This window comes from Kaistia sp. SLG-1, assembly GCF_059699055.1.
In genome coordinates, this window is record NZ_AP048544.1 from 4,567,501 (window position 1) to 4,624,051 (window position 56,551).

Annotated in this window: 50 protein-coding genes (1 of these 50 cut by a window edge); 18 read left to right on the forward strand and 32 right to left on the reverse strand. The window is 66.9% G+C overall.

Going from position 1 to position 56,551, the window contains the following annotated elements:
* Positions 1–1,683, forward strand: the 3' portion of a protein-coding gene (locus tag AC6HZP_RS21250) for a peptidoglycan DD-metalloendopeptidase family protein (RefSeq protein WP_497524436.1). 459 nt of this gene lie to the left of the window's left edge; only the last 1,683 of its 2,142 coding nucleotides appear in the window; its start codon lies beyond the left edge, outside the window; its stop codon occupies positions 1,681–1,683.
* A gap of 235 nt (positions 1,684–1,918) precedes the next feature.
* Complete coding sequence (catB, locus tag AC6HZP_RS21255; protein ID WP_497524437.1) at positions 1,919–2,548, forward strand: type B chloramphenicol O-acetyltransferase; 630 nt, start codon at positions 1,919–1,921, stop codon at positions 2,546–2,548.
* A gap of 76 nt (positions 2,549–2,624) precedes the next feature.
* On the opposite strand, the gene clpB is transcribed toward catB, so the two are convergent.
* The 6 genes from clpB to AC6HZP_RS21285 form a co-directional block, all read right to left on the reverse strand.
* Complete coding sequence (clpB, locus tag AC6HZP_RS21260) at positions 2,625–5,225, reverse strand: ATP-dependent chaperone ClpB (protein ID WP_497524438.1); 2,601 nt, start codon at positions 5,223–5,225, stop codon at positions 2,625–2,627.
* Positions 5,226–5,521: 296 nt separating this feature from the next.
* Positions 5,522–6,748, reverse strand: a complete 1,227-nt coding sequence (locus AC6HZP_RS21265; protein WP_497524439.1) for a DUF4167 domain-containing protein — start codon at positions 6,746–6,748, stop codon at positions 5,522–5,524.
* A gap of 462 nt (positions 6,749–7,210) precedes the next feature.
* A complete protein-coding gene (gene prmC, locus AC6HZP_RS21270; protein WP_497524440.1) occupies positions 7,211–8,086 on the reverse strand; it encodes a peptide chain release factor N(5)-glutamine methyltransferase in 876 nt (291 codons plus the stop codon).
* Positions 8,087–8,099: 13 nt separating this feature from the next.
* Positions 8,100–9,170, reverse strand: a complete 1,071-nt coding sequence (gene prfA / locus AC6HZP_RS21275; RefSeq protein ID WP_497524441.1) for a peptide chain release factor 1 — start codon at positions 9,168–9,170, stop codon at positions 8,100–8,102.
* Between the two features lie 5 nt (positions 9,171–9,175).
* A complete protein-coding gene (ptsP, locus tag AC6HZP_RS21280; protein ID WP_201400922.1) occupies positions 9,176–11,443 on the reverse strand; it encodes a phosphoenolpyruvate--protein phosphotransferase in 2,268 nt (755 codons plus the stop codon).
* Between the two features lie 164 nt (positions 11,444–11,607).
* The gene (locus AC6HZP_RS21285; protein ID WP_497526836.1) at positions 11,608–12,861 is read right to left on the reverse strand and encodes an aspartate kinase; all 1,254 of its coding nucleotides are present in this window, start codon (positions 12,859–12,861) and stop codon (positions 11,608–11,610) included.
* A gap of 268 nt (positions 12,862–13,129) precedes the next feature.
* Between AC6HZP_RS21285 and ubiG the strand changes: the two genes are divergently transcribed.
* Positions 13,130–13,894, forward strand: coding sequence for a bifunctional 2-polyprenyl-6-hydroxyphenol methylase/3-demethylubiquinol 3-O-methyltransferase UbiG (gene ubiG, locus AC6HZP_RS21290; RefSeq protein ID WP_497524442.1), 765 nt, complete (start codon positions 13,130–13,132; stop codon positions 13,892–13,894).
* A gap of 4 nt (positions 13,895–13,898) precedes the next feature.
* Here ubiG and AC6HZP_RS21295 read toward each other — a convergent pair whose 3' ends face one another.
* From AC6HZP_RS21295 to AC6HZP_RS21310, 4 genes are read right to left on the reverse strand one after another with little or no spacing between them, the layout of a single operon-like run.
* Complete coding sequence (locus tag AC6HZP_RS21295) at positions 13,899–14,333, reverse strand: DUF1178 family protein (RefSeq protein WP_201400924.1); 435 nt, start codon at positions 14,331–14,333, stop codon at positions 13,899–13,901.
* A 23-nt stretch (positions 14,334–14,356) separates the two neighbouring features.
* A complete protein-coding gene (locus tag AC6HZP_RS21300) occupies positions 14,357–15,208 on the reverse strand; it encodes a carbon-nitrogen hydrolase family protein (RefSeq protein ID WP_201400925.1) in 852 nt (283 codons plus the stop codon).
* Positions 15,209–15,247: 39 nt separating this feature from the next.
* The gene (gene grxC, locus AC6HZP_RS21305; protein WP_201400926.1) at positions 15,248–15,505 is read right to left on the reverse strand and encodes a glutaredoxin 3; all 258 of its coding nucleotides are present in this window, start codon (positions 15,503–15,505) and stop codon (positions 15,248–15,250) included.
* Positions 15,506–15,542: 37 nt separating this feature from the next.
* A complete protein-coding gene (locus AC6HZP_RS21310; RefSeq protein ID WP_497524443.1) occupies positions 15,543–16,304 on the reverse strand; it encodes a ComF family protein in 762 nt (253 codons plus the stop codon).
* Between the two features lie 109 nt (positions 16,305–16,413).
* Here AC6HZP_RS21310 and AC6HZP_RS21315 point away from each other — a divergent pair, with 109 nt between their 5' ends.
* On the forward strand, positions 16,414–17,295 hold the full coding sequence (locus AC6HZP_RS21315; protein WP_497524444.1) for a methyltransferase domain-containing protein: 882 nt from the start codon (positions 16,414–16,416) through the stop codon (positions 17,293–17,295).
* 6 nt (positions 17,296–17,301) lie between these two features.
* On the opposite strand, the gene AC6HZP_RS21320 is transcribed toward AC6HZP_RS21315, so the two are convergent.
* From AC6HZP_RS21320 to AC6HZP_RS21340, 5 genes are all read right to left on the reverse strand, one after another.
* Positions 17,302–17,481 carry a Flp family type IVb pilin gene (locus tag AC6HZP_RS21320; protein ID WP_201400928.1) on the reverse strand — a complete coding sequence of 60 codons (180 nt, stop codon included), beginning with the start codon at positions 17,479–17,481 and terminating at the stop codon, positions 17,302–17,304.
* 90 nt (positions 17,482–17,571) lie between these two features.
* Complete coding sequence (gene mutT, locus AC6HZP_RS21325) at positions 17,572–17,976, reverse strand: 8-oxo-dGTP diphosphatase MutT (protein WP_201400929.1); 405 nt, start codon at positions 17,974–17,976, stop codon at positions 17,572–17,574.
* 23 nt (positions 17,977–17,999) lie between these two features.
* Entirely contained in the window at positions 18,000–18,743 is a 744-nt protein-coding gene (locus AC6HZP_RS21330; protein WP_201400930.1) for a GNAT family N-acetyltransferase, read from the reverse strand.
* 22 nt (positions 18,744–18,765) lie between these two features.
* Complete coding sequence (gene argJ / locus AC6HZP_RS21335; protein ID WP_497524445.1) at positions 18,766–19,998, reverse strand: bifunctional glutamate N-acetyltransferase/amino-acid acetyltransferase ArgJ; 1,233 nt, start codon at positions 19,996–19,998, stop codon at positions 18,766–18,768.
* A gap of 174 nt (positions 19,999–20,172) precedes the next feature.
* Complete coding sequence (locus AC6HZP_RS21340; protein WP_497524446.1) at positions 20,173–21,090, reverse strand: peptidylprolyl isomerase; 918 nt, start codon at positions 21,088–21,090, stop codon at positions 20,173–20,175.
* Positions 21,091–21,395: 305 nt separating this feature from the next.
* Between AC6HZP_RS21340 and secA the strand changes: the two genes are divergently transcribed.
* Positions 21,396–24,113: a preprotein translocase subunit SecA gene (secA, locus tag AC6HZP_RS21345; protein ID WP_201400932.1), complete on the forward strand. Its 2,718-nt coding sequence runs from the start codon at positions 21,396–21,398 to the stop codon at positions 24,111–24,113.
* 969 nt (positions 24,114–25,082) lie between these two features.
* On the opposite strand, the gene AC6HZP_RS21350 is transcribed toward secA, so the two are convergent.
* From AC6HZP_RS21350 to AC6HZP_RS21365, 4 genes are all read right to left on the reverse strand, one after another.
* Positions 25,083–26,201, reverse strand: a complete 1,119-nt coding sequence (locus AC6HZP_RS21350; RefSeq protein WP_497524447.1) for a transcriptional regulator — start codon at positions 26,199–26,201, stop codon at positions 25,083–25,085.
* A 236-nt stretch (positions 26,202–26,437) separates the two neighbouring features.
* Positions 26,438–27,391, reverse strand: coding sequence for an acetyl-CoA carboxylase carboxyltransferase subunit alpha (locus AC6HZP_RS21355; protein ID WP_497524448.1), 954 nt, complete (start codon positions 27,389–27,391; stop codon positions 26,438–26,440).
* 127 nt (positions 27,392–27,518) lie between these two features.
* The gene (gene xerD, locus AC6HZP_RS21360; protein WP_497524449.1) at positions 27,519–28,478 is read right to left on the reverse strand and encodes a site-specific tyrosine recombinase XerD; all 960 of its coding nucleotides are present in this window, start codon (positions 28,476–28,478) and stop codon (positions 27,519–27,521) included.
* Positions 28,478–28,627 carry a histidine kinase gene (locus AC6HZP_RS21365; RefSeq protein WP_201400934.1) on the reverse strand — a complete coding sequence of 50 codons (150 nt, stop codon included), beginning with the start codon at positions 28,625–28,627 and terminating at the stop codon, positions 28,478–28,480. Before AC6HZP_RS21365 ends, xerD begins: the two co-directional genes overlap by 1 nt.
* Before the next feature lie 219 nt (positions 28,628–28,846).
* Between AC6HZP_RS21365 and AC6HZP_RS21370 the strand changes: the two genes are divergently transcribed.
* Positions 28,847–29,452: a shikimate kinase gene (locus AC6HZP_RS21370; protein ID WP_201400935.1), complete on the forward strand. Its 606-nt coding sequence runs from the start codon at positions 28,847–28,849 to the stop codon at positions 29,450–29,452.
* Between the two features lie 4 nt (positions 29,453–29,456).
* Positions 29,457–30,581, forward strand: coding sequence for a 3-dehydroquinate synthase (gene aroB, locus AC6HZP_RS21375; protein WP_497524450.1), 1,125 nt, complete (start codon positions 29,457–29,459; stop codon positions 30,579–30,581).
* A gap of 970 nt (positions 30,582–31,551) precedes the next feature.
* Here aroB and AC6HZP_RS21380 read toward each other — a convergent pair.
* The gene (locus AC6HZP_RS21380; RefSeq protein WP_497524451.1) at positions 31,552–32,328 is read right to left on the reverse strand and encodes an LEM-3-like GIY-YIG domain-containing protein; all 777 of its coding nucleotides are present in this window, start codon (positions 32,326–32,328) and stop codon (positions 31,552–31,554) included.
* A 65-nt stretch (positions 32,329–32,393) separates the two neighbouring features.
* Positions 32,394–32,657, reverse strand: coding sequence for a BolA family protein (locus AC6HZP_RS21385; protein ID WP_201404562.1), 264 nt, complete (start codon positions 32,655–32,657; stop codon positions 32,394–32,396).
* Between the two features lie 69 nt (positions 32,658–32,726).
* Here AC6HZP_RS21385 and AC6HZP_RS21390 point away from each other — a divergent pair, with 69 nt between their 5' ends.
* The 4 genes from AC6HZP_RS21390 to AC6HZP_RS21405 all read left to right on the forward strand — a co-directional run bounded on the left by AC6HZP_RS21390 (position 32,727) and on the right by AC6HZP_RS21405 (position 37,531).
* Positions 32,727–33,350 (forward strand): J domain-containing protein, encoded by a 624-nt coding sequence (locus AC6HZP_RS21390; RefSeq protein WP_497524452.1) that lies wholly within the window; start codon positions 32,727–32,729, stop codon positions 33,348–33,350.
* Between the two features lie 100 nt (positions 33,351–33,450).
* Positions 33,451–34,437, forward strand: a complete 987-nt coding sequence (gene cobS / locus AC6HZP_RS21395; protein WP_018183428.1) for a cobaltochelatase subunit CobS — start codon at positions 33,451–33,453, stop codon at positions 34,435–34,437.
* A 155-nt stretch (positions 34,438–34,592) separates the two neighbouring features.
* Complete coding sequence (gene cobT / locus AC6HZP_RS21400; protein ID WP_497524453.1) at positions 34,593–36,488, forward strand: cobaltochelatase subunit CobT; 1,896 nt, start codon at positions 34,593–34,595, stop codon at positions 36,486–36,488.
* Entirely contained in the window at positions 36,485–37,531 is a 1,047-nt protein-coding gene (locus AC6HZP_RS21405; RefSeq protein WP_497524454.1) for an esterase-like activity of phytase family protein, read from the forward strand. The genes cobT and AC6HZP_RS21405 overlap by 4 nt, the downstream gene beginning before the upstream one ends.
* A gap of 70 nt (positions 37,532–37,601) precedes the next feature.
* On the opposite strand, the gene AC6HZP_RS21410 is transcribed toward AC6HZP_RS21405, so the two are convergent.
* Positions 37,602–38,240, reverse strand: coding sequence for a VUT family protein (locus AC6HZP_RS21410; protein ID WP_201400941.1), 639 nt, complete (start codon positions 38,238–38,240; stop codon positions 37,602–37,604).
* Between the two features lie 10 nt (positions 38,241–38,250).
* On the reverse strand, positions 38,251–38,550 hold the full coding sequence (gene rpmB / locus AC6HZP_RS21415; RefSeq protein WP_201400942.1) for a 50S ribosomal protein L28: 300 nt from the start codon (positions 38,548–38,550) through the stop codon (positions 38,251–38,253).
* Positions 38,551–38,809: 259 nt separating this feature from the next.
* On the opposite strand from rpmB, the gene AC6HZP_RS21420 reads away from it, so the two are divergent.
* From AC6HZP_RS21420 to AC6HZP_RS21450, 7 genes are all read left to right on the forward strand, one after another.
* The gene (locus tag AC6HZP_RS21420; RefSeq protein ID WP_497524455.1) at positions 38,810–39,673 is read left to right on the forward strand and encodes a DUF3108 domain-containing protein; all 864 of its coding nucleotides are present in this window, start codon (positions 38,810–38,812) and stop codon (positions 39,671–39,673) included.
* 234 nt (positions 39,674–39,907) lie between these two features.
* Positions 39,908–41,920: a DUF2075 domain-containing protein gene (locus AC6HZP_RS21425; protein ID WP_497524456.1), complete on the forward strand. Its 2,013-nt coding sequence runs from the start codon at positions 39,908–39,910 to the stop codon at positions 41,918–41,920.
* Positions 41,921–42,524: 604 nt separating this feature from the next.
* On the forward strand, positions 42,525–45,731 hold the full coding sequence (locus AC6HZP_RS21430) for a helicase-related protein (RefSeq protein WP_497524457.1): 3,207 nt from the start codon (positions 42,525–42,527) through the stop codon (positions 45,729–45,731).
* A gap of 68 nt (positions 45,732–45,799) precedes the next feature.
* Positions 45,800–46,213, forward strand: coding sequence for an RNA-binding S4 domain-containing protein (locus AC6HZP_RS21435; RefSeq protein ID WP_201400945.1), 414 nt, complete (start codon positions 45,800–45,802; stop codon positions 46,211–46,213).
* 123 nt (positions 46,214–46,336) lie between these two features.
* Positions 46,337–46,675: a ferredoxin FdxA gene (gene fdxA / locus AC6HZP_RS21440; protein WP_201400946.1), complete on the forward strand. Its 339-nt coding sequence runs from the start codon at positions 46,337–46,339 to the stop codon at positions 46,673–46,675.
* A gap of 463 nt (positions 46,676–47,138) precedes the next feature.
* Positions 47,139–47,732: a CarD family transcriptional regulator gene (locus tag AC6HZP_RS21445; protein ID WP_201404563.1), complete on the forward strand. Its 594-nt coding sequence runs from the start codon at positions 47,139–47,141 to the stop codon at positions 47,730–47,732.
* A 218-nt stretch (positions 47,733–47,950) separates the two neighbouring features.
* A complete protein-coding gene (locus tag AC6HZP_RS21450; RefSeq protein ID WP_497524458.1) occupies positions 47,951–48,817 on the forward strand; it encodes an RNA polymerase factor sigma-32 in 867 nt (288 codons plus the stop codon).
* Between the two features lie 185 nt (positions 48,818–49,002).
* Here AC6HZP_RS21450 and AC6HZP_RS21455 read toward each other — a convergent pair whose 3' ends face one another.
* The 9 genes from AC6HZP_RS21455 to AC6HZP_RS21495 form a co-directional block, all read right to left on the reverse strand.
* A complete protein-coding gene (locus AC6HZP_RS21455; protein ID WP_497524459.1) occupies positions 49,003–49,512 on the reverse strand; it encodes a heme-degrading domain-containing protein in 510 nt (169 codons plus the stop codon).
* 97 nt (positions 49,513–49,609) lie between these two features.
* Positions 49,610–50,023 (reverse strand): OsmC family protein, encoded by a 414-nt coding sequence (locus AC6HZP_RS21460; protein WP_497524460.1) that lies wholly within the window; start codon positions 50,021–50,023, stop codon positions 49,610–49,612.
* Between the two features lie 49 nt (positions 50,024–50,072).
* On the reverse strand, positions 50,073–50,264 hold the full coding sequence (locus tag AC6HZP_RS21465) for a hypothetical protein (RefSeq protein ID WP_201400950.1): 192 nt from the start codon (positions 50,262–50,264) through the stop codon (positions 50,073–50,075).
* A 542-nt stretch (positions 50,265–50,806) separates the two neighbouring features.
* A complete protein-coding gene (locus AC6HZP_RS21470) occupies positions 50,807–51,592 on the reverse strand; it encodes a sugar isomerase domain-containing protein (RefSeq protein ID WP_497524461.1) in 786 nt (261 codons plus the stop codon).
* Between the two features lie 45 nt (positions 51,593–51,637).
* Entirely contained in the window at positions 51,638–52,381 is a 744-nt protein-coding gene (locus AC6HZP_RS21475; RefSeq protein WP_201400952.1) for a GntR family transcriptional regulator, read from the reverse strand.
* Complete coding sequence (locus AC6HZP_RS21480) at positions 52,378–53,280, reverse strand: ROK family protein (RefSeq protein ID WP_497524462.1); 903 nt, start codon at positions 53,278–53,280, stop codon at positions 52,378–52,380. The genes AC6HZP_RS21475 and AC6HZP_RS21480 overlap by 4 nt, the downstream gene beginning before the upstream one ends.
* A complete protein-coding gene (locus tag AC6HZP_RS21485; RefSeq protein ID WP_497524463.1) occupies positions 53,277–54,143 on the reverse strand; it encodes a carbohydrate ABC transporter permease in 867 nt (288 codons plus the stop codon). Before AC6HZP_RS21485 ends, AC6HZP_RS21480 begins: the two co-directional genes overlap by 4 nt.
* Positions 54,140–55,027 carry a carbohydrate ABC transporter permease gene (locus AC6HZP_RS21490; RefSeq protein WP_497524464.1) on the reverse strand — a complete coding sequence of 296 codons (888 nt, stop codon included), beginning with the start codon at positions 55,025–55,027 and terminating at the stop codon, positions 54,140–54,142. The genes AC6HZP_RS21485 and AC6HZP_RS21490 overlap by 4 nt, the downstream gene beginning before the upstream one ends.
* Positions 55,028–55,275: 248 nt before the next feature.
* Positions 55,276–56,526, reverse strand: coding sequence for an ABC transporter substrate-binding protein (locus AC6HZP_RS21495; protein WP_497524465.1), 1,251 nt, complete (start codon positions 56,524–56,526; stop codon positions 55,276–55,278).
* Between the last annotated feature and the right edge of the window lie 25 nt (positions 56,527–56,551).

Genomic DNA, 56,551 nt, shown 5'->3' on the forward strand with positions numbered 1-56,551 from the left:
GACGTTCCGGCCTATGATCCGGCCAAGATCGTCGCCGCGGCCGCCGGTCCGCGCGGCGGTGGCGGCGACGACGCGGCCCCCGCCCCGGCCGAGAAGCTCGGCGTCATCGACGACGAAGGCGCCTCCGGCGACGGCGGCGACGAGGGCCTCGTGGCCGCCGACGAAGAGGGAGCCAGCGGCGATGTCGAGCCGCAGGCCGCCGACACGAAGATCAGCGCCGACCAGGAGCAGATCTACGGCGTCAATGTCGAGGGCGAGGTCTCGGTCAAGGTCGTGGATTTCCCGCTCGACCAGGCGCCCGGCGAGGATGAACCGAGCTTCAGCCCGATCGAAGTAGAGCAGATCGCCCGCGCCTCGGTGCAGACGAACGCCAGCGGCGATATGCATATCGCGGCCATGCCCTATGTCGACCCGGACCGTTTTTCCTTCGACGAAAGCGGCACGGACCCGTTCTCGGCGCTCGGCGTCCGCATCGTGCCGGAAAACGTCTCCTTCGTTTCGAAGACCGGCACCGCGCTTCCTTCCGACGAACGCATCGCGGTCGTGGAGAAGAAGGAGACGCTGCAGGAAATCCTGTCCGAGAACGACGTCGCCGAACCCGACGCGCAGAGCATCCTTTCCGCCATGTCCGACCTGATGGACCTGTCGGATCTGCATGCCGGCCAGAAGGTCCGCATCCTGTTCGCCTCGGAAGGCGAGACGCCGCGGCCGATGCGGGTCTCGATCTATGACGAGGGCTCGCATCAGGCAACCGTCGCCCGCCGCGACGACGACACGTTCGTCCGCGCCGACGAGCCCGAGACCTCGACCGACGAGTTCGAGACCGCCGACCAGCCGTCGACCAGCAATGACGGCCCGATGCCGCGGCTCTACCAGGCGGTCTACGAGACGGCGCTCGAGCAGAAAATGCCCGCGCCGCTCATCACCGAGCTGATCCACATCTTCTCCTATGACGTCGACTTCCAGTCGCGCGTCTCGCCGGGGGACTCGCTTGAGGTGTTCCACTCGCTGCCCGAAGCGGACGGCAGCTCGGATGACGAGGAAATCCTCTACGCCGCGATCACGCTCGACGGCGCGACCAAGCGCTACTATCGCTATCGCTCGGCCGATGACGGCGTCGTCGACTATTTCGACGAGGAAGGCCGCAGCGCCAAGAAGTTCCTGATCCGCAAGCCGATGAACGGCGGCATCCTTCGGTCCAATTTCGGCTACCGCAAGCATCCGATCCTCGGCTACCAGCGCCTGCATCCGGGCGTCGACTGGGCGGCGCCGCGCGGCACGCCGATTCTCGCCGCCGGCAACGGCACGGTCGAGAAGGCCGGCTGGAGCTCGGGCTATGGCAACTTCACGCTGATCCAGCACACCAACGGCTATGAATCCGCCTATGGCCACCAGTCGGCGATCGCCAAGGGCATCCGGCCGGGCGCCAAGGTGCGACAGGGCCAGGTCATCGGCTATGTCGGCTCGACGGGCCTTTCGACCGGCCCGCATCTCCACTACGAGGTGCGCATCAACAGCAAGCCGGTCGATCCGCTCCGCGTCCGCCTGCCGCGCGGCCGCGTGCTGCAGGGCGACATGCTGACCGCCTTCAAGCAGGAAAAGGCGCGCATCGACACGCTGATCGGCACGTCCGCGAGCTCCAAGGTCGCCGCCATCAGCACGGACGACGAGACCACCAACTAGGGCGGGTTCGCGTTCGGAAAACGCGACCCAACAAATAGTTAGAGCGGCGCGGGAGGCCTCTCCGGAAGGCTCGATGATACCAGAAAGCGACAGAGCGACAGCTGCGGCCAGGCCGCCGTGCCGTGTGGCGCGGCGGCCCGCCTCCGCTGTCATCCGCCTCGTCTGAGGCGATCTTCCCGTTTCTGGGGTGCCCGCTGCGACGATGTTCGCAGGCGCACCGGCATGGACAAATGCCATGAACTTTTTCGAAAGCCCGTTCCAGGGCAAGCCGCTGACCGAGCAGGTCACCAATCCCAACATCCTGGTCGGCCGGTACAGCTACTATTCCGGCTATTATCACGGCCATTCGTTCGACGACTGCGCCCGCTACCTGATGCCCGATCGCAACGATGTCGACCGGCTGATCATCGGCGGCTTCTGTTCGATCGGCACCGGCGCCTCGTTCATGATGGCCGGCAACCAGGGCCATCGGAACGACTGGATCACGACGTTTCCGTTCTTCTATGTGCCGGAGGAGCCCGCCTTTGCCGGCGCGCTCGATGCCTACAGGCCGGCCGGCGACACCGTGATCGGAAACGATGTCTGGATCGGCGCGGAAGCGATGATCATGCCCGGCATCCGCATCGGCGACGGCGCCGTGATCGGCAGCCGGGCCCTGGTGACCAAGGACGTCGAGCCCTATGCGATCATCGGCGGCAATCCGGCGCGGGTGATCCGCAAGCGTTTCGACGACGAGACGATCGCCCTGCTCGTGGAAATGGCATGGTGGGACTGGGATCTCACCGAGATCCGCGATGCCATGCCCCTGCTCTGCTCCGGCGATGTCGCAGCACTCCACGGGCGCTGGCGTGACCGCAACGCCTAAGCCGCGACGGTAGCAGCAACAAAAAAGCCCCGCGCTGCGTCCGCAGCGCGGGGCCGATTTTTTCACCCGATCGGGATCACGCGGCTTCGGAAGCCCGCTCGCCGCGCGGCAGGAACAGCAACCGGTCCGTCCCCGCGGTGATCTTGATCAGCGATCCGTCCGGGATCTCGCCGGCGAGGATCTTGTCGGCGAGCGGATCCTGCACGTAGCGCTGGATCACCCGCTTCAGCGGACGCGCACCATAGGCGGGGTCGTAACCCTTCTCCGCCAGCCAGGCGCGCGCCGTGTCGTCGAGCTCGAGCGTGATCTTGCGATCATCGAGAAGCTTGGCCAAACGGCCGAGCTGGATCTCGACGATCCGCCCCATCTCGCTCTTCTTCAGGCGATGGAACAGGATGATGTCGTCGAGCCGGTTCAGGAACTCGGGCCGGAAATGCCCGCGCACCACCGCCATCACCTGCTCGCGGACGCCATCGACATCCTCGTCATCGCGCAGATGGGCAAGGAAGTCGGAACCGAGGTTCGAGGTCATCACGATCAGCGTGTTCTTGAAGTCGACCGTGCGGCCCTGACCATCGGTCAGGCGGCCGTCGTCCAGCACCTGCAAGAGCACGTTGAAGACGTCGGGATGCGCCTTCTCGACCTCGTCGAACAGCACGACCTGATAGGGCCGACGCCGCACGGCCTCGGTCAGCGCGCCGCCTTCCTCATAGCCGACATAGCCCGGAGGCGCGCCGATCAGACGGGCCACGGAGTGCTTCTCCATGAACTCCGACATGTCGATCCGCACCATCGCCGTCTCGTCGTCGAACAGGAAGGAGGCGACCGCCTTGGTCAGCTCCGTCTTGCCGACGCCGGTCGGACCCAGGAACAGGAACGAGCCGATCGGCCGGTTCGGATCCTGCAGGCCGGCGCGCGAGCGGCGAACGGCGGTCGAGACGGCATGCACCGCTTCGCCCTGGCCGACGACGCGCCGGCCCAGTTCGTCCTCCATGCGGAGCAGCTTCTCGCGCTCGCCCTCGAGCATCTTGTCGACGGGGATGCCGGTCCAGCGCGAGACGATCTGCGCGATATGGTCGGGCGTCACCGCCTCTTCCATCATCGTGCTGGTCTGCGCCTTTTCGGCCTCGACGAGCTGGCGCTCCAGCGTCGGGATCGCGCCATAGGCCAGTTCGCCGGCCTTGGCCAGATCACCGGTGCGCTGCGCCTTGTCGAGGTCACTACGGGCCTGGTCGAGCTGTTCCTTCAGCTTCTGGGCGGCGTTGAGCTTCTGCTTCTCCGCCTGCCAGCGCTGCGTATAGGCCGCGGATTCCTCCTCGAGATCGGTCAGCTCTTTTTCCAGCCGCTCCAGCCGGTCCTTCGACGCCGGGTCGGTCTCCTTCTTCAGCGCCTCGCGCTCGATCTTGAGCTGGATGATGCGCCGATCGAGTTCGTCGAGCGCCTCCGGCTTGGAATCGACCTGCATGCGGAGCCTGGCCGACGCCTCGTCGACGAGGTCGATGGCCTTGTCCGGCAGGAAGCGGTCGGTGATGTAGCGGTTCGACAGCGTCGCCGCCGAAACCAGCGCGGAATCCGTGATCCGCACGCCGTGGTGCAGCTCGTACTTCTCCTTGATGCCGCGCAGGATCGAGATCGTGTCCTCGACCGTCGGCTCGCCGACGAAGATCGGCTGGAACCGGCGGGCGAGCGCCGCGTCCTTCTCGACATGCTTGCGGTATTCGTCGAGTGTGGTCGCGCCGACGCAATGCAGCTCGCCGCGCGCCAGCGCCGGCTTCAGCAGGTTGGACGCGTCCATCGCGCCATCCGCCTTGCCCGCGCCGACCAGCGTGTGCATCTCGTCGATGAACAGGATGATGCCGCCATTGGCCGACGTGACTTCGGAGAGCACGGCCTTCAGGCGTTCCTCGAACTCACCGCGATATTTCGCGCCGGCGATCAGCGAGCCCATGTCGAGCGCGAGCAGGCGCTTGTCCTTCAGGCTCTCCGGCACGTCGCCATTGACGATCCGGAGCGCCAGCCCTTCCGCGATCGCGGTCTTGCCGACGCCGGGCTCGCCGATGAGCACGGGATTGTTCTTGGTCCGGCGCGACAGCACCTGGATGGTGCGGCGGATCTCGTCGTCGCGGCCGATGACCGGATCGAGCTTGCCGTCGCGGGCCACCTGGGTGAGGTCGCGGGCATATTTCTTCAGCGCGTCATACTGACCCTCGGCGCCGGCCGTATCGGCCGTACGCCCCTGGCGCAGCTGCTCGATCGCCCGATTGAGGCCAACCGGCGTGACGCCGGCCTCCTTCAGGATCTCGGCGGTCTTGGCGTCCTTTTCCAGCGCGAGCGCGAGGAGCAGCCGTTCGACCGTGACGAAGCTGTCGCCGGCCTTCTTGGCGAGATCGGACGCCTGCTGGAAAACCTTCGCAAGGGGCGGCGCGAGATAGAGCTGCCCGGCGCCGCCGCCGGAAACCTTCGGCATCGCCTCGAGGGCGCGCTCGGTCGCGGCCAGCGCCTGGCGCGAACGGCCACCGGAGCTGTCGATCAGACCGCCGGCGAGGCCTTCCTCGTCGTCGAGCAAAACCTTCAAGAGATGCTCGGGGGTGAACTGCTGATTGCCACGTGTCATGGCGAGCGTCTGCGCCGACTGGATGAAGCCCTGCGCGCGCTCGGAATAATTATCGAAATTCATATGTGCCTCCTGACCCGGTCCCATTGCCCCGAAGGCGCTGATGGGCCGCTCCAAAGATATGGACTTGCGTCCGGCGACATCCATGCGTGGCCTGCCGCCACGGGTAATATGGTGTGGCCGCCGCGCAACAGAAGGGGGCGTCTCGACAATTATGGCGGGCAGAACGGGAGGCGCGTCAACCCCGTTTCAGCGCGGCGCGCCATCTGCCCTGCCCCAGCCGCCTGCCCTCGGCCCCAAAACAAAAATGCCCGGGCGAGGACGCCCGGGCATTGGTCTGAATCAAGGAACGACGGCGATTACTCTTCGCCGGCCGGCTCCGCGGCGAGAGCCGGCTCGGACGCCGCTCCCTCGTCGCCCTCGGCGGCGCGGGCGCGCGTCCGGGTGGTCCGGCGGCGGCGGGGGCGGAATTCCTCCTCCGTCGCGGCGTCGCCATTGCCCTCGGCCGGGCCGTCCAGATTGAGCGCCGGCTGCTCGGCTGCGGCGGCCGTCGCGGCGGCGGCAGCAGCGGCCGTGGAACGGCTGGAACGCGCACGCGGCGCCGGCGCGGCGACGGGTGCCGCTGCCTCGACGGGCGCTTCAGCGACCGGGGCCGGAGCCGCCGGCTCGGCCTGAGCGACCGCCTCGACGGGCTCGGGCTTCGGCAGCTCGACCACCGGCTGGGGCTGTTCCAGCACCGGCTGCGGCGCGGGTTCGCCGGTCACGAAGCGCGGCAGCTGCGAGCGATCGCTCCGCTCGGCGCGGTCACCACGCTCCCGGCGCTCGCCGCGCTCCGGACGAGCCTGGCGCTCGGGACGGTCCTGACGCTCCGCGCGGTCCTGGCGCTCCGGACGGTCCTGCCGCTCGCCGCGATCCTGACGATCCGACTGGGCCTGACGATCCGGCTGAGCCTGGCGCTCGTTACGATCCTGGCGGTCATTACGGTCTTGGCGATCACCGCGATCCTGACGCTCGCCGCGCGGCGCGCGGTCGAAACGCTCCTGGCGGTCGCCACGGTCCTGACGATCCTGGCGCTCGCCGCGATCCTGCCGCTCCGAACCCTGGCGCTCGGAAGCATCGCCGCCATTGGCGCCATTGGTGTAGGGCTGCGGATCGTTGGGAGCGACACCGCCCTCGCTGCCCGGCTGACTGCGATCCTGATGCGCCTGGCCGAAGCGCTCGCTGAAGCGATCGTCTTCCTCGTCGAGGCCCTCGTCATCCTGTTCGGCGCGATAGAAGGGCTGCGGCTGCTGGTTGTTCTGGGGGTTCTGCGCCTGCGCCGCCGCGATCACGCGGAAATAGTGCTCGGCATGCTGCAGATAGTTCTCCGCCATGACGCGGTCGCCGGACGACTGCGCGTCGCGCGCCAGCGTCACGTATTTTTCGGCGATATGGAGCGCGGTGCCGCGGATCTTCACATCCGGCCCGTTGCTCTCATAGGAGCGGGTCAGCGGGTTCGGGCCCTTGCGGTTGTTGTTGTTGTTATTGTTGTTGTTCCGCCCGCGCATCCGCTTGTTGTTATTGTTGTTCTGCTGTCCTTGTCTCATGAATTTTCTCTTCCGTGACCAACAAGGTCAAACAATCTCATCGACCGGGGCGAAGCGCCCATCGGACAATTCCGTCGATCGGGTCAACCCGGGCATGAACCCGAGAGGCCGGAACCGGCGAAGGCGATCCTCACAATCCCGCAGATCGTGCAGCCATGGTCCGCGTCGCGAACCGAGGGCAAACTGGCACCGCCGAGGCGGGGCATCCGGGAAATACGTGTCGTACCGAGCAGAGATGACGTTGGAGTACCAGAGCCTGGCCGATCTCCCCCGATCCGACCCTCATGGCCAATCTGGTGGCCTCTAACCGCGCGGCCCCTGATCGCGGCCGTAGCTTCGGCGTTCGGGAGTCGCATCAAATCCATCTGCGGCGGCTCGGAAACTAGCTGTTTCGAGGCCGATTTCCAAGCGGATTATTCAAGTCGGGCGCTTTCACCGCCAATCTGTCCTCCCGCGAACATCTCAATCGATCCTGTGCAGTTCCACGATACGATCATGGCCCGCCAGATCGGCATGAACGGACGCATCGAAGCCCGCCTGCCGCGCCAGCGCCCGGAGGGCGTCGGCCTGATCGAATCCGATTTCCAGAAATGTCGCACCACCCGGCGCCATCACACGCTCGAGATCGTCGAGAATGGCGCGATAGGCATCCAGCCCGTCAGCGCCGCCGTCCAGCGCAAGCGTCGGATCGTGGTCCCTGACCTCTCGATCCAGCGTTGGGATGACATTACTCGCAATATAGGGCGGGTTGGAGGCAATTACATCGAATCGCCCGCAACTATTCGACCAGGCGCCGACGACGAAGCGGCTCCGTTCGGCAAATCCCAGTCGCTCGGCATTGTCGCGCGCCGTGCGGGCCGCCGCTTCCGAAAGATCGATGCCGATCCCGATGGCGTTCGGCAAGGCGCTCAGCAGCGCGATGAGGATGGCGCCGCTGCCGGTGCCGATATCGACGATGCGGAGCGGCTCCTGCCGGCGTCCCTCCCGGTCGATCCAGGCGAGCGCCGCCTCGACCAGCGTTTCGGTATCCGGACGCGGGACCAAGGTGGCGTCGGAGAGACGGAAGGGCATGCCCCAGAATTCCCGCTCGCCGACGATCCGCGCCACGGGCACGCCGGCCAGCCGGCGTTCGATCGCCGCCTCGACGGCCCTCGTCTCCGCGTCGGAAAGCGGCCGGTCCTCGGGAAGGAAAAGAAGGCGATCCGGGGGAACGCCGAGCGCCGCGGCGACCAGCACTCGCGCGTCGAGGGCCGGTGTCGCTTCGGGGCCAAGCCCCGCCGCCAGCCGCTTCGCCGCCATGCGCCGCGCGGCGCCGAGCGTGGCGGCCGCAGCGGTCATGTGTGGTCCCGGGTCATGCGTCGAGCGCCGCCAGCAGCCCGGCCTGGTGCTCGGTGATCAGCGGCCCGATGATCTCGTCGAGCGCGTCGCCCGCCATCACCGCCTCGAGCTTGTACAGCGTCAGGTTGATCCGGTGATCGGTGACGCGCCCTTGCGGGAAATTGTAGGTCCGGATGCGCTCGGACCGGTCGCCGGAGCCGACCTGGCCCTTGCGGTCGGCGGCGCGCTCGGACGAGAGGCGCTCGCGTTCCATGTCGAACAGCCGCGCGCGCAGGATCTGCGTGGCCTGGGCGCGGTTCTGGTGTTGCGACCGGCCGGCGACGACGATCACGGTTCCCGTGGGCAGATGGGTGATGCGAACGGCGGTGTCGGTCGTGTTGGCGTGCTGTCCACCGGCCGACGAGGCGCGCGTGGTGTCGATCTTGATGTCCTCGGGGCGGATATCGATGTCGACATCCTCCGCCTCCGGCAGCACGGCGACCGTGGCGGCGGAGGTGTGGATGCGGCCGCTCGATTCCGTCTCCGGCACGCGCTGGACACGGTGCGCGCCCGATTCGAACTTCAGCCGGGCGAACACGCCCTTGCCGGTCACGTCGGCGATGATTTCCTTGTAGCCGCCGGCCTCGCCCTCGCTTTCGGACAGGACGTTCATGCGCCAGCCATGCAGCTGCGCGTAACGCTGGTACATGCGGAAGAGGTCGCCGGCGAACAGCGCCGCCTCGTCGCCGCCGGTCCCGGCGCGGATTTCCAGAATGGCGCTCTTCTCGTCGGCGGCGTCGCGCGGCAGGAGGAGGATGCGGATTTCCTGGATGAGCGTCTCGACCTGGCCGTCGAGAGCATCGCGCTCCTCCTCCGCGAGCGCCGCCATCTCCGGGTCATCGGACAGGTCGTCGAGCGCGGCGCGCTCGTCGACCGCCGCCTTCAGCCGGCGCACGGCTTCGACGATGTCCTGCAGCTCGGCCCGCTCCTTGGAGAGCTGCACGAGGGTGCCGCCATCGCTGGTCGCAGCGAGCTTCTGATCGATCACTTCGGCGCGGGCGACGAGATGATTGATCTTGTCCCAGGGAAGTCCGGTAGGGAGCAACGTAGTCAGATCGGTATGCCTTCGGATTCGGCGAAGGCGGTGAGCGCCGCGCGGACGCCATCTCCACCATCGTCCAGAGCAAGCATGGGGTCGAGCACGGCCTTGAGCCGGCCGATGTCGAGGGCCAGCAGCATCGCCTTGACCGGACCGATCGCCGCCGCCGACATCGACAGCGAGCGGAACCCGATCCCGGCCAGCGCCATCGCCGCCAGCGGACGGCTCGCGATCTCGCCGCAGAGCGTCACCGGCGTGCCGTTGCGGTCGGCGCCCTCGACGATCATGCGCAGCGTGCGCAGGAAATGCCGCGACAGCGGGTCGAAACGGGTGGCGACGCGGGTGTTCCCGCGGTCGCTCGCGGTCATGTATTGCAGCAGGTCGTTGGAGCCGACCGAGACGAAATCGACGGCCTCCATCAACGAATCGAGCTGGAACAGCAGCGCCGGCACCTCGAGCATCGAGCCGAGCAGCACGCGCGTCGGCTCCTTGTGACCGTGCCGCCGCAATTGCGTCAGCTCGCGCTCCAGCAGGGCGCGGGCGCGGTGGATCTCGCCGACTTCCGTGACCATCGGCAGCATGACGCGCAGCTCGCGCCCACCGGCGGCGTGCAGCAGCGCGCGCAGCTGGATCCGCAGGAGGCCCGGACGGTCGAGGCCGAGCCGGATCGCCCGCCAGCCGAGCGCCGGATTCTCTTCCGGCTGCATCCGCATGTAGGGCAGCACCTTGTCGCCGCCGATATCGAGCGTGCGGAACACGACCGGGCGATTGCCGCTCGCCTTCAGCACTGCTTCGTAGAGCGCCGTCTGCTCGTCGAGACGCGGCATGGTCGAGGCGACCATGAATTGCAGCTCGGTGCGGAACAGGCCGATGCCCTCGGCACCGGCTTCGGCGAGATGCGGCAGGTCGACCAGAAGGCCGGCATTCATGTTGAGCGCGACGCGATGACCGTCGATCGTCACCGCGGGCTTGTTGCGGAGCAGGCGGTACTGGGCCTGGCGCTTGGCGCGGAACTTGACCTTCTCGGCATAGGCCGCCTCGACGTCCGCCGGCGGCCGCACATGCGCCTCGCCTGTGTCGGCGTCGAGGATGATCGGGTCGCCGTTCTCGACCAGCGAGACGATGTTGGCGGCGCGGCCGATCGTGGCGATGCCGAGCGCGCGCGCGACGATCGTCACGTGGCTGGTCGCCCCGCCCTCCTCCAGCACCAGGCCGCGCAGGCGGCTGCGGTCATAGTCGAGCAGCTCGGCGGCGCCCATATTGCGCGCGACGATGACGCCGTCCTTCGGCAGGCTGCCGCCGTCGGGACCATGCGACTTGCCCATCAGCTCGCGCAGCAGGCGATTGGCGAGGTCGTCGAAATCGTGCAGCCGCTCGCGCAGATACGGGTCGGTCTGGCGCTGCAGGCGGGCGCGGGTGTCGCTCTGGACCTTCTCGACCGCCGCCTCGGCCGAAAGGCCGTTCTGGATCGCCTCGTCCATGCGACGGACCCAGCCGCGGTCATAGGCGAACATGCGATAGGCTTCGAGGATGTCGCGATGTTCGCCGGCGAGCGCGATGTCGTCGCGCGAGAGCATGTCGTCGACGGACAGACGCAGATTGGCGATCGCCTGCTCGAGGCGCTGGCTTTCCTTGTCGGTATCCTCGGCGATCAGCTGCGTGACGACGACGCGCGGCTCGTGCAGCACGACATGGCCGAGCGCGATGCCGTCGGAAAGCGGCGTGCCCTTGAGCGACAGCGGCCGCTTGACGTCGAGCGAGGTGCCGGGCCGGGCAAGGCCCTGCAGCTCGCCGACGGCGATCATCTCAGCCAGCACCATCGCCGTCGTCTGCAGCGCTTCGACTTCTTCGTCGTAATAGGTGCGATGCGCGCGGTTCTGCACGACGAGAACGCCGAGCGTCCGGCCGGCGCGAAGGATCGGCACGCCGAGGAAGGCGTTGTAGATCTCCTCGCCGGTTTCCGGCAGGTAGGCGAAGGACGGGTGGCTCTGGGCGTCCTGCAGGTTGAGCGGACGCGCCTCGGAGGCGATCAGGCCGACCAGGCCCTGGCCGACCCGCAGCCCGGCATGGTGGACGGCAGAACGGTTCAGGCCCTCGGTCGCGTAGAGCTCGAGCACGTCATCGGCGCGGAGCACATAGACCGAGCACACCTCCGCGACCATGTTGGCCGCGATCTGGGCGACGATCTTGTCGAGCCGGTCTTGCGCGCTGATCGGCTCCGCCATGATCTCGCGCAGGCGACGGAGCAGGACGCGCGGCCCGGCGAGTGAACCCCGCATGGTCCGCCTTCCCCAATGCTTGAACTATGACGGGTTCCGACCATCGAAAACCGCCTTCCGGATGCGACCGATTCGGCCGCGCTCCGGCATGCTTTGCTTCCTACTCGTGGCACGAGTTAGGCAGAAGGTACAATGTTGTTTCGTAGGCTCGGAAAGCCTGTTGATCAGGCAGCATCCAGCCCATAGAGCGAGTGCAGCGTCCGGACCGCGAGCTCGGTATAGGCCGCGTCGATCAGGATCGAGATCTTGATCTCGGACGTGGTGATGGCGCGGATGTTGATGCCCTTGCCGGCCAGCGCCTTGAAGGCGGAAGCGGCGACGCCGGCATGGCTGCGCATGCCGATGCCGATCACCGACACCTTGGTCAGATCGCGCGAACCCTGAACGCTGACATAGCCGATCGAATCCTTGGCCGTCTCCAGCACCTTCCAGGCGCGGTCGAAATCGGCCGTCGGAACGGTGAAGGTCATGTCGGTCGTCGTGCCGTCCTCGGAGACGTTCTGCACGATCATATCGACATTGATGTTGGCCTCGGCCAGCGGCACGAACACCGCCGCGGCGACGCCCGGCTTGTCGGCGACTTCGCGGAGCGAGATCTGGGCCTCGTCCTTGGCATAGGCAATGCCGGTGACAACCTGCTTTTCCACGATCTCGTCCTCGTCGCAAATGAGGGTGCCTGGGGGATTGTTGGGATCGCCGAGCCGCGGGTCGAGCGGATCGACGAAACTGGACCGCACGAAGGTCCGCACGCCATGCACCATGGCCAGTTCGACGGAGCGCACCTGCAGCACCTTGGCACCCAGCGACGCCATCTCGAGCATTTCTTCATGCGAGACGCGATCGAGGCGCTTGGCCTTCGGCACGATCCGGGGATCGGTCGTGTAGACACCGTCGACATCGGTATAGATATCGCAGCGGTCCGCCTTGATGGCGGCGGCGATGGCGACGGCGCTGGTGTCGGAACCGCCCCGGCCGAGCGTCGCGATGCGGTTGTCCGGGCCGATGCCCTGGAAACCGGCGACGACCGCGACCTGGCCCTGCTCGAGCCGATCGATCAGCTGGGAGCCGTCGATGTCGACGATGCGCGCGGCGCCATGGGCTCCGTCGGTGCGGATCGGAATCTGCCAGCCCTGCCAGGAACGGGCGTTGATGCCCATTTCCTGCAGCGCGATCGCGAGAAGACCGGAGGTCACCTGCTCGCCCGAGGCGACGACGGCGTCATATTCGCGCGCATCGTGCATGGAGGCGGCGTCGCGGGTCCAGGCGACGAGCTCGTTGGTCTTGCCCGACATGGCCGAAACCACGACAGCGACCTGGAAGCCGGCCTCGACCTCCCGTTTGACGTGACGAGCCACATTGCGGATGCGTTCGATATCGGCGACGGACGTTCCGCCGAACTTCATCACCAGCCGGGCCATCATCAACCTTTGAAGGGCAGGTTCCGCAGCAATTGCGGAAGGGATTGAAGGAGTTCCGGCTAACAAGAACAACCGGACGGGCGCCTTCATAGCGGCTTCGGATTGAAGCCGCAACGGCGACGGCGAAACGCCACAGCCCGCCTATCGGGGATTGAACTACGCGCATGCAGCGCCCATGCCCGAGAGATCGGCCCGCGAGATCGGCCCGTGCCCGCGGCTTGACTTCGCCCGCCGCGCCAACGACGTTCCGCCTGAGAAGGAGCCGCCCATGTCCACCGCGCCCGAGACCGTCCCCTCCCCGTCCGCCTCGACCGTCGATCAGGACGAGATCGCCCATTTTTCCGCGATCGCCAGCGAGTGGTGGGCGCCGAAGGGCAAGTTCGGCCAGCTGCACCGGCTGAACCCGATCCGCATCGGCTTCATCAAGGACGAGGCGACGAAGCTTTTCGGCCGCGATGTCCGGGATCCGAAGGCGCTGTCCGGCCTGCGCGTGCTCGACATCGGCTGCGGCGGCGGCCTTTTGTCGGAACCGATGGCCCGGCTCGGCGCCGACGTTGTGGGCGCGGATGCGTCGGCCACCAATATCGGCGTCGCCGAGCTGCACGCCCGCGAGGCGGGGCTTTCGATCGACTATCGCGCCACGACGGCCGAGGCGCTCGGCGCTGCCGGCGAGCGTTTCGACATCGTGCTGGCGATGGAGATCGTCGAGCATGTCGCTGACCTGCCGCTGTTCATCCGCGAGATTTCGGCGATGGTGAAGCCGGGCGGGCTGATGGTGCTTTCGACCATCAACCGCACGCCAAAGGCCTGGGCGCTGGCGATTTTCGGGGCGGAGGTCGTGCTGGGCTGGCTGCCGCGCGGCACGCACGCTTACGACAAGCTGGTCCAGCCTTCGGAATTATCCACAGCGCTGGCGGAGAACGGTCTCGACGTCTCGGCCGAGACCGGCGTGGTCTACAGCCCGCTGCGCGACCAGTGGCACATCTCGCCCGACATGGACGTCAACTACATGCTGTCGGCGGTGCGGCGGTAGAGCACTAGTTGCCTTCCTCCGGCAGCGCCGGCAGGGGCAGGAACTCGACGCCCTCCTCGATCAGCGAGCGCGCCTCTTCCGGCGACGCCTCGCCATAGATGCCGCGCGCCTCTGTCTCCTGGTAGTGGATCTTGCGCGCTTCCTCGGCGAACTTGTCGCCGACATAGTCCGCGTTCTCGGTCACGTGCCGGCGCAGCTGGCGCATCATTTCGACCATTACGACCTGACGCGGATCGGGGGATGCGACAGCGAGCGCCGCCGCCTCCCGCTTGCGCGCGGTCGCGACCGAGGGCGCCATCAAGGCCTTGACGACGTCCGTGGTACCGCATTGCGGGCAGGATACCGCATGCGCGGCGGCCGCCTTGTCGAAGGCGCCCGCATCCCGAAACCAGCTTTCGAAGTCATGGCCTGCAACGCAGACGAGATTGTACCGGATCATGAACTCTATATGGGGATGGCCGGTCAGTTCACGAAAGAGCCGACCTGCGGCATTTCCGGAAGCGAGAAATCGCGGGCGTTGAGAAGCGCGGGGATGGCCTGGCGGGCCGAGGCCGAGAAGGCCGGATCGATTTCCGCGATGATGAAGCCCGGCTGGTCGTCGGCCTCGGCGAGGACCTTGCCCCACGGATCGACGATCATGCTGTGGCCATAGGTGTCGCGGCCGTCCTCATGGTGACCGGCCTGCGCGGCGGCGATGACGTAGGAGCCGGTCTCGATGGCGCGCGAGCGCAGCAGGACGTGCCAATGCGCCTCGCCCGTCTTCTTGGTGAAGGCGGCGGGAACGGCGAGCACGGCGGCGCCGGCCTTGGCGAGCGTCCGGTGCAGCGCGGGGAAGCGGACGTCGTAGCAGATCGTCAGCCCGAGCTTGGTCCAGGGCAGGTCGGCGACGACGGCGGTATCGCCGGCGCGATAGGTGGCCGACTCGCGGTAGCTCTCGCCACCGGAGAGATCGACGTCGAACATGTGGATTTTGTCGTAGCGGCCGACGACGGCGCCATTTGGCGCGATCAGGAAAGAGCGGTTGGCGATGTGGTCGTCAGCGAGCTTGATCGCCATCGAGCCGATATGGAGATGGATGCCGAGCTCGCGCGCGATCTCGCGGAAGCGCTGCAGCGAGTTGTCGACCTCCTCCGGGCCGATGGCGGCGAGAAGCGCCTCCTTGTCCCGATCGAGAATGGTCGTCATCTCCGGCGTCAGCACGTAGCCGGCGCCTGCCGCCGCGGCGGCGCGGATGAGCGCTTCCGCATCGTCGACATTCTGCGCCACCGAACGGCCGCTGCGCATCTGGACACAAGCCGCTTTGAAGCTCGACATCGGCTCTCTCCTTGACTGACTATGGGAAATTGGCGCCGATCAGGACGCCAGCAGTAGGTCCAGACGGCCTTGGCCGTCGAGATCATGCAGGTCGTCGCAGCCACCGACATGGTGGCTACCGATGAATATCTGCGGGAAGGTCGCCCGACCGTTGGCCCGCTCGATCATTTCCTGCCGCAAATCCGGCTTTCCGGTGGCATCGAACTCCACATAGGCAACACCCTTCCGGTCCAGCAGGCGCTTGGCGGCGGAGCAGTATCCGCAGGCCTGCCGGGTGTAGATAATCACTTCGGCCATGTTCGATCCTGACGATTGGGAGTGGCCTATATAGGCCTCAGCCCAGCCCTTCGACAACCCGGGCGAAGACGACGACGTCGACCGCCGCCGCGCCGCCCCGCAAAAGCGCCCGCGTCACGGCCTTGACCGTGGCGCCGGTCGTATAGACGTCGTCAACCAGAAGGATATGCCGGCCAGCGACACTCGGACGGGCCGCCGCCGAGACCCGAAACGCGCCCTGGACATTGGCGGCGCGCTCGTTCGCCTTGAGGCCGACCTGCCGGCGGGTCGCCTTGATCCTGTCGACCCCGTCAGGGACGTGCGGCTTGCCGATCCGGCGCGCCACCGCCTCGGCGATCATGGCCGACTGGTTGAAGCGCCGCTGCCAGAGGCGCCCCCGATGCAGCGGCACCGGCACGACGAGGTCGGCTTCCGGGACCAGATCGCCCGCGGCCCGCGCCATCATGGCGCCGATCGAGCGGGCAAGCTCGGTGCGATCATGATACTTCAGCGCCTGGACGATCGGTCCGGATACCGCGTCATAGACCGCGACGGCGCGCAGACGCCCGAAGGGCGGCGGGTCGGCGATCGCCTCGGCCGAAAGGGCATCGGCACCGATGTCGTAGCCGAAGGGAATGGCGAGCCGCTGGCAGAAGGGACGCTCGATCAGGCGAAGACCGCCCCAGCAGGTGGCGCAGAGGGCCCCTGACGTCGCCACAGGGCGCGCGCAGGCCATGCAGGACGGCGGCAGGGCGAGATCGATGGCCCACCGCCCGGCAGCGCCCGTCCGCGCGCCGAACGATCGCAGCAGGCCCCGCAAAGCGTCCGCCTTCCCCTCTCGCATGACGCAACGTAATGCAGAACGTCTTTGACCGGAAGGGCGGGGAGTTCCATAACCGCGCCAACCCGCATCAGCAGAAAAGCACGTCATGGCCGGCGCCCCTACCCTCTTCGACCGCAGGCTCCTCGATCAGCACCGCGCCCGCGCGGAGCGGATGGCGGTCGCGGGAAGCGATTTCCTACTGACCCGCGCCATTGAGGATCTCGTCGAGCGGCTCGCGACCGTGAACCGCCATTTCGAGCAGGGCGCCGACGTCGGCAGCCTGTCGCCGGCGCTCGCGGAGGCGCTGGCCGAGGCCGGACAGGGCGGTGTCGTCGAGCGCATTCCGATCGACGAGAGCGAGGCGCTGCCGCTCGCCGCCGGCTCGCTCGACCTGGCGGTCAGCCTGCTGCAGCTGCAATGGGTCAACGACCTTCCCGGCCTGCTCGCCCAGATCAAGCGGGCGCTCCGCCCCGACGGCCTCTTCCTGGCGACGCTGGTTGGCGGCGATACGCTGAACGAGCTCCGCACCGTGCTGACGATCGCGGAAAGCGACATACGCGGCGGCGCCGCTCCGCGCGTCGCCCCCTTCGCCGACATCCGCGACATCGGCGCGCTGCTGCAGCGGGCCGGGTTCGCCCTTCCCGTCACCGACAGCGACCGGCTGACGGTTCGCTACGACAGCATGTTCCACCTGATGCGCGATCTCCGCGCCATGGGCGCCACCAATGCGCTGACGGCGCGCGATCCGCGACCGCTGACACGCGCGATCCTCGCCCGCGCCGCCAGCCTCTATGCCGAGCGCTATGCTGATGCCGATGGCCGCATCCGCGCGACGTTCGAACTGATCGCGCTTTCCGGCTGGGCGCCGCACGAGAGCCAGCAGAAGCCGCTCAAGCCGGGCTCCGCCAAGATGCGGCTCGCCGACGCGATCGAGGCGGCGCGGAAGGATGCGGAATCCAAGAATTCGGAAGAGAAGGGCGACGAATAAGGGCGCTCAGGCGCCGATCACCAGCGCGACGAGGCGTTCGCAGAGCGCAACGATCCCGCCGCCCGTCACCGTCACGCCGATCAGCGCGATCACGATGACGCCGATGATCAGGCCGTATTCGGCCAGGATCGATCCGCGCCGATGGCGCAGGAAACGCTTCAGGGATTGTCCAGCGGCCGCGCGCATGGGATGCCTTGCCCCGGACGACAGCGGCCATGCCGCGCGTCCCCTCGCGTCGCGAAATGCGACGCCTTCAGGCCCCAAGCTGGCGCAAACTCATAAAAGCTCGATTAACGGCGCGATCAGCGGCTCGTCGGCCGGCGGCATCGGATAGTCGCGCAGCTGCTTCGCCCGCACCCATTTGAGCGCCTGCCCCTCGAGGCTCTGCGGGAAGCCCGTCCAGCGGCGGCAGACATAGAGCGGCATCAGGAGGTGGAAATCGTCATAGGTGTGGCTGGCGAAAGTCAGCGGCGCCAGGCAGGCCGTCTTGGTCTCGACGCCGAGCTCCTCGCGCAATTCGCGGATCAGCGCGTCTTCCGGCGTCTCGCCGGCGTCGACCTTGCCGCCCGGAAACTCCCAGAGGCCGGCGAGCGCCTTCCCCTCGGGCCGCTGCGCGATCAGGATGCGGTTGTCGGCATCGACCAGCGCGCAGGCAACGACGAGAACAAGGCGGCGTGTCATCAGGACCTCGGGGGAAAGGCGGATCAGGCGGGGCGGCGGTAGTGGTAGCGATATTGCTCGACGAAGCCGAGGCCCTCATAGAGCCGGATCGCCGGCTCGTTCTCGGTCGTCACCTGGATGGCGGCGTAGCGCGCGCCGTTCTCGACCGTCCAGCCGAGCGCTGCCCGCATGACGGCGGCGCCATAGCCCTGGCGGCGCTTCGTCTTGTCGGTGACGACATTCAGGAAGACGCCGATGCCGCCGGCATTGACGGCGAGCGCGGCGGCGGCCGGCGTTCCATCCGGCGCATAGGCGACGATCCCGCGCGCTTCCGGCGCGATCAGGCCGAGCAGGGTCTTCAGGATCTCCACGGTCTTGGCGGAGGCGGCGCTCAGCGCCGTCTGGGCCCGGAACCAGCGCGGATCGGTCGGATTGAAAAAGCGCACGTCGCCGGTGCGGGCGAAATCATGCCCGTCGAGATCCATGGCGAGGACGCGGCTTTCCTCGAAAGGGGCCCAGCCCTTGCGATCCAGCGCCTCGAGGATTCCGGGACCCGCCAGCGGCGTCACCCGGAACACCGGCTCGATGCCGTTGCGCGACGACAGCGCCGCCAGATAGGCGATACGGCGCTCGGCATCGCCATCGTCTGCCAGATCGAGGCTCTGGAACGAATTGGCGCGCTTGCTGTAGCCATGCGCGAAGCGCCAGACCCAGGCGCCGTCATGGACCGTGCTCAGCGCCGGCCAGGCGGAAAGGCACGCCGCCTCGATCGCGAGCGTCGTCGGCAACCTGCCCTCCGTTCCGGTCGTATCAGCTCCGATAATCGCCATTGATCGCGACATATTCCTTGGTGAGATCGCAGGTCCAAACCGCCGCCCGGCCGCTACCGAGACCGATTTCGGCCGTGATCACGATTTCCTTGTTCTTCATGTAGGCAGAAGCGGCGGCTTCCGAATAGTCCGGATCGCGCTCCCCCTCGAAGGCAACGCGGGTTTCGCCGAAAGAAATCGACAGGCGATCGCGGTCAGCCGGCTCGCCGGCCTTGCCGACGGCCATGACGACGCGGCCCCAATTGGCGTCCTCGCCGGCGGCCGCCGTCTTGACCAGCGGCGAATTGGCGATCGACAGCGCGATGCGCTTGGCCGAGGCGTCGGAGACGGCGCCCTCGACGCGGACCTCAATCAACTTGCGGGCGCCTTCGCCGTCGCGCGCCACCTGCTGGGCCAGATCGAGCAGGATCGCGTCCAGCGCTTCGGCGAAATCGGCGAGGCGCGGGTCGGCCGGATCGGTGACGAGCTCGGCGCCGGCCGCCTTGCCGGTCGCGAACAGCAGCAGCGTGTCGGAGGTCGAGGTGTCGCTGTCGACGGTGACCGAATTGAAGCTGCCGTCGACGCCCTTCGAGAGCAGCGCCTGCAGGACGGGCGCGGCGATGGCGGCGTCGGTGGCGACGAAGGAGAGCATCGTCGCCATGTCGGGCGCGATCATGCCGGCGCCCTTGGCGATGCCGTTGATCGTCACGGTGGCGCCGCCGAGCTGAACCTTCCGGCTCGAGCCCTTCGGGAAGGTGTCGGTGGTCATGATGGCGCGGGCGGCGTCGACCCAGGGGCCGCTGGCGGCGCGGGCCGCGGCATCCGGCAGGACGGCGGCGAATTTCTGGGCGTCGAGCGGCTCGCCGATCACGCCGGTGGAGGCGAGGAAGACCTCGTCGGGGCGGCAACCCGCGACCTTGGCCGCCAGCTCGCCCTGCAGGCTCGTCGTCTCGCGGCCCTTCTTGCCGGTGAAGGCGTTGGCATTGCCCGAATTGACCAGCAGCGCCCGCGCGGTGCCACCGGCCAGCGATTCCCGGCACCAGTCGACCGGCGCCGACGGGCATTTCGACCTGGTAAAGACGCCGGCGACCGTGGTTCCCTCGGCGAACAGCGCGAGGAAAACATCGAGGCGGTTCTTGTACTTGATGCCAGCCTCGGCGGTCGCGAAGCGGACGCCCTCGATCGGCGGCATGTCGGGGAAGGGAACGGCGAGCGGGGAGACGGCGGTGGACATGATGCCTCGGCTGTTTCGGGCACGGGAAAGCCATCCCTCTGCCCGAAGCCTTGGTCACACGCAAGCCGTTTCGGCGCCCTCCCCGCCCCCTCGCCCAAGCAAAAGGGCCGGACGATGTCCGGCCCTCCCGTTAGCGATCCGTTAACGAGGCGTTATCCTCGCGTCAGCGCAGGCCTACTGGGCCGGCGCCGTCGCCGGGGCCGCCTTCAGGGCCGGGTCGATGATATCGACCTTGCCGTCGGTGCGGAGCTTCGAGACGGTGTCGACGAAGGTGTCGCGCAGCACGAGCTGGCGGACCTGGTCCTTGACCTGGTCATAGGTCGGCAGCGGCTGCTTGCGCTTCTCGATCGACTTGATGACATGGAAGCCGTACTGCGACTTGACCGGCTTCTCGGTGTACTTGCCGGGCTCGAGCGCGAAGGCCGCGTCCTCGAACTCCTTGATCATCTTGCCCTTGGTGAAGAAGCCGAGGTCGCCGCCCATCTTGCCCGAACCGGGGTCCTTGGACTTCTCCTGGGCGATCTTGGCGAAGTCGCCGCCCTTGTCGAGTTCCTTGATGATGGCCTTGGCCTCGTCCTCGGTCTCGACCAGGATGTGCGCGGCGTGGACTTCCTCTTCCGGCACGATCTTGGCGACTTCCGCCTCGTAGCGCTTCTTGACCGCCTCGTCGGTGACGGCGAGGTCGACCTTGGTGCGGAAGAACTCGTTGCGGAGCGCGCGGGCGCGCAGCAGCGCCAGGCGGCGCTGGAACTCGTCGGACTTGTCGAGGCCGGCCTGCTCGGCGGCGCCCGCCATCAAGCGCAGGTCGACGAGCACGTCGAGGATCGCCTTGCGGCGCTGGTCGGGAGCGACCTTGGCCAGCTCCTCGGCGAAGTCTTCGCCGGCGAGCGTCAGATCGGCCTCGGTGATCGGCTGGCCGTTGACGGTGGCGAGCACCGTCTGCGGATCGACAGCCGCCGCTGCCGCTGCCGGCGCCGTGTCCTTGGCAGCCGCGTCCTGGGCCGCCGCGGGAAGCGCCATCGCCATCAGGCCGAGGACGGCCAGGGCGGGGCCGCGCAGGGCCGTCAGGGAAGATGAAACACGTGACGTCATGGACTTGTCCTGTTCCGTTACGGAGGGATAAGTGAAGAGTACGGACTACCCGACACGATCAAGTGGGTGGATCTGCTGCAATTCCGGCATTTTCCGGGCATTGGACGTGCCGGTGCCCACGTTGACAACCATTGTGCCCCCTCTTATCTGTCTCGGAACTCGGCGTCCAGAACGCTGTGACGTCTGGGGTGACGGCGTGCCTAGCGGTTTCCGGCCTTCGTCGCAGCCGATGCGATCGCGCCGACAACCAATAACCCGGCGTCCATCCCACTTCGGGCGGTCCGGACCAACATCAAGGATGACCAATGGTCGGTCTCGGCTCGCTCGCGCGCAAAATCTTCGGCTCCGCCAATGACCGCCGCGTCAAGGGCTACCGCCCGAAGGTCGCGCAGATCAACGCGCTGGAAGACGAGCTGTCGAAGCTCTCCGACGACGAGCTCCGCGCTCGCACCGAACAGTTCAAGCGCGAGATCGCGGCCGGCAAGTCGGTCGACGATCTGCTGATCCCCGCCTTCGCCACCGTCCGCGAAGGCGCCAAGCGCGCGCTCGGCATGCGTCATTTCGACGTCCAGCTGATCGGCGGCATGGTTCTGAACGACGGCTCGATCTCGGAAATGAAGACGGGCGAAGGCAAGACGCTGGTGGCGACGCTGCCCGTCTACCTGAACGCGCTCACCGGCAAGGGCGTGCACGTCGTCACTGTGAACGACTACCTCGCCAGCCGCGACGCCGAATGGATGGGCAAGCTCTACCGCTTCCTCGGCCTGTCGGTCGGCGTCATCGTGCACGGCCTCGACGACGACCAGCGCCGCGCGGCCTATGCCTGCGACATCACCTACGGCACCAACAACGAGTACGGCTTCGATTATCTGCGCGATAACATGAAGTACGAGCTCGGCCAGATGGTGCAGCGCCCGCATCACTACGCGATCGTCGACGAAGTGGACTCGATCCTGATCGACGAGGCGCGCACGCCGCTGATCATCTCCGGCCCGCTCGACGACCGCTCGGAGCTCTACAACACGATCGACGCGTTCATTCCGCGCCTCGAGCCGGAAGATTACGAGATTGACGAGAAGCAGCGCACCGCGAGCTTCACCGAGGCCGGCAACGAGAAGCTCGAGCAGCTCCTGACCGAGGCGGGCCTGCTCAAGGGCGAATCCCTCTACGACGTCGAGAACGTCACCGTCGTGCACCACATCAACCAGGGCCTCCGGGCGCACCGGCTGTTCCAGCGCGACAAGGACTACATCGTCAAGGACGACGAGGTCGTCATCATCGACGAGTTCACCGGCCGCATGATGCCCGGCCGCCGCTATTCGGAAGGCCTGCACCAGGCGCTGGAGGCGAAGGAACACGTCAAGATCCAGCCGGAAAACCAGACGCTGGCCTCGATCACGTTCCAGAACTATTTCCGGATGTACGAGAAGCTGGCCGGCATGACCGGCACGGCGCAGACGGAAGCGGCCGAGTTCGCCGACATCTACGGCCTCGAGGTCGTCGAGATCCCGACCAACGTCCCCGTCTCGCGTATCGACGATGACGACGAGGTCTACCGGACGGCCAACGAGAAGTACAAGGCGATCATCCGCGTCATCAAGGATTGCAGCCAGCGCGGCCAGCCCGTGCTCGTCGGCACCACCTCGATCGAGAAGTCGGAACTGCTGTCGGAGCTCCTGAAAAAGGAGAAGGTGCCGCACCAGGTCCTGAACGCCCGCTATCACGAGCAGGAAGCCTACATCGTCGCCCAGGCCGGTGTCCCCGGCGCCGTCACGATCGCGACGAACATGGCCGGCCGCGGTACCGACATCAAGCTCGGCGGCAACCTCGAGATGCGCATCGAGCGCGAGCTCGGCGAGGTTCTCGACGAGACCGAGCGCGATCGCCGGATCGAAGAGATCAAGGCCGAGATCGCCGTCCTGAAGGACAAGGCGCTCGCCGCCGGCGGCCTCTACGTCATCGGCACCGAGCGGCATGAAAGCCGCCGCATCGACAACCAGCTGCGCGGTCGTTCCGGCCGCCAGGGCGACCCGGGCCATTCGCACTTCTTCCTGTCGCTGCAGGACGATCTGATGCGCATCTTCGGCTCCGAGCGCATGGACGGCATGCTGCAGAAGCTCGGCCTCAAGGAGGACGAGGCGATCGTCCATCCCTGGATCAACCGGGCGCTGGAGAAGGCGCAGCAGAAGGTCGAGGCGCGCAACTTCGACATCCGCAAGAACCTGCTCAAATACGACGACGTCATGAACGACCAGCGCAAGGTCATCTTCGACCAGCGCATCGAGCTGATGGCCGAGGAAGACGTCGCCTCCACCGTCGACGACATGCGCAACGAGGTGATCGCCGGTCTCGTCGCCAAGCACATCCCGGAAAAGGCCTATCCCGAGCAGTGGGACGCCAAGGGCCTGCACGAGGCGCTGATCGCGGCCGTCAATCTCGACCTGCCGATCGAGGAATGGGCTGGCGAGGACGGCATCGCCGACGCCGAGGTGCTGGAGCGCGTGCAGAAGGCCGGCGACGAAGCGGCAGCGGCCCGCACCGAGCGCTTCTCGCCGACCGTCATGCGCCAGGTCGAGAAGGCCGTGCTGCTGCAGACGCTCGACCATCTGTGGCGCGAGCACCTGGTCACGCTTGACCATCTGCGCCAGGTCATCGGCTTCCGCGGCTACGCCCAGCGCGACCCGCTGAACGAGTACAAGACGGAATCCTTCGAGCTGTTCCAGAGCATGCTGCAGAGCCTGCGCGAGGCCGTCACGGCGCAGATGATGCGCGTCGAGATCATGCAGTCGCCGCCGCTGGCGCCGGACGATGTCGACGACATCCAGGCGCTGCATCTCGATCCGCTCTCGGGCGAGAACGAGTTCGACCAGCCGCTGCTGCAGAACGCCGACGCCGCCGCCGGCTTCGCGGCACTCGGCGTCGACCCCAACGACCCGACGACCTGGGGCCGCCTGCAGCGCAACGCCCCCTGCCCCTGCGGCTCGGGCAAGAAGTTCAAGCACTGCCACGGCAAGCTCGCCTGAGGCTGAATCTGTCGCGGTAAATACAAAAGCCCGGCATCCACGATGCCGGGCTTTTTTTGTGTTGGGGGGCTTAGGCGCTCCGGCACGCCAGTGCGGTCCCGAGGCCTTCGACGGAAGGGGGAAGACCACGCCGGCAGACCACCCTCCACCGTCATCCCTGCGAAAGCAGGGATCCATCCATCCGCCGCATGAAGCTAACCGGACGGAGCTCCGACGACACAGCGCAACGCTGAAGCCGGTCGAGCCTGACGGCGAGGTTTTATGGATCCCTGCTTTCGCAGGGATGACGGCGAGGGTGGGAGGACCGCCGGTGCCAATGAACGAATGCCGCTAGGAGAGGCACGGAGACTGCCCCTACGCACCGGCGTCATCCCGGGCTTGACCCGGGATCCATTCAGCCGAGGCGTACGGAGGATGAGCTCCAGGGGCACAAGCGCCCTGCCGGGAGCTCAGGCTCCCTATACCCAGGCTGTATGGATTCCTGCTTTCGCAGGAATGACGGCGAGGGTGGAGGAGCCGACAGCGCCAGAATCAAACGCATGCCAAGCGAGACACGACCTTCGCCCCACACACCAGCGTCATCCCGGGCCTGACCCGGGATCCATTCAGCCGAGGCGTGCGGAGGCTGGGCTCCCGGCGAGAAAACGCCCTGCCGGGAGCTCGGGCTCCCTATGCCCAGGCTGTATGGATTCCTGCTTTCGCAGGAATGACGGCGAGGGTGGAATGACCGCCGGTGTCAGGCCCCCGAACGAATGCCGATTGAAAAACGCCGCTCACCCCACGCACTGGCGTCATCCCGGGCTTGACCCGGGATCCATTCAGCCGAGGCGTGCGGAGGATGGGCTCCCGGTGCACAAGCGCACGGCCGGGAGCTTTGGCTGGCGACGCCCAGGCTGTATGGATTCCTGCCTTCGCAGGAATGACGGAGAGGGTGGTGACCGGCCGGAGTCCTGCGAAAAGGCGCCCGCCTTACGAGGGCTGGCGCTTCTTGAACTTGTCCCAGAAGCCCGGCTTCTTTTCGGCGGCGGCGGGCGCGGGGGCCGGTTCGGCGGTTAGGCGGACCGGCGAGGGAACGGGGAGCGGCATGCCGGGGGCCGGGACGCCGCCGATCGCCATCGAGGCGGCGTTGCCCTCGACGACGACGGGCGTCGCGAAGGCGGCCGGCGCGGCGGCGACGGCGGCAGCGTCGGCCGAGGCCTGGCGGGCAGCGAAGTCAGCCGCCGCCTTGGAGGCGTCGATCTTGGAGGCGTCGACCTTCGCGGCCGCGACCTGATCCTGGCCGTCGAGCTTGCTGGACATGGCCAGGAAGACCTGCTGGTCCTTGCCCTGCTTCTGCTTGACCGCCGCGTCAAGCCATTCCGGCACGCGCATGTCGGTCGGGCAGGCCGAGGTCGGGTTCAGCTTGCCGCTGGTGTCGACGTTGAAGACGTAGCGCTTGTCGCAGACGCCGACGACCGGCGGCTTGCGCGTCACCTCGAAATGGTCGTTGCCGTCCTTCAGCATCTGCCAGAACGACATGTTCGGGTCGTTGCGGTGACGCGCCATGTTCTCCGGCGTCATCCGGAACGGGTAGAGATTGACCTCGAAAGAGCGCTGGCCGCCGAGGAAGGAATCGCGGGCGAGCCAGTAGATCTCGCCGGCGGATTCGTCGGTCATCGAATAGCAGCCGGCCGACGAGCAGGCGCCATGCACCATCAGGCTGTTGCCGGTGCGGCCCCAGGCGTCGTCATAGGCATTCGGAAAGCCGATGTTGAACGACAGGTAGTATTTGGAGTTCGGGTTCATCTGGCCGGGCTTGACCGTATAGAAGCCCTCCGGCGCCTGCCGGTCGCCTTCCTTGACCTTGGGACCGAGCTTGCCGGACCATTTGCAGATCGAATAGGTCTTGAGCAGGCCGTAGGTGCCGTCGCGGCGCTGCTTCCAGACCTCGAATTCGGAGGTTTCCTTGAAGGAGCGGATATAGATCGGCGCCTTCGGATCCATGTTGAGCTGCTCCATCTTCGCCTTCAACTTGGCGGGGAGCGGCTTCATGTGCTTGGGAACGCCGGCATCCTGACAGGCGGCGAGCGCCAGACCCGCCACGACCACCAGGGCCGCCTTGCGGAGGCGCGAAAAAAGCACGGAACCGAAAAACGCGGAAACGGACGACCCGGAACCCGACGACGCGAACACTGACGATCCGAAAACTGACATGGACACCCCTGTGGAGCCCTCGCCCGATGCGCGCCGTGCTCCATCCCGTCTCTTAAGCGACCGCACGTCCCGTTGGGGGACGTGCAGATCGAATCAAATGCTCTTTAAGCTGGAAGACGGGCAGAATCGTGTCAAAGCGTCCGGCCGATCGCGAGAAACTTCTCGCGACGCTGGCGCTTGATCTCGGCCTCGGACTGGCCCTCGAATGCCGCCAGCGCCTGCTCGATCGCCTGGCCGGTCGCGTCGATCGCGGCGTCCGGCTCACGATGGGCGCCGCCCATCGGCTCGGGGATGATCTCGTCGATGACGTTGAAGCGGAACAGGTCCTGCGCCGTGATCTTCATGTTGGTCGCGGCGTCCTGCGCGCGGCTGCCGTCGCGCCAGAGGATCGAGGCCGCGCCTTCCGGCGAGATCACGCTGTAGATCGAATGCTCGAGCATCAGCACGCGATTCGCGGTCGCAATCGCGATCGCGCCGCCGGAGCCGCCCTCGCCGATGATGACGGAGACGTTCGGCGTGCCGAGACCCAGCGCCGCCTCGGTCGAGCGCGCGATCGCCTCGGCCTGGCCGCGTTCCTCGGCGTCGATGCCGGGATAGGCGCCGGCGGTGTCGACCAGCGCGATCACCGGAAGCGAGAAGCGCTCGGCCAGTTCCATGATGCGCACGGCCTTGCGGTAGCCCTCGGGCCGGGCCATGCCGAAATTGTGGCGGAGCCGGCTCTCGGTGTCATGGCCCTTTTCCTGGCCCATGACGGCGACCGGGCGGCCGCGGAAACGGCCGAAACCGGCGAGGATCGCCTGGTCTTCGCCGAACTTGCGGTCGCCGGCGAGCGGCGTGAAATCGGTAATCAGCCGCTTGGCGTAGTCGACGAAGTGCGGCCGGTCGGGATGGCGCGCGACCTGCGTCTTCTGCCAGGGCGTCAGCTTGGCATAGATGTCGGCGAGGGCCTGGCCGGCCTTCACCTCGAGCTTGGCGATCTCGTCACCGACCGCGACGGCGTCGCCCTTCTCTGCCAGGGCGCGCAGTTCCTGCACCTTGCCCTGGAGATCGGCGACGGGTTTTTCGAATTCAAGAAAGGTTCGCATCCAGACCTTCAAGCCGTACAAACATGGCTTAGTGTGGGCGGCCGGATAGACCTCCCCGAAAGTGGGCGCACACTGGCTGCAAGCCCCGGCGGTGTCAAGTTGACCCTACCGTCAGGCGTGACTTCGATCACGATTTTGCCAGCGGATGGTGCTCGGCGACGAGCGCGCGCAGCCGCTCCTCCAGCACATGCGTATAAATCTGTGTCGTCGAGATGTCGGCGTGGCCGAGCAATTGCTGCACGATGCGGAGATCCGCGCCGTTCTGCAGCAGGTGACTTGCAAAGGCATGGCGCAGCACATGCGGGGACACGCGCGTGGCCGGAATGCCGGCGGCGACCGCGAGGTCCTTCAGGTCGCGGGCAAAGGCCTGACGGGTCAGCGTGCCGCTGTCGCCGAAGGAGGGAAACAGCCACTGCCCGCTCGGCGCCTTGCCCTCGTGCTCGCGGCGGAGCGCCATGTAGCGGGCGATCGCCTCGCGGGCGCGGCCCGTCAGCGGCACCATGCGCTCCTTGCTGCCCTTGCCGCGCACGATCAGCACGCGGAGATCGGCCCGCGCCGCCGAGGCGGGCAGCGCCACCAGCTCGGAAACGCGCATGCCGGACGCATAGAGCGTCTCGAGCAGGGCCGCGAGGCGGGCGGCCCGCAGCGCCGCGCCGGACGTCTTGGCGGCGCCGACATTCGTCTCGGCGGTAGCGAGCAGCCGGTCGACCTCGGCTTCCGACAGCACCTTGGGGATCGGCACCTTGCGCTTCGGCCCCTCGACGATGCCGGAGGGATCGTCGGCGCGCACGCCTTCGGAAAACAGGAAGCGATGCAATTGGCGCAGCGCCGACAGCCGGCGCGCGGCGGACGAGGCGGCGAAGCCCCGCACCTCGAGATCGACCAGATAGGCGCGGACGTCGGCGAGCGTCGCCCGCTCGAAGTCGAGCCGGTGGCCGACGAGGAAATCGGCATAATCCTCGAGGTCGCGGCGATAGGAGGAGAGCGTATGCGGCGAGGCGCCCCGCTCGGCGCTCATCATCTCGAGAAAGGCTTCGAGGTGGTGCAGCCCGGCGAGCGAGCGAGCGCCCTTCGATTTCGCGGCCATTATGGCTCCCGCAACAATTTGTCGGTCGGCACCCGGATCGTGATCTCGCGCGGCGTCGGCTCGACATAGTTCGCCAGCACGAACACGATCGCATAGCCGGCGAGCGCGAGCAGGATGCAGGCGGCGATGAAGCGCGACAGGGTCGGCATGGACCGGTCCAGAACCTTTGGAATAGTGGTTCTCTGGTTATGGCCGTGGCGGGGCGTCGATGGCAAGCGCGGCGCGATGGCCGGGGCGAAGCGGCCCGCCGGCGCGGTCCGAAGCGCTTTTGAGCGCTCTCCTCCCCATTCGCCGCCGCCCGCATGCTTGACAGCATCGCCCGCGTCCGGTTCTACCTCGGCAGAGGCCGGACGAGGAGCTGCGGAACCATGATCGAGAGCATTGTTCCAGAGAATGAGAGCATCGCAGCCGGGGCGGACCTGATCGACCGCCTGGGTCCGCGCGCCATCGTGCTGGTCGGGCTGATGGGCGCCGGCAAGACCTCCGTCGGCAAGCGCATCGCCGCCAAGCTGCACCTGCCCTTCATCGACGCCGACGCCGAGATCGAGAAGGCGGCCGACGCCACCATTCCCGAGATCTTCGCCCAGCACGGCGAAGCCTATTTTCGCGACGGCGAGCGGCGGGTGATCAAGCGCCTGCTCGACGGCACCCCGAAGGTGCTGGCAACCGGCGGGGGCGCCTTCATGAACGAGGAAACGCGCGCGGCGATCCTCGGCGGCGCCGTGTCGATCTGGCTGCGCGCCGAGCTCGACGTGCTGATGGCGCGCGTGCGCAAGCGCGCCAACCGGCCGCTGCTGCAGAACCCGGATCCCGAAGGAACGATGCGCCGGCTGATGGCCGAGCGCGACCCCGTCTATGCCGCGGCGAACATCCACATCCTGTCGCGCGACGTGACCCACGAGGTCGTCGCCGACGAAACCATCGAAGCCCTGCTCGCCTTCCTGGCGGCCGAGACGCCTACCGAGGAATCCTGATCCCATGACCGCAGACGCCGCCGCCATCACCTCGGTTCCGGTCGCGCTGGGCAGCCGCGCCTACGACATCCTGATCGGCCGCGGCCTCCTCGCCGACGCCGGCCGCGCCATCGCGGAGCGGCTGCCCAAGGTGCGCGCGGCCGTCGTCACCGACGAGACGGTCGCCGGCCTGCATCTGGCCCAGCTTACCGCCTCGCTCGACGCCGCTGGCATTCCGAGCGTGCCGATCGTCGTTGCGCCTGGCGAAGGCTCGAAGAATTTCCAGACGCTGGAGACGGTCGTCCGCGCCATCCTCGGCGCGAGGCTGGAGCGCGGCGATATCGTCATCGCGCTCGGCGGCGGCGTCGTCGGCGATTTGACCGGCTTCGCAGCGGCGATCGCCCGGCGCGGCATGCGCTTCGTCCAGATCCCGACCTCGCTGCTGGCGCAGGTCGACAGCTCCGTCGGCGGCAAGACCGGCATCAACACCGCCGAGGGCAAGAACCTCGTCGGCGCCTTCCACCAGCCGGACCTCGTCATCGCCGATACGGGCATTCTCGACACGCTTAGCCCTCGCGAATTCCGCGCCGGTTATGCGGAAGTCGCGAAATACGGCCTGATCGACGACGCCGGCTTCTTCGCCTGGCTGGAGCAGAACTGGCAGGGCATCCTTTCCGGCGGGCCGGAGCGTGAACACGCGGTGGCGACCAGCTGCCGCGCCAAGGCCAAGGTGGTGGCGGCCGACGAGCACGAGACGGGCGAGCGGGCTTTGCTCAATCTCGGCCACACCTTCGGCCACGCGCTCGAATCGGCCACCGGCTATTCGCAGCGCCTCGTGCATGGCGAGGGCGTCGCCATCGGCATGGTGCTGGCGCACCAGTTTTCGGCCCGCATGAACCTCTGCTCGCCGGACGACGGCGTCCGCGTCGAGGCGCATCTGAAGGCCGTCGGCCTGCCGACGCGCCTTTCCGACGTGCCCGGCGGCCTGCCAGACGCCGAGGACCTGATGAAGCGGATCGCGCAGGACAAGAAGGTCTCGCGCGGCACGCTGACCTTCATCCTGACCCGCGGCGTCGGCCAGGCCTTCATCGCCAAGGACGTCCCGCCGGCGGCGGTGCAGGCGTTTCTTACCGACAAGCTGGCGGGGTGAGTTCGACCTTCGGGTAGGTCGCCGCGAGGGGCAGGCCTCCCCATTTCGCGGGTGAGGACTCCTCCCGGAATAAAATCAGGCACCGGCGGCGGCACCACCCTCCCCGTCATTCCTGCGAAAGCAGGAATCCATACAGCCGCGCCCTCAGGCGTTTCGCACCGGAAACCCATGCGGCCGACAACCCGGCTGAATGGATCCCGGGTCGGGGCCCGGGATGACGGCGAGGGTGTGGAGACGCCGGCAGAAAGGCGGCGAGGCCTCTGCGCCACGCCTTGTGGGAAGCGACCGACGCCCCGGACTGGCAGGCCCCTCACCTCTCCCATGGGGAGAGGTCGACGGCCGAAGGCCGGCGGGTGAGGGGTTGCGGCCTCGCAGGATGATTTCCAGCGGAATGGCGCTCGATCCGGACGGTTCCCTACCCCCTCACCCGGAGCTTCGCTCCGACCTCTCCCCATGGGAGAGGTGAAGGGCGAGCGGCGCGAGGTCCTGCGTCCTTAAGTGCTCCGGTGCTCCGGCATTCCCGCCCCTGCCCGTCATTCCTGCGAAAGCAGGAATCCATCCATCCGCGCCCTCGGGGCCTCTTCGCGCCAAGCCTCCCTGCGGCGTTCACCCGGAAAAATGGATCCCGGGTCGGGGCCCGGGATGACGGCGAGGGTGTGGAGACGCCGGTGGGAAGCTGATGGGGCGCTTCGCCACCCCCCTCCTCGGAGCGGCCAACGCCGCAGATCCAGAGAACCCCGCCACCTTTCGTGAGTACAGGCAAGGCACCGGCGGCGGCACCACGCTCCCCGTCATTCCTGCGAAAGCAGGAATCCATCGATCCGGGCCCTCGGGCCTTTCGCACCGGGCCCCATACGGCCGGCAACCCGGCTGAATGGATCCCGGGTCGGGGCCCGGGATGACGGCGAGGGTGTGGAGACGGCGGCGCGAAGGCGGCGGTAAGAGCGGCAGCTACGCGCCGCTCGATTGTTCAGCAGCGCCAGTATCGAATGGGGTACTGATCGTGCCTCAGGTCTGGCTGAGTAATCCGCTTGCCGTGCTGGCCGACATAGAGCTCCCAAATCTCGGCAGGCGCGCGCCTGCCCTTGAACCCCCAGCGATGCGCTTCCGTGCCATCGGCATAGGAGATTTCGGGATAGAAGTTCTCCGCTGTGGCGGGAAGCCATGCGTCGACTTCGTAGGCGCCGAGGACGACACCGCGCAGCACCGCGAGGACGTAGTCGGCCTTTTCGGCGCGGGCCTTGTTGATCCGCCAGCAATAGCGGACGAGCCGGTAGATGTCCGCCTCGCTGTCGCGATCCTCGAGCTTTCTGATGTTGATCAGAACCAGCTTGTGCTCCGGATCCGCTTCCAGCTCCGGCAACCCATATTTGACGACGACCTCTTTCGCCGTCATGAGGCCCGTATCGCCGGATCCATGTCCGCTGACCGCATTTGTCAGATCGGGATAGGCGTCGATCAGCGCCGCCTCCACGAGGAAGGCCTGAGCGTCGTCGAGGCCGTGCCGGTGAATGACATGCTTCACGCTCAAGCCCGCCCGATGGATCGCCTGGATGACATCCCGCTTGGGCGGCAGAAGCGCATCCGCCTCCTGCTCGGGCACTTCGTCCCGTGCATGAGCAAACACGCGGTTGCCGGTCCCCTTTCCGACATAGAACGTCTCGCCGTCGCGAGGGTCGATGAGCCGGTAGACATACTTGCCCAGCACATGCTGCACGCGCTCATCGAATTCAACCGGATCGCTCATTCACACCACCTAAGATTGCTTATCCGAAGAGAATATACAAATAGGTGTGAATCGAGCCAATGCCCCTACTCCGGCGCCTTGGCCTGGATGGCGAGGGCGTGGACGCCGGCGGCGAGTTCGTCGGCGAGGATCGCGTTGATCGCGCGGTGGACATCGACGCGGCTCTTGCCGCGGAACGCCTCCGCCGTGATCTTCACGCGAAAATGCGTCTCGCCTTCCGGCCGATGGCCGGCATGGCCCTTGTGCAAATGCGACTCGTCGATCACATCTAGGCTCTGCGGCGACAGGGCACTTGTCAGCGCCTGCGTGATCCGCTCTTTCGTATCCATACAGAGAACCTCGTTCGCATGGCGAAACGTCGCCTTGTCGGTCGACGGGGTGGCTACCATAATCGCACCATGAAGCTCGATTCAAAATTGTTCGACGGAATCCGGATCAAGCCGAGCGTCGATGAGACTGTGCTGAAGCGGTCCGCGCCGACCTGCGGCTGGGAGGGGTGCGATCGCGCGGGCACGCACAAGGCGCCGAAGGGGCGGAACCGCGAGGGCCAGTTCCACCATTTCTGCATCGACCACGTCCGCCTCTACAACAAGAGCTACAACTACTTTTCCGGCATGGGCGACGACGACATCGCCGCCTACCAGAAGGATTCGCTGACCGGCCACCGGCCGACCTGGACCATGGGCGTCAACAGCGCCGGCGAGCAGCGCGAGCGCGTCAAGAGCCATGCGGCACGCGACTGGAGCGGCGGCGTCCAGGATCCGTTCGACATGTTCGACGGCACGGCGGGGCGCGTGAAGGAGCCGCCGAAGCCGGCGCGCCACCTGAAGACGCTCGAGCGCAAATCCTTCGATACGCTGGAACTCGAGGGCAGCGAAACCAGCGTCGAGATCAAGGCGCGCTACAAATCGCTGGTGAAGATCTACCACCCGGATGCCAATGGCGGCGACCGCAGCTCGGAGGACAGGCTGCGCGAAATCATTCAGGCATATAACTTTCTCAAAGCGGCCGGCTTCTGCTAGAAGACGCTCATCCTCCGCTCGCGCCCGCGGGTGGAAAATCAGTTTGGCCCTCCCGCCTTGAACCCGACCGCAAGCGTCCGCTGGATGCGACGGAGCAGACATGACTGAGACGACGACTGATCGCACCGCCCTGCCCGATACGATGATCTCCGTGCGCGAGGTCTTCGGCATCGATTCCGACCTGCAGGTGCCGGCCTATTCCGAGCCGAACGAGCACGTGCCGGACGCCGATCCGGACTACCTCTTCGACCGGACGACGACGCTGGCCATCCTCGCCGGCTTCGCGCGCAACCGTCGCGTCATGGTCACCGGCTATCACGGCACCGGCAAGTCGACCCATATCGAGCAGGTCGCCGCCCGCCTCAACTGGCCGGCCGTGCGCGTCAACCTCGACAGCCACATCAGCCGTATCGACCTGATCGGCAAGGACGCCATCGTCATCAAGGACGGCCTGCAGGTCACGGAATTCCGGGACGGCATCCTGCCCTGGGCCTACCAGCACAACATCGCGCTCGTATTCGACGAATATGACGCCGGCCGCCCGGACGTGATGTTCGTCATCCAGCGCGTGCTCGAATCGGCCGGCCGCCTGACGCTGCTCGACCAGAACCGCGTCATCCGCCCGCATCCCGCCTTCCGCCTGTTCGCCACCGCCAACACGGTCGGCCTCGGCGACACGTCGGGCCTCTATCACGGCACGCAGCAGATCAACCAGGCGCAGATGGACCGCTGGTCGATCGTCACGACGCTGAACTACCTGCCGCACGACAACGAGGTCGGCATCGTCGTCTCGAAGGCCAAGCACTTCGCCGATCCGAAGGGCCGCGCCCTCGTCGGCCGCATGGTCCGCCTCGCCGACATGACGCGCTCGGCCTTTATCAACGGCGACCTGTCGACCGTCATGAGCCCGCGCACCGTCATCACCTGGGCCGAGAACGCCGAGATCTTCGGCGATATCGGCTTCGCCTTCCGCGTGACGTTCCTGAACAAGTGCGACGAGCTCGAGCGCTCGCTGGTGGCGGAATTCTATCAGCGCGCCTTCGGCGAAGAGCTGGTCGAATCCGCCGCGAATGTCGTGCTGAGCTAAGGTGAGGCTCAAACCCTCTCCCGCCTGCGGGAGAGGGTTGGGTGAGGGGCAGGCCTGTTTCTCGCCTTGCCCGCACGAGCCGGATGCCAAAGACCCCTACCCCCACCCTCTCCCGCCATGCGGGCGAAGGTGCTGGAAGGGGCGAGGAAGAAAAAATGAGCGGCAGCAACAGCGATCCGAGACAGAAGCCCGGCGAGGCGATGACGGAACCGTTCAAGCGGGCCGTCGCCGGCTGCGTCCGCGCGATTTCCGGCAAGCCCGACCTCGAAGTCTCGTTCTCGAACGACCGGCCGATCCTGACCGGCATGCGCGCCCGCCTGCCGGAACCGGCCCGCAAGCCGACCGCGGCCGAGATCGCGGTCACGCGCGGCCTCGGCGATTCGATGGCGCTGCGGCTTGCCTGCCATGACGACGCGATCCACCGCGCCGTGGCGCCTGAGGGCAAGAACGCCCGCGCCGTGTTCGACGCGGTCGAGCAGGCGCGCGTCGAGGCGATCGGCGCCCGGCGGATGGACGGCGTCGCCGGCAACCTCGCCGCGATGCTGGAGGACCGCTATCACCGCGGCAACTTCCACGAGATCACCGAGCGCTCGGAAGCGCCGCTGGAAGACGCCGTCTCGCTGATCGTGCGCGAAAAGCTGACCGGCCAGAAGCCGCCGGCCTCGGGCGAGAAGATCGTCGACCTCTGGCGCGACTGGATCGAGCAGAAGGCCGGCGCCGATTTCGACCGGCTGGCCGATACGCTGGGCGACCAGAAGCGTTTCGCCGCCGCCGTCCGCTCCATGCTCGCCTCGCTCGAAATGGCCGACGAGCTCGGCAGCGGCGACGAGGACGAGAACGACGACCAGGGCGACGCCACGGACGATTCGGGCTCCGAGCAGGAGAATGCCTCCGACCAGGCGGACCAGGCCGACAGCGACGCCTCGGAAGAGGCCGAGACGACGGGCGACGAGGCGGAAGCCGGCGAGACCGAGACGACGGAAGCCGGCGCCGAAGATGATTCCGAGGGCGACGACGTCGAGGACGCGCGCGACGCCGGCGAGGCGAAGCGCCCCGAGAGCCCGTTCACCAATGCCCCGCCCGGCATCGACTACAAGGCCTTCACGACCCGCTTCGACGAGACCATCAAGGCGGAGGATCTCTGCGATCCGGCCGAGTTGGACCGGCTGCGCGCCTTCCTCGACAAGCAGCTCGCGAACCTCCAGGGCGCCGTCGGCCGCCTCGCCAACCGCCTGCAGCGCCGCCTGATGGCGCAGCAGAACCGCTCGTGGGATTTTGACCGCGAAGAGGGAATGCTGGACCCGGCGCGGCTCCACCGCGTCGTCACCGATCCGATGCAGCCGCTCTCCTTCAAGATCGAGAAGGACACGAACTTCCGCGACACGGTGGTGACGCTGCTGCTGGACAATTCAGGCTCCATGCGCGGCCGGCCGATCACGGTTGCGGCGACCTGCGCCGACATCCTCGCCCGCACGCTGGAGCGCTGCGGCGTCAAGGTCGAGATCCTCGGCTTCACGACGCGCGCCTGGAAGGGCGGCCAGTCGCGCGAGGCGTGGCTGCAGGCCGGCAAGCCGGCCGCCCCCGGCCGCCTCAACGACCTGCGCCACATCATCTACAAGGCCGCCGACGCGCCCTGGCGGCGCGCCAGGCGCAATCTCGGTCTGATGATGCGGGAAGGACTGCTCAAGGAGAACATCGACGGCGAGGCGCTCGACTGGGCGCATCAGCGCCTGCTCGCGCGTACCGAGCAGCGCAAGATCCTGATGATGATCTCCGACGGCGCGCCGGTCGACGATTCGACCCTCTCCGTGAACACCGGCAATTATCTCGAGCGGCACCTGCGCTACGTCATCGACGAGATCGAGAATCGCTCGCCGGTCGAGCTGATCGCCATCGGCATCGGCCACGACGTGACGCGCTACTATCGTCGCGCCGTGACGATCGTCGACGCCGAGGAGCTGGCGGGCGCGATGACGGAGAAGCTGGCGGAGCTGTTCGACGAACACCAGCAGCCGGCGCGCCGGCCGTCGAGACGACGGGTCGCGCGATGAAAGGCGTGCGGGCAGCCTTCGCAGCGCTGCTCCTCGCCGGATCGACAGCGCTTGCCCCAAGCCTGACGTTTGCGGCGGGCTTCGAACCGGAAACGATCCGCACCAGCCGCATCGACCAGTTCCTGATCGGCCGCAGTCAGACCCAGTTCGGCGAATTCGAATTCGCCGGCGGCCTGATCCTGACCTCGCCAAACCACCAGTTCGGCGGGCTGTCCGGCATCGATTTCGGCCCCGACGGCAAGAGCTTCGTCGCGATCTCCGACACCGGCTACTGGTTTCGCGGCACGGCGGAGCGCGAGGCGGGCCGGCTCGTCGGCCTCAGCGACACGCGCTGGGCGCCGATGTTGAACGCCAAGGGCCAGCCGCTCGGTCTCAAGCACGACGCCGACGCCGAGGGCCTGCGGCTCACCACGATCGACGGGCGCGAGGCCGCCTATGTCTCCTTCGAGCAGGCGAACGAGCTCCGCCTCTATCGCGCCGATCCCGATCTGGCGTTGGCGCGGCCGGAGGTGATCAAGTTCAACCGCGCCGGCCGCAAGCTCGTCGGCAATCGCGGCCTCGAGACGGTGGCGCTGGCGCCGGCGAACGGGCCGCTCAAGGGCTCGCCCGTGCTGGTGGCGGAGCGCTCGCTCGACAAGGCGCGTAACCATCGCGCCTGGATCGTGCGCGGCCCGCTCGCCGGCGCCTTCTCGGTGGTGCGCAGCGGCGACTACGACGTCACCGACGGCGCCTTCTTGCCGAATGGCGACCTCTTGATCCTCGAGCGGCGGCTTGTCGTGCCCTATGGCGTCGGCATGCGGCTGCGCCGGCTGCCCGGCGACGCCATCCGCCCCGGCGCCGTCGTCGACGGGCCGGTGGTGATGGAAGCCGACATGCTGGCCCAGATCGACAACATGGAAGGCCTCGCCGTCTCCACCGACCCCGACGGCCGGACCCGCATCACCCTCGTCTCCGACGACAATGTGAGCATCCTGCAGCGGACGCTGATGCTGGAGTTTCTCTGGCAGGGCCCCGGCACGGCCTCCGGCACCGCCGTCAACTGACACGAATCGATCCCGACCGAGCATAAAAAAAGCCCCGCCGAAGCGGGGCTTTTCGTATTCGACGGAACGCCTAGGCCGGGCGCATCTGCGCGTCGGGCCAGGGCAGCACGATCCGCATCAGCGCGCGATAGGGCGCAAGCAGGATCAGCGCGGCGCAGAACTTGACCGTGAGATCGCCCAGCGCCCACGACACCCAACGCGCGGTCTCGACCGAGAACAGGCCGAGCAGCGGCGCCGGCTGCAGCGCGAAGCTGTCATTCGGGCCGAGGAAGGACGCGAACGGCGCGAAGGCGAGCGTGAAGAAGATCGCCGTGTCGAAGATCGAGCCGAACACCGAGGCCGCCAGCGGCGCCCGCCACCAGGCCTGGCGACGCAGGCGGGCGAACAGGCTGATGTCGAGCATCTGGCCGACCAGATAGGCGGCGCCCGAGGCGGCGGCGAGGCGCGGCGTCGCCAGCTTCACCGACACCGCGACGGCGCAGACGAAGCCGACCAGCACGACGAGCCGCGCCACGCGCGGGCCGTAGCGGCGATTGGTCAGGTCGCTGACGAAGAAGGCGAGCGGAAAGGTGAACGCGCCCCAGGTCAGGATATCGGCGAGTTGAAGCCGCCCGACCATGGCCTCGACCGGATACTGGACGAGGACATTCGACAAAACGACAACGGCCGCCATGACGGCGGCCGCAACGATGTAACCCGGCTTGATCATCGAGAGCCCCTTAGGCCGCCGCGGATTCCAGCTCGAGCTTCTTGGCGATGGCGCGCTTCAGCGTCGCCGCGCGGAAGGACAGTTCCTTCGCATCGGCCTTGGCGAGGAAGGCGTCGAGACCGCCACGGTGCTCGACCGAACGAAGGCCGTGAGCCGAAACGCGCAGCTTGAAGCTGCGGCCGAGCGCGTCGCTGATCAGCGTCACGTTGACGAGGTTCGGCAGGTAACGGCGACGAGCCTTGTTGTTGGCATGGCTGACGGTGTTGCCGGTCAGAACGGCCTTACCGGTCAACTCGCAGACACGGGACATGACAAAAATCCTTCATATTCCGCCGCAACGCGCCGGCTTCGGCATCCATCGCGGCAGGGGTATCGGAAAGTGGGCTTTCTCTTAGTCACCGAAGCCACGCCCGTCAAGCTTTCAGGACGCGATGACTAGTGACTAAGACGGGGCAAATCACCTAGAATCGCGCGAAGTGATTTGGGGGCATCATCTAAGCCACGGGACCGACGCGGGGACGAAGGCGAAAAACCCGCACGGACAGGTCTCTTCGACGGAACCATTTCTCATGAAATCGCCCCGCTTCCTCCGCGCTCTCCTTCTGCCGGCCTTCGCCGCGGCGGTCGCCTCGCTCTGCGCGCCCCAGCCGTCGCTCGCCGCCCCCGCCAAGGCGGAAGCGCCGAACGGCCGCGTCGACGCCACCTATAACATCCTGCTCGGCGGGCTGACCATCGGCCGCTTCGCGCTCGACACGGTCTTCGACGGCAAGGGCTACACCATCACCGTGCGCGGCTCGACCAGCGGCGTCAGCCGCTTCGTCTCGGACGGCAAGGGCTATCTGAAGAGCAGCGGCCGCATGGTCGGCACCCGCGTGCTTCCCGCCGCCTACCTGCTCGACACCAGCGAGAACGGCCACCGCAACTCGACCGTCTCGATGCAGATGAACGCCGGCGACATCGTCAACGTCGCCGCCCTGCCGCCGCTCGCCAAGAAGGCCGACCGCGTGCCGCTGCTGCCGCAGCACATGCGCAACATCTTCGATCCCCTGAGCGCCATGATCGTGCCGATGAAGAACGGCAGCACGGCCGGCGCCTGCAACCGCACCGTTCCGGTCTTCGACGGCTGGCAGCGCTTCGACGTCAAGCTATACTACAAGGGCACGGCCGAGGTGGACGGCCAGGCCGGCTCCTACAAGGGCACGGTCATCGTCTGCGGCGCCCGCTATGTCCCCGTCGCCGGCCACCGGCCGACGCGCGAGGCGATCGAATACATGGAAAACAACAAGGCTCTCGAGGTCTGGCTGGCGCCGGTCGAGCCGCTCGGCGTGATGATCCCCTACCGCCTGCAGATCGGCACCGAAGTCGGCATGCTGATCATCCACGCCTCCCGCTTCGTCGGCGAGGCCGAAACCCAGCGCGCCTCGGCGGAGTAGCGAAGGCGGCAGCTTGCCCTAGCTACCGTCCGCGCAGGTCGCTTAAGGCCTTGAGGGTTTTAGGCCACCGTAGCCTCCAAGACGATCGAAGACTCCGGGTGCTCCGCGGTCGGCGCTGCTCGGGTTGATAGTAAAAAATTATATTTTTACCCATACGAATTGTATCAACATTATTCGTCATCGCGAATTGCCGAGTAGTGGGTCAAATTCCCCGCAGGCAATAGCGAACACGGAATGATCCGCAGATCCTACTATAGCCGATCCATTCCTGAGTTCGTTGCGGACACAGAAAGCTCGATCCTTGGCGAACTCGCCAAAGCGCACAGCTTCAGCCTAGAGATCCAACAAACGAATGCCTGGGCCTATCAAATAGCCCACCTGCAGGAGCAGTTCGCCCTTTTTACCGCAGGCGAAGTCTATCTAGAATTCGCGATCCCACGCATGGGCAAGCGGGTCGACACGATCATTCACTATGCCGGCGTGGTTTTTGTGATTGAGTACAAGGTCGGGGCTCGGACTTATGACCGCGGCGCCATAGATCAGGTCCTCGACTACGCTCTGGATCTCAAAAACTTCCATGAGCACAGCCACGACAAGCCGATCGTTCCGATTCTCGTCGCCACCGCCGCACCAGCGGTCCACAAGGACGAAATCTGGTTCAAGGATCAGATAGCCCAGCCGCTCTTCTCCAATGGCAACGATCTGGCAGCTCTTATCGAGCGCGTGGTTCAGGATCGGCGCCCTGCGTCACGCTACGGCCCAGGGGTTAGCGATGTTGCACAGGCCGAAATCGAGATGCCTTGGGCAGAAGGCGGGTATCGGCCGACGCCGACCATCATCGAAGCCGCTCAAGCGCTCTACCAGGGCCACAATGTCGAGGAGATTTCGCGCTCCGACGCCGGCGCGAAGAACCTAACCCTCACGACCAGGGCTCTAAGGGCAATCATCCACCAGGCGCGCACCCACTCGCATAAGTCCATTTGCTTTGTCACCGGCGTTCCAGGCGCGGGAAAGACGCTGGCGGGACTGGATATCTCGACCCAGACGGCCGAAGCCGCCGAAGAGCACGCGGTTTTCTTGTCGGGGAATGGGCCCCTCGTCACCGTCCTGCGAGAAGCGTTGGCGCGAGACGAGGTCAACCGCTCGAAGGCGCGAGGCGCGCCAGTCAACAAAAGCGCCGCTCTCAAACGGGTGAGCGCCTTTGTCCAGAACATTCATCATTTCCGAGATGAAGGCCTACGCAGCAACAAGCCTCCGATCGAACATGTGGTGGTTTTTGACGAGGCACAGCGAGCCTGGAATCAGGAGCATGCCTCGGCATTCATGAAGCAGAAGCGCGGCTATCCCACGTTTGATTGGTCAGAGCCGGAGTTCCTGATCAGCGTCATGGATCGCCGGTCCGACTGGGCCACGATCATCTGCCTGATTGGCGGCGGACAAGAGATTAACACGGGCGAAGCCGGCTTGGTGGAGTGGTTCAACGCGCTGCAGAAACGCTTCCCCGAATGGCGCATCTATCATTCTGGCCACCTCACCCACCCGAATTATAGCTGGGGACAGGACCTCGGTGCCAAGCTGAGAGGGCGCGACGCGACCATTGTCGAAGACCTGCATTTAGCGGTCTCGATCCGCTCGTATCGCGCCGAAAAGCTCTCGGAATTTGTCGGCGCGGTTCTCGACGGGGACGCAAGCCGAGCCCGGAACCTAAAGGGCGGTCTGACCAATTACCCCCTCGCTCTGACGCGCGACCTCAACATGGCGCGCCGCTGGCTACGCGCGCAGGCCCGCGGCTCGGAACGTATTGGACTGGTCGCTTCATCCGGCGCCATGCGCCTCAAGCCAGAAGGCTTGCACGTCAAAGCCGACATTGATCCAGCCAACTGGTTCCTCAACGACAAGGACGACGTCCGCTCCTCCTACTACCTCGAGGAGGTAGCGACCGAGTTTGATATCCAGGGCTTGGAACTGGATTGGACGGCTGTGTGCTGGGACGCCGACTTGCGGCAAGGCCCGCAGAGCTGGAAGCACTATCGCTTTCGCGGCACGAGTTGGCAGAGCGTCAATGAGGAGGTCCGGCGCGCCTATTTGGCCAACGCCTATCGCGTTTTGCTAACCCGCGCGCGCCAAGGCATGATTATCTTCGTACCCAAGGGCTCCTCTGAGGATGAGACAAGACAGCCGGATTTTTATGATCTGACGTTCGAATTTCTGAAGGCGTGCGGCATCGAAGAAGTCGGGTCGGTCTAATATCGCGCGACGCTCCTCGAGTACCCGGTCTGGACCGTGTTTTGGGGTGGCTTTTGAGTTCCCGCCCCATTGTCTCGAATTGGAACAGCCGCCCCCCAATTTGTTAGCGCGCCGCCACACCACGCCACCAACCTCCCGAACCCACTGTCCCGATCGCTGCGATACCTCGTGGCTGAACGGGCAAAACCCACCACCTGTCGTGGGCACGAACCCGGAACTCCGATTCGCCGGCGATTCGTCCATGCTCCGTTCCGGATTCGGTCGAATCGTTAACGGCCGGCGATGGCTTCCCCTTGATCGAATTGACGTTTTGGTAACCCGCTTGTTTCGCGCGGCTCCCGCAAAGGTTAACGTCCCGGCCGGATGTCAGGCGGGCGCAGGCTTTTGCATGGCACTATTTCGTGGCGGTTCCCGCCGCGCCGCACATATATGGTGGTGAACAGAACGCGATTTTCCGCGAGTCAGTGATTCGGACATCGTTTGTTCCAGAAAGGTTCCAAGGTTTAATCGGAGCCCGTCTGCAGGATTGGATCCGGCACCCCATTGTTTCGACATGATACAGGGGCAAGGTCCGAAGCGTTGGAATGGTGAGACTGCCCGCACGATGAATGAACGGTCGAAAGCTACAGGCGCCGGAGCGGGCGGGCGCAACGTCACTGCCGTCTTGGGTCCGACCAATACCGGCAAGACGCATCTGGCGATCGAGCGCATGCTCGCCCATTCGTCCGGCGTCATCGGCCTGCCGCTCCGCCTGCTCGCCCGCGAGGTCTATGGCCGCGTCGTGGCGCGGGTCGGCGCCAACGCTGTCGCGCTGATCACCGGCGAAGAGAAGATCATCCCGCCGCATCCGCGCTACCGCATCTGCACGGTCGAGGCCCTGCCCTCCCACACTGACGCGTCCTTCCTGGCGATCGACGAGATCCAGCTCGCCGCCGATCTCGACCGCGGCCATGTCTTCACCGACCGGCTGCTCAACCTGCGCGGCCGCGACGAGACGCTGCTGCTCGGCGCCGCCACCATGCGCGGCATCCTGGAAAAGCTGCTGCCCGGGATCAACGTCATCACCCGGCCGCGCATGTCGATGCTGACCTATGCCGGCTCGAAGAAGATCACCCGCCTGCCCCGCCGCACCGCCGTCGTCGCCTTCTCGGCCGACGAGGTTTACGCGATCGCCGAACTGATTCGCCGCCAGCGCGGTGGCGCCGCGGTGGTGCTCGGCTCGCTCAGCCCACGGACGCGAAACGCACAGGTGGAACTTTATCAGTCGGGCGATGTCGATTTTCTCGTCGCCACCGACGCCATCGGCATGGGCCTCAATCTCGACGTCGATCATGTCGCCTTCGCGCAGGAGCGCAAGTTCGACGGATTCCAGTATCGCCGGCTGACGGCGGCCGAGCTCGGCCAGATCGCCGGCCGCGCCGGACGCCATACGCGCGACGGCACATTTGGCGTCACCGGCCAGGTCGACCCGTTCGAGGACGAGTTGGTCGAGGCGCTCGAGAGCCACCAGTTCGCCCCGGTCCGCACCCTGCAATGGCGCAATCGCGCGCTCGATTTCCGCACGATCGATAGCCTTCGCGCCAGTCTGGAGCGTCCGCCGGGCCATGAAGGCCTGTCAAAGGCGCCGCCGGCCGAGGACGTCACGGTGCTGGAAATCGTCAGTCGCGACCCCGGCATCCGGGCGCTGGCCAACCGGCGCGAGCGCATCGAACTGCTCTGGGACATCTGCCAGACGCCGGACTATCGGCGCATCGCGCCGGCCAACCATGCCGAGATCGTCGGCGACATTTTCACCTTCGTCGCCCGCGACGGCGCGGTGCCGGACGACTGGTTTCAGCGTCAGGTCGCCTTTGCAGATCGCACAGATGGCGATATCGATACCCTCGCCAACCGCATTGCACACATAAGAACATGGACCTTTGCGGCAAACCGGCCTAACTGGCTTAAGGATCCTCGCCATTGGCAGGAGCGCACGCGCGCTATAGAGGATCGACTTTCCGATGCGCTCCACGAGAGGCTGACTCAGCGTTTCGTGGACCGGCGCACAAGTGTACTGATGAAGCGGCTCAGAGAAAACGCCATGCTCGAAGCAGAAATCACGACCTCCGGCGATGTGCTGGTCGAGGGACAGCATGTCGGAAGCCTGCAGGGTTTCCGCTTCACGCCCGATCCCCAGGCCGACGGCCCGGACGCCAAGGCGATCGCCGCCGTGGCCCAGAAGGCGCTCGCCGGCGAGATCGAACGCCGCGCCGAGAAGATCGGCAACGCCCCCAATCCCGAATTCGTGCTGTCGACCGACGGCACGCTGCGCTGGCTCGGCGCCCCGGTCGCCCGCATCGTCGCGACCGACGACGCGCTCCGGCCGCGCCTGGTGCTGCTCGCCGATGAGGGGCTGACCGGCCCGTCGCGCGAGCGCGTGCAGGACCGCGTCGACATCTGGCTGAAGAGCCATGTCGAGACGCTTTTGAAGCCGCTGTTCGAGCTGCTGGCAGGCATCGAGCTCTCGGCGCCGGCGCGCGGCATCGCCTTCCGTATCGTCGAAGGCCAGGGCGTGCTGGAGCGCTCGGAGATCGCCGAGGAGATCAAGGCGCTGGACCAGGAGGCCCGCTCGGGCCTGCGCAAGCTCGGCGTGCGCTTCGGCGCCTACCACATCTACGTGCCGGCCCTGCTGAAGCCGGCGCCGAGCGCCCTCAACGCCATGCTGTGGGCGCTGAAGAACCACGGCCTCGACGCGCCGGGCCTCGCCGAACTGCCGCAGCTCTCCGCCACCGGCCGCACCACGGTTCCGGTCGACGCGAGCTTCGCCCGCCCGCTCTACCGCGTCGTCGGCTATCGCATCGCCGGCAACCGCGCCGTCCGCATCGACATCCTGGAGCGGCTGGCCGACATCATCCGGCCGCTGATCGCCTGGAAGCCGACTTCCGACAATCTCGTGCCGCCCGAGGGCGCCGTCGACGGCAATGGCTTCACCATCACCGTTTCGATGACCTCGCTGCTCGGCTGCTCGGGCGAGGATTTCGCCGGCGTGCTGAAGTCGCTGGGCTATCGCCTGGACCGTCGCCCGGCCCCGCCCAAGGCGCCCGTCGTCGCGACGGAAACCGCGGTGGCCGAAACGGTTGAGACGGTGACCGAGGCCGAAGCGCCTGTCGCCGCCGAGACGGCCCCGGCCGCCGAGGCTGACGCCGCGCCGGCCGTCGAGACCGAATCGCCCGTGGCGGAGGCTGTCGAAGCCGCTGAGGCCGAGGCGACCGAAGCCGTGGTTGAAGCGCCGGCCGAGGCGGTCGTCGAGACGACCGTGATCGAGACCGCGACCGAGGTCGTGGTCGAGACGACCGAGATCGTCACCGAAACCGTCGCCGAGACTCCGGCCGAGCCGGAAATGATCGACGTCTGGCGTCCGGGCCGATTCGATCGTCGCCCGCAGCAGCGCGACCATCGCCGCGACCGTCGCCCGAACAACAACGCATCGGCTCCGGCCGAAGGCGCTGCCGGCGAAGCAAAGCCGGAAGGCCGCGACGGCCGCGGCCGCCAGCAGGACGGCGAGCGCGACGGCCGTCGCCAGGGTGGACGCCCGCAGCAGCAGCGCGGCCCCCGGCCCGAGCGCGGCGATCGTCCGCAGGGCGAGGGACGCCGCAACCAGGACCGCCAGGGCCAGGATCACCGCAACAAGGGCGGCGATTCCCGCCAAGGCCAGGCGCCGCAGCCGCGTCGCGAGGAGCCCCGGCGCGAGCGTCCGGTCGATCCGAACTCGCCCTTCGCGGCGCTGCTGGCGCTGAAGGCCGACCTCGAGGCCAAGAAGCGCGGCGGCTAGCCGCGCGACAGAAACCAGGCAGCGCGGCGGCTAACGCCGCGCGACGCCGGGACAGACACGGAGCCGCGATGAGCGAGGAGACCGGGCGCCAGCGAATCGACAAATGGCTCTGGTACGCCCGCCTCGCCAAGAGCCGCTCGATCGCCCAGAAGCTGGTGACCGGCGGCAAGGTCCGCGTCAACCGCGACAAGATCGACGCGTCGAGCCGCCTCGTGCGGCCCGGCGACGTTCTCACCATCGCCTTCGAGCGCCAGGTGCGGGTGATCAAGGTCCTCGATCCCGGCACGCGCCGGGGTCCGGCGCCGGAAGCGCAGCTGCTCTACGAGGATGTGACGCCGCCGGCTCCGATCTCGCCATCCGCCCAGCCGCTGCAGCGCGGCGGACCGCGACCGACCAAGCGCGATCGCCGCGCGCTGGATGCGTTCCATTCCGGAACGTCCGGGGACGGCGGAGAGACTTTTCCATCCGACGACGAAGATTGAGAAAACCCGTTCTGCCGAAGCGGGCGATTGCGGCATCCACGATCCTTGCACCGTCCCGCCAAAGCGTTTACCCATCCGGCGTCGGCGAGCCTGGAACGTGTTCGCCGTTCCGAGGAGACGATCGTGCCCTATGTCGTGACCGACAACTGTATCCGCTGCAAGTACACGGATTGCGTCGAGGTATGTCCGGTGGACTGCTTCTACGAGGGCGAAAACATGCTCGTCATCCATCCGGACGAATGCATCGACTGCGGCGTCTGCGAGCCGGAATGCCCGGCCGAGGCGATCAAGCCGGACACCGAGCCGGGCCTCGAGCAGTGGCTGAAGCTCAACGCCGAATATGCCGAGAAGTGGCCGAACATCACCGTCCGCAAGGATGCGCTGCCCGAGGCGGCCGAGTTCGACGGTGTGCCCAACAAGCTCGAAGGGCATTTTTCCGAGGCGCCCGGCGAGGGCGACTGACGGGAACGACCGGCGGGGCGCGATTCGCGCCCGAATCCCGGACGAGGATTCCGGCACGCGGCGCCTTCACGGCGCTGCGACCGCAATGCTTTGATTTTTGGGTATTTTGTGATATATATATCTGACAGTCGGTGACCACCTACGGCGTAACCGCACCTTTTGGCGTTTCGTTCGTGAACAACCCACAGCATTGACACGATAAACCGTGCTGACGCGACTAGCGCGCGACGGCAAGGGGATCGTCGGCAATGCCGTGCACGCGCGCGGACGTCCTGCAGGTGACAAGCGTCTTCCTGATCGGCTGACAAGCGGAATGAGCGGACCCGACCGGTTCGCCTCCGGGACTTGCTTGTCCCGGAACCGGGTCGGAGTCGCATTTGCCATGGATGAGACGGGGAATCGTCAAAATCCGGCCTTTGGCTTGGCGAGCCGGGCCCGCCAATTTAACGGAGTTAATACGCGTATGGCCACCCTCAAGAAGACCACTCTGCGTTCCGATTTCAAGACCGGCGAGCACATCGTCTATCCGGCGCATGGCGTCGGTGAGATTGTCGGTATCGAAGAGCAGGAAGTGGCCGGCATCAAGCTTGAGCTCTTCGTGATCGCGTTCGAGAAAGACAAGATGAAGCTGCGCGTCCCCGTCGCGAAGGCGACGACGGTCGGCATGCGCAAGCTTTCCGATGCGACCACCGTGAAGAAGGCGCTCGAGACCATTCGTGGCCGCGCCCGCGTCAAGCGCACCATGTGGAGCCGTCGTGCCCAGGAATACGAAGCGAAGATCAATTCCGGCGACCTGATCCAGATCTCCGAAGTTGTCCGCGATCTCTACCGCTCCGACACGCAGCCCGAGCAGTCCTACAGCGAGCGCCAGCTCTATGAGGCCGCCCTCGACCGCATGTCGCGCGAAATCGCGGCGGTGAGCGAGATCTCCGAGACGGAAGCCGTCCGCCAGATCGAGCAGAACCTCGCCAAGAGCCCGAAGCGTGGCGGCAAGGCCGACGAAGAAGTCGCAGCCGAAGTCGACAGCGACGACGAGACGCACGACGAGGCCGCATAAGGCATAGGGCCCCCCCGCCCCGCCTCTGCGAACTCACTGATTTTACAGGGAACGCCCGGCCTCCGCCGGGCGTTTTTCTTTTGGGCGACCACCAGACGCGAGGGGTGTTCACGCGGGCTTCCCGTTCGCATCACACCAATGTGTCGCCCATTCTTTGAACCCGATCGTATGGTTGGGGCTTAGCTGGATACGGGGCTGCAAAAAACGGGAGCGGTCGGATGGGCACGTCGACAATCTCCGGGCGACAATTCGTCAAGGCGGCGATGCAGGCGCCCTATCTGGAGCGGGACGAAGAGCACGCTCTGGCGGTGCGCTGGCGCGAGGTCAAGGACCAGGCCGCGCTGCACCGCCTGACGGCATCGCACATGCGCCTCGTCATCGCGCTCGCGGCCCGCTTTCGTCATTTCGGGCTGCCGATGAGCGACCTGATCCAGGAAGGCCATGTCGGCCTGCTGGAAGCGGCCGCCCGCTTCGAGCCGGACCGCGAGGTCCGCTTCTCGACCTATGCCACCTGGTGGATCCGCGCCTCGATCCAGGACTACATCCTGCGCAACTGGTCGATCGTGCGCGGCGGCACCAGCTCGACGCAGAAGGCACTGTTCTTCAACCTGCGCCGGCTGCGCGCCAAGTTGTCGCAGGGCTCGGTCGCCGTCCCCAACCAGCAGATCTATCAGCAGATCGCGGTCGCCGTCGGCGTGACGGCGCAGGACGTCGCGCTGATGGATGCCCGCCTGTCCGGCTCGGACACCTCGCTGAACGCGCCAGTGCACGACACCGAATCCTCGACCTCGGATCGCCAGGACTTCCTGGTCGACGAGATGCCGCTTCCCGACCAGATGGTCGGCGAGGTCATCGACACCGAACGGCGGGTGACGTGGCTGAACGAGGCGATGCTCGCGCTGTCGGATCGCGAGGCCCGGATCGTGCGCGAGCGGCGCCTGCGCGAGGAAGGCGCGACGCTGGAATCGCTCGGCGAGACGCTCGGCATCTCCAAGGAGCGGGTCCGGCAGATCGAGAGCCGCGCCATCGAGAAGCTGAAGGCGGCGCTGCTGCGCGACCACCCCGACCGCGCGACCTTCGTGTGAAGGTCAGGGGATCAGAGACCACGCCCACTTTTTGAACCTCCCCCTTGAGGTGAGGTCGAAAACGCCCTTGCGTTTTCGGGAGGGGGCAACCACGTCGTTTGCGACAGATCCGGCGAAGAACCCCTCCCCAAGACCGCCCGAAGGCGGTCTTGACCCTCCCTCAAGGGGAGGGTTCGAAGCGCCCCCTACGCGGTCCAGACTTCCGGGCGGGCCTCGCCGAGGCCGAGTTCGGTGAGATATTCCTCGATCACCGTCACCACCAGCTTGTGATCCTCGACCTGCGGCAGGCCGGAGACGGTCGCCGTGCCGACCATGCCGACCTTGTCGACGAGGATCGGGAACGAGCCGCCATGGGCGAGGTACTTCCTCGGGTCGACCGCATGGGCGGTGGCGAAGTCGACGCCCTTCTGCCGGGCCCGCTCGCCCATGTAGAAGGAGGAATGGCCGTAGCGGCGCACGACCGCCGTCTTGCCGGCGACCCAGAATTCGTTGTCGGCCGAGGTGCCGGCGAGCGCGCAGTAGTAGAGCCGCTGTTCGCCGCGCGCGATCTCGACCGCGACCGAGAGCCCGTCGCGCCGCGCCCGCTCGATGATGCGCGTGCCGAGCTCGATCGCCGTGTCGTTGTCGAAACGATCGAAGACCAGGCGCCGCTCCTGGTCGAGCAGTTCCTGCAGCAAACCCGGATCGTCGCTCATGTCCTCAGCCCCTCTGTCGGCGCGTCGCGCGCAATGCCAACGGCATCGCATCCGGCAGGGGGATCGTCAATCGCGACGCGTTCGGGGGACCGGCCGATCAGCCGGCTTCGATCTCGGCGCCGGCGCGCAGCGTGTTGCTGACGGTGCAGATCGTCTCCGCCGCCTCGACCAGCTGCGCCTTCTTCGCCGCGTCGAGCGGACCGTCGATCGTCACCGTGGTGACGAAGCGCGCGACGCGGGAGGGCGCGTCCTCGGCCTTCTCCGGGATCACCCGCACGCTCACGCGGTCGATCTCACCGAGCCAGCCCTCGCCACGCGCGGCGATCTGGATGCTGAGCACGATGCAGGAGGAGAGCGAGGCCGCCATCAGGTCGAGCGGATTGAACCCTTCGGCCGAAGGCCGCGTCACCACCGAAAGCCGTCCGCCCGTCTCGCTCGTGACTTCGGGAAGGCTGTCCCGGTCCGCCGAGGCCGTGGCGCCCACGGCCCGGGTCCTGATCGTCGCATTCATGCTCTGTCCTCGAAGCAACCGCCGGCCCGCAGCCGGCGGTCATCGAGTGCTACAGCCACGGCCAATAGGCAAGCGTCCAGACGATGTCGGAAGTCGCGTCATCATCATCGGCCTTGTCGGGATCGCGCGTCTCGACGGCGGGATTTACGGGGGTGGCGACCCGTTCGGTCTTCGGATCGGCAGCTCGAAAGAACGAGAGAAAACGGGGAAGCTCGGAAGCAACGTGGTTGGCCAGTGTCATCGGGTTTCTCCGAAATATGCGCCGCAGAAGCAGGGAACCGGCACGTCTCCGTCGTTGGTCGGCCAGTGCTGGAAGGCTCCGGCCGACCCCGAGATTTCCCGAATTGGAACCGGCTGTCAACAAACCCGACTTTTTCGATCGTGTATGTCTACAACCGGCATGCGGCAAGCGGTTGATCCGTTAAGGAGATTTTCACCATGCCCTCGGCATCGGACAGAAAGCCTTCCCGTGCGTCATCTCCGCGCCGGCGGGGATCCCTGCAGCCGGGTCTCGGATCGCTGGAGCTTGCCGATGGCACGGCCGGGACACCTTCGACAACCCGACCTCTGGGCGCTCCCAGCAAGCCCCTCACCCCACCCTCTCCCGCAAGCGTGAGAGGGATTCGGCCGGCGCCCGTCATCCATGGCGAGGCACGTCGACAAGCGCAGGCGATCCCCCTCTCCCGCTTGCGGGAGAGGGTTGGGGTGAGGGTCCTATTCCGACGAAAAACGCCGCGAACCCTGGGGTTCGCGGCGCTGGATCCGTCACGGATGTAGAGGCGATCAGCCCTTCATCTTCTCCTGGAACGTCGAGAGGTGCTTCTGCTGCGCCTCGATCATCTTCTCGCGGTAGATGCCGTAGATCACGTCGGTGTCGTGCAGCGTGACGCCCTCGATCGTCGGCGAGGCGAAGACCGGCAGCTCGACGCCCTTCTTCGACAGCTGGTCAGCGGTGCGCGCGATCAGCTCATGCGTCAGGATCATCGCCAGCACCGTCGACGAACCCGAGACCGGGCGGCTCCAGCCCTCGATCGGGACGATCGCATCCTCGACCGGCGAGTTGGTGTCGATGACGACGTCGGCGACGTCCTTCAGGCGCTTGCCGGACGAGTGCTTGGCCGGCTTGTCGTTCGCCTTCGAGGTGATGGCGACGACGAAGAGGCCGCGCGCCTTCGCGTAGAGCGCGGTCTCGATGCCGGCGGAATTGGTGCCGGAATGCGAGTAGATGATGATGGAATCGCCGGCATTCAGCGGCTGATGGTCGAGGAACTTGTCGATGTAGTTCTCGGTCCGCTCCAGCCAGAGCAGCTCGCGCACGCCCCCGGCGCCGAGCACGTTGTGCCACATCACGCGCGGGTCGGTCAGCGGGTTGAAGCCGACATAAGAGCCGTAGCGCGGGAAGGCTTCCTGGGTCGGCAGCACCGAATGGCCCGAGCCGAACAGATGGACCAGGCCGCCCTTCGCCAGCGTCTCGGAGAAGCGCTGCGCCGCCTCGTTGAGCGCCGCGTCATTGGCGGAACCGGCCTTCTCGATCAGCTGGATCAGGCGGTGCAGATAGAAATCGGACATCAATGGTCTCCCTGGGTGATTTCGTGATGGCAAAGTCGAACGGGGCTAGATCCGCAGGGTGGAGCGGATCTCGTAGCGGTCGCCCCGCATGATCGAGAGGGTGAATTCGAACGGCCCGCGCGGGTCGACGGCGAGGCGCTCGACGATGAAGGCGGGGCTGCCGGCCTCGATTTCGAGCAGCTCGGCATCCTCCGGGCCTACGGCGCCGACGCGGTAGATCTCCGTCGCCTCGAACGGCTTGATGCCGTAGCGCCGTTCGATCTGGGCGTAGAGCGAGCTGCCGGAAAGATCCTCGTCGAGCAGGCCGGGCACACGGTCGAGGCGCAGATGCGCCGTCTGCACGCCGATCGGCGAGCCGTTGCCGAGCCGGAGCCGGCGGACCATGGCGACGGGCTCGCCCTCCTCAATCTCCAGCGCCGCCGCGACGCGGGGGCTCGCCGGCACGATCTCCTGCGCCAGCATGCGCGAGCCGACGGAGAGGCCCAGCGCCGCCATTTCGTCGGTGAAGCTGGTCAGGCCGCGCGCGCCGGCGACGACGGTGGCGCTGCGCACGAAGGTGCCGCGCCCATGTTCGCGCCGGAGCAGGCCGAGCGCCTCGAGATTTCGCAGCGCATGGCGCACCGTGATCCGGCTGACGCCGAGCAGCTCGCACAGCCGGTCCTCGGCCGGGATCTGCGATCCGGCCGGCCATTCGCCTGCCTCGATGCGGGCGCGGATGGCGCGCTCGGCCTGGTGCCAGAGCGGCTCCGGCCGGCGCCGGTCGAGGGATGTGATCAGTCCATCGTTCATCGGACCCTCCACCATTCGGCTCCCCGCGCCGCCGCGACCGCCGCGCCGACGAGGCCGGCTTGCGGGCCGAAGCGGCCGGGCCTGATTTCGATACTTCTCAGATGCGGCGGCAGGTGACGCGTCAGCGCGGCGCGAAGCGGCGGCCCCAGCACGTCGATCGTCTCGGAGACGCCGCCGGCCAGCAGCACGGCCGCCGGATCGAGCAGCGCCACGGCGCCGGCGAGCGTGGTGCCGAGCGCCGTGCCGGCCGCATGGATGGCGAGGCTCGCCGGCCGGTCGCCCTGCCGCGCCGCCGCGATCAGCGCCGCGCCGTCGGCAAGGCCGATCTCGCGCGCCGCGCGGTCGAGCGCCCGGCCCGCCGCCTGCCGCTCGAGCCAGCCGGAGCGGTCCTCGCCGGGATCCCCGACATCCGCCGAGGCCCAGCCGAAGGAACAGGCGCCGCCGCGGCTGCCGCGCACGATGCGGCCGCCGGCGAGCACGGAGGAGCCGATGCCGGTGCCGATCGCGAGCAGGATCGCGTCGTCGAGCCCGCGCGCAGCACCAAGCCGCGCCTCGGCGAGCAGCGCCATCTGCGCGTCGTTGCCGGCCGCGACCGGCGCGCCGGCGGGGGCGAGCAGTTCGGTGAGGTCGACGCCATCGAGATGCGGCAGGTTCGGCACCCAGCGCGCTACCGTGCCCTCGACGAGGCCGGGGACGGTGATGCCGATGCCGGCGAGCGGCTCCGCGCCGTTGCGCGTGGCAATCAGCGCCAGCACTTTGTCGCGCAGCGCTTCGGCGCTTTCCGGCGCCGGCCAGCGCTCGACCGAGTCGAGTTCGGACGGCGCGTCGGCGCGGACGAAGCCGGCGCGCAGGCTGGTGCCGCCGAGATCGAGCGCCAGGACGTGGGAAAAGGTGCTCATTGTCCCGTCATCCCGGAGGCTGTGATGGTGCGGACGAAGAAGCGCTGCAGGAACACGAACAGGATCAGCGGCGGCAGCACGGCGAGCGTCGCCCCGGCCATGACGAGGCCGGTGTTGACGGCGGAGCGGTTGTAGGAGAGCAGCCGCGAGAGGCTGATCACGATCGGGTAATTGTCGGAATTGCCCTGCAGCACGGTGAGTGGCCAGAGATAGCTGTTCCAGTGGTAGACGAAGGCGAACAGCGCGAGCGCAGCCAGCGCCGGGGCGACGGCCGGCGCGACGATGCGGAACAGGATGCGGAACTCCGACGCGCCGTCGAGCCTTGCCGCTTCAAGGAGTTCGTCGGGCACGCCGGCGATGAACTGGCGCATCAGGAAGATGCCGAAGGCATTGGCGAGGTTGGGCACGATGACGCCGGCGAGGCTGGCGTTGAGGCCGATCGTGCCGACCAGCCGGTAGAGCGGAATCAGCGTCACGATCGGCGGCAGGAACATGGTCGCGATGGTGATCGCGAACAGAACCTCGCGATTGCGGAAGCGGTATTTCGCGAAGGCGTAGCCGGCCATCAGCGAGGTCAAGAGGATGCCGGCGGTGGTGATGCCGGCAATCACGGCCGAATTGGCGAAGGAGCGGCCAACGCGGATCAGCTCGTTGACCTTGTGGTAGGCGTCGAGCGACGGCGTCTGCGGGATCCAGACCGGCGGCGTCTGCATCGCCTCGGCCGGCGTCTTCAGGCTGGAGAGCACCATCCAGACGAGCGGGAAGGCCGAGGCGACGGCGATCGCGATCATCAGCAGGTAGAGGAAGGCGCGCCAGCCGGTAGCACCAGCGCCGGTGGCGGGAAGGCGTCCCTGCGCGCTCATCGCCGTTCCTCCCGGCGGGCAAAGGCGAAGACGGCGGTGACGGTGACGACGAGCGCCAGGAGCAGCGTCACCGACATGGCCGAGCCGAGGCCGCCCTGGGCGCGTTCGATGCCGACGCGGCGGATATGATAGGTCATCACATTGGTGGAACCGACAGGGCCGCCCTGGGTGATCAGCGCCACCGGCTCGAACACCTGCACGGCGTTGATCAGCGCGATCACGGCGGAGAACAGCAGCGTCCGCTTCAGGAGCGGCAGCGTGATGAAGCCGAAGAGCTTCGGCCCGCGCGCCCCGTCCATCCGCGCCGCCTCGTAGATCGAGGTCGGGATCTGGGTGAGGCCGGCGATGATCAGGATGGTGAAATAGCCGACCTGCTGCCAGACGTTCAAAAGCACGATCGAGACCAGCGCCGTGTCGGGCGAGGACAGCCAGGGCTGCGGGCCGATGCCGACAAGGGAAAGCAGCTGGTTGATCGGTCCCTCCGTCGGCGAATAGAGTTTTGAAAACACCAGCGCCACCGCGATCATCGGCACCATGTAGGTGGCGAACAGGATAGTGCGGAGCACATTGGCGCCCCTGAGCTCGGCCTGGTGGATCAGCATGCCGAACACGACCGAAAGCGGCAGGATCAGCGCGATCGACATCGCCGAATAGAGCGCCGTGTTGAGCATCGCGCCCTTGAAGTCGCGCCCGACCGAGCTCGATCCGAAGATCTCGCGGAAATTGTCGAGGCCGACGAAGGTCGCGGTCGTGAACGGCGTCTGCGACGACCATTTGGTGAAGGCGAGCCACACGGTCAGCGCGATCGGCACCAGGATGAAGACGGCGAGCAGGCCCAGCCCCGGCGCGAGCATGGCGAAGGTCGATTTTCGAAGGCCGATCATGCGGGACTGTTTGCTCTGTTCATGGCAGCGATTTTGACGGCGGCCCCGACGGGCGGCCGCTGTCGGCTCCCTCTCCCGCTTGCGGGAGAGGGTTGGGTGAGGGTCTTCCGGCGGCATTCGGCCAGCAGTGGAGACCTTGAAGCGAAGCAAGGCCCTCACCCCCGCCCTCTCCCACTTGCGTGGGCGAGGGAGCGATCGAGCTCCTCCTCCGTCATCCCGGGCCTGGCCCGGGATGACGGCGTGGTGAGCTACTGCGACGCCTTTTCGAGGATCGTCGCGGCGTCGGCCTGCGCCGCGGTGGCGGCCTCGGCGGCCGTCTCCTTGCCGAACTGCACCGCCTCGATGTGGCCCTGCAGCGATTCCGTGAATTCCTGGCCGCCGAGCACGGTCGGGAACGGACGGGCTTCCGACAGCACGTCGACATAGCCGGCGAGGAACGGCGTCTTCAGCCGGTCGGCGAAGGCGGCGACGTCGGAGGTGCGCGACGGCAGGATGCCCATGGACTGCAGCAGGTCGCCCATGGCCGAAGCGCCGTTCTCGCCCGAGGTCGGGCCGTTGAACCAGGCGAGGAAGTCCCAGGCCGCCTTCTTCTCGGCGTCCGAGGCGCCGTCGGAGACGACGGTCATCCAGGAGTAGGAGATCGAATGCGGTCCGTCGCCCTTCGGGCCGACCGGGATCGGCGCGGTGGCGACATCGGCGAAGCGGTCGCCCATGCCGGCCTTCAGCGCCGATTCCCACCAGTTCGCCATGATGATCATGCCGGTCTTGCCGGAGACGAAATTGTCGAGGAACGGCCCCGTCGTGTTGGCGTCGGCCGTGCCCATGGTAGCGACCGAAGCGCCGGACTTGATCAGCTTCTCATAGAGCTCGAACGTCTGCTTGGCGCTCTCGCTGTCGAGCTGCGGCTTGCCGTCGACTACGAGCGCACCGCCATTCGAGGCGAGCAGCGAGGCGAAGGGATGGACGACGCCCGCCGCCCAGGAGTTGATCATGCCGAAGCCCTGCTGGCCCTTGTCCTTGTTGGTCAGCTTCTCGGCGGCGGCGTAAAACTCGTCCCAGGTCTTCGGCGCTTCCTTGATGCCGGCTTCCTCGAACAGCTTCTTGTTGTAGTTGAGCGCGTAGACGTCGATCTCGTTCGGATAGCCGTAGACCGTGCCGCCGACGCTGGCGGCCGTCGCGACGCCATTCGGCCAGTTGGTCTTGACGTCGGCAGCGTTCGCTTCCGGCGCGGCGTTGACGAGCTTGTCGCGCGCGAGCTCCGGCAGCCAGAGGTCATAGATGCCGGTGATCGTCGGTCCGCCGGCCTGGCCGGCCTGCGAGCGCAAGGTCGTCAGAAGGTCGCCGAACGGCACGGCGCGCACGTCCACCTTCACGCCCGGATGGTCCTTGGCATAGGTGGCGGCGGCGGCCTCGAGCTTGGCGACCGTCTCCGGCGGCCAATGCGTCAGGAACGACACGGTCACATCCTCAGCCCAGGCGACGCTTGAGAAAGCGGCCATGGCGGAACCCAGAAACAAGCCCATC

What these genes read in the sequence shown, in the direction of transcription:
- AC6HZP_RS21385 (WP_201404562.1), bottom strand. Translation starts at nt 32,657, where the DNA reads ATGGATACGAAAGAGCGGATCACGCAGGCGCTGACAAGTGCCCTGTCG.
- AC6HZP_RS21435 (WP_201400945.1), top strand. Translation starts at nt 45,800, where the DNA reads ATGAGCGAGGAGACCGGGCGCCAGCGAATCGACAAATGGCTCTGGTAC.
- AC6HZP_RS21495 (WP_497524465.1), bottom strand. Translation starts at nt 56,526, where the DNA reads ATGGCCGCTTTCTCAAGCGTCGCCTGGGCTGAGGATGTGACCGTGTCG.
- AC6HZP_RS21480 (WP_497524462.1), bottom strand. Translation starts at nt 53,280, where the DNA reads ATGAGCACCTTTTCCCACGTCCTGGCGCTCGATCTCGGCGGCACCAGC.
- AC6HZP_RS21320 (WP_201400928.1), bottom strand. Translation starts at nt 17,481, where the DNA reads ATGCGCGCGGCCGCTGGACAATCCCTGAAGCGTTTCCTGCGCCATCGG.
- grxC (WP_201400926.1), bottom strand. Translation starts at nt 15,505, where the DNA reads ATGGCCGAAGTGATTATCTACACCCGGCAGGCCTGCGGATACTGCTCC.
- AC6HZP_RS21300 (WP_201400925.1), bottom strand. Translation starts at nt 15,208, where the DNA reads ATGTCGAGCTTCAAAGCGGCTTGTGTCCAGATGCGCAGCGGCCGTTCG.
- rpmB (WP_201400942.1), bottom strand. Translation starts at nt 38,550, where the DNA reads ATGTCCCGTGTCTGCGAGTTGACCGGTAAGGCCGTTCTGACCGGCAAC.
- AC6HZP_RS21410 (WP_201400941.1), bottom strand. Translation starts at nt 38,240, where the DNA reads ATGATCAAGCCGGGTTACATCGTTGCGGCCGCCGTCATGGCGGCCGTT.
- AC6HZP_RS21340 (WP_497524446.1), bottom strand. Translation starts at nt 21,090, where the DNA reads ATGACGTCACGTGTTTCATCTTCCCTGACGGCCCTGCGCGGCCCCGCC.
- AC6HZP_RS21425 (WP_497524456.1), top strand. Translation starts at nt 39,908, where the DNA reads ATGATCCGCAGATCCTACTATAGCCGATCCATTCCTGAGTTCGTTGCG.
- AC6HZP_RS21490 (WP_497524464.1), bottom strand. Translation starts at nt 55,027, where the DNA reads ATGATCGGCCTTCGAAAATCGACCTTCGCCATGCTCGCGCCGGGGCTG.
- cobS (WP_018183428.1), top strand. Translation starts at nt 33,451, where the DNA reads ATGACTGAGACGACGACTGATCGCACCGCCCTGCCCGATACGATGATC.
- AC6HZP_RS21365 (WP_201400934.1), bottom strand. Translation starts at nt 28,627, where the DNA reads ATGCCGACCCTGTCGCGCTTCATCGCCGCCTGCATCCTGCTCGCGCTC.
- AC6HZP_RS21295 (WP_201400924.1), bottom strand. Translation starts at nt 14,333, where the DNA reads ATGATCCGGTACAATCTCGTCTGCGTTGCAGGCCATGACTTCGAAAGC.
- AC6HZP_RS21355 (WP_497524448.1), bottom strand. Translation starts at nt 27,391, where the DNA reads ATGCGAACCTTTCTTGAATTCGAAAAACCCGTCGCCGATCTCCAGGGC.
- AC6HZP_RS21470 (WP_497524461.1), bottom strand. Translation starts at nt 51,592, where the DNA reads ATGTCCGATTTCTATCTGCACCGCCTGATCCAGCTGATCGAGAAGGCC.
- AC6HZP_RS21430 (WP_497524457.1), top strand. Translation starts at nt 42,525, where the DNA reads ATGAATGAACGGTCGAAAGCTACAGGCGCCGGAGCGGGCGGGCGCAAC.
- argJ (WP_497524445.1), bottom strand. Translation starts at nt 19,998, where the DNA reads ATGTCCACCGCCGTCTCCCCGCTCGCCGTTCCCTTCCCCGACATGCCG.
- AC6HZP_RS21465 (WP_201400950.1), bottom strand. Translation starts at nt 50,264, where the DNA reads ATGACACTGGCCAACCACGTTGCTTCCGAGCTTCCCCGTTTTCTCTCG.
- catB (WP_497524437.1), top strand. Translation starts at nt 1,919, where the DNA reads ATGAACTTTTTCGAAAGCCCGTTCCAGGGCAAGCCGCTGACCGAGCAG.
- cobT (WP_497524453.1), top strand. Translation starts at nt 34,593, where the DNA reads ATGAGCGGCAGCAACAGCGATCCGAGACAGAAGCCCGGCGAGGCGATG.
- prmC (WP_497524440.1), bottom strand. Translation starts at nt 8,086, where the DNA reads ATGACCGCTGCGGCCGCCACGCTCGGCGCCGCGCGGCGCATGGCGGCG.
- AC6HZP_RS21390 (WP_497524452.1), top strand. Translation starts at nt 32,727, where the DNA reads ATGAAGCTCGATTCAAAATTGTTCGACGGAATCCGGATCAAGCCGAGC.
- AC6HZP_RS21405 (WP_497524454.1), top strand. Translation starts at nt 36,485, where the DNA reads ATGAAAGGCGTGCGGGCAGCCTTCGCAGCGCTGCTCCTCGCCGGATCG.
- xerD (WP_497524449.1), bottom strand. Translation starts at nt 28,478, where the DNA reads ATGGCCGCGAAATCGAAGGGCGCTCGCTCGCTCGCCGGGCTGCACCAC.
- clpB (WP_497524438.1), bottom strand. Translation starts at nt 5,225, where the DNA reads ATGAATTTCGATAATTATTCCGAGCGCGCGCAGGGCTTCATCCAGTCG.
- mutT (WP_201400929.1), bottom strand. Translation starts at nt 17,976, where the DNA reads ATGACACGCCGCCTTGTTCTCGTCGTTGCCTGCGCGCTGGTCGATGCC.
- AC6HZP_RS21420 (WP_497524455.1), top strand. Translation starts at nt 38,810, where the DNA reads ATGAAATCGCCCCGCTTCCTCCGCGCTCTCCTTCTGCCGGCCTTCGCC.
- AC6HZP_RS21315 (WP_497524444.1), top strand. Translation starts at nt 16,414, where the DNA reads ATGGCCGGCGCCCCTACCCTCTTCGACCGCAGGCTCCTCGATCAGCAC.
- ptsP (WP_201400922.1), bottom strand. Translation starts at nt 11,443, where the DNA reads ATGCGGGGTTCACTCGCCGGGCCGCGCGTCCTGCTCCGTCGCCTGCGC.
- AC6HZP_RS21485 (WP_497524463.1), bottom strand. Translation starts at nt 54,143, where the DNA reads ATGAGCGCGCAGGGACGCCTTCCCGCCACCGGCGCTGGTGCTACCGGC.
- secA (WP_201400932.1), top strand. Translation starts at nt 21,396, where the DNA reads ATGGTCGGTCTCGGCTCGCTCGCGCGCAAAATCTTCGGCTCCGCCAAT.
- AC6HZP_RS21380 (WP_497524451.1), bottom strand. Translation starts at nt 32,328, where the DNA reads ATGAGCGATCCGGTTGAATTCGATGAGCGCGTGCAGCATGTGCTGGGC.
- AC6HZP_RS21265 (WP_497524439.1), bottom strand. Translation starts at nt 6,748, where the DNA reads ATGAGACAAGGACAGCAGAACAACAATAACAACAAGCGGATGCGCGGG.
- AC6HZP_RS21455 (WP_497524459.1), bottom strand. Translation starts at nt 49,512, where the DNA reads ATGAGCGACGATCCGGGTTTGCTGCAGGAACTGCTCGACCAGGAGCGG.
- AC6HZP_RS21445 (WP_201404563.1), top strand. Translation starts at nt 47,139, where the DNA reads ATGGCCACCCTCAAGAAGACCACTCTGCGTTCCGATTTCAAGACCGGC.
- AC6HZP_RS21460 (WP_497524460.1), bottom strand. Translation starts at nt 50,023, where the DNA reads ATGAATGCGACGATCAGGACCCGGGCCGTGGGCGCCACGGCCTCGGCG.
- AC6HZP_RS21285 (WP_497526836.1), bottom strand. Translation starts at nt 12,861, where the DNA reads ATGGCCCGGCTGGTGATGAAGTTCGGCGGAACGTCCGTCGCCGATATC.
- AC6HZP_RS21475 (WP_201400952.1), bottom strand. Translation starts at nt 52,381, where the DNA reads ATGAACGATGGACTGATCACATCCCTCGACCGGCGCCGGCCGGAGCCG.
- AC6HZP_RS21450 (WP_497524458.1), top strand. Translation starts at nt 47,951, where the DNA reads ATGGGCACGTCGACAATCTCCGGGCGACAATTCGTCAAGGCGGCGATG.
- aroB (WP_497524450.1), top strand. Translation starts at nt 29,457, where the DNA reads ATGACCGCAGACGCCGCCGCCATCACCTCGGTTCCGGTCGCGCTGGGC.
- AC6HZP_RS21370 (WP_201400935.1), top strand. Translation starts at nt 28,847, where the DNA reads ATGATCGAGAGCATTGTTCCAGAGAATGAGAGCATCGCAGCCGGGGCG.
- ubiG (WP_497524442.1), top strand. Translation starts at nt 13,130, where the DNA reads ATGTCCACCGCGCCCGAGACCGTCCCCTCCCCGTCCGCCTCGACCGTC.